39 protein-coding genes, 1 tRNA gene and 1 rRNA gene (2 of these 41 cut by a window edge) are annotated in these 44,657 nt (G+C 59.8%); 16 read left to right on the top strand and 25 right to left on the bottom strand.

Annotated elements, in window-relative coordinates:
• From QNI81_RS00730 to clpB, 5 genes are all read right to left on the bottom strand, one after another.
• Positions 1–134: ribosomal RNA gene (locus QNI81_RS00730) — 16S ribosomal RNA — on the bottom strand (it extends 1,328 nt beyond the left edge of the window).
• A 700-nt stretch (positions 135–834) separates the two neighbouring features.
• Entirely contained in the window at positions 835–1,434 is a 600-nt protein-coding gene (gene msrQ, locus QNI81_RS00725) for a protein-methionine-sulfoxide reductase heme-binding subunit MsrQ (protein ID WP_283967052.1), read from the bottom strand.
• Complete coding sequence (gene msrP / locus QNI81_RS00720; protein WP_283967051.1) at positions 1,434–2,342, bottom strand: protein-methionine-sulfoxide reductase catalytic subunit MsrP; 909 nt, start codon at positions 2,340–2,342, stop codon at positions 1,434–1,436. Before msrP ends, msrQ begins: the two co-directional genes overlap by 1 nt.
• Positions 2,343–2,413: 71 nt before the next feature.
• Positions 2,414–3,904, bottom strand: coding sequence for an FMN-binding glutamate synthase family protein (locus tag QNI81_RS00715; RefSeq protein ID WP_126136167.1), 1,491 nt, complete (start codon positions 3,902–3,904; stop codon positions 2,414–2,416).
• Between the two features lie 175 nt (positions 3,905–4,079).
• A complete protein-coding gene (gene clpB, locus QNI81_RS00710; protein WP_110365202.1) occupies positions 4,080–6,698 on the bottom strand; it encodes an ATP-dependent chaperone ClpB in 2,619 nt (872 codons plus the stop codon).
• Between the two features lie 244 nt (positions 6,699–6,942).
• Here clpB and pyrF point away from each other — a divergent pair, with 244 nt between their 5' ends.
• Positions 6,943–7,674 carry an orotidine-5'-phosphate decarboxylase gene (pyrF, locus tag QNI81_RS00705; protein WP_283967050.1) on the top strand — a complete coding sequence of 244 codons (732 nt, stop codon included), beginning with the start codon at positions 6,943–6,945 and terminating at the stop codon, positions 7,672–7,674.
• Positions 7,675–8,071: 397 nt separating this feature from the next.
• On the opposite strand, the gene QNI81_RS00700 is transcribed toward pyrF, so the two are convergent.
• Positions 8,072–8,491, bottom strand: coding sequence for an NUDIX domain-containing protein (locus tag QNI81_RS00700; protein ID WP_283967049.1), 420 nt, complete (start codon positions 8,489–8,491; stop codon positions 8,072–8,074).
• 102 nt (positions 8,492–8,593) lie between these two features.
• Here QNI81_RS00700 and QNI81_RS00695 point away from each other — a divergent pair, with 102 nt between their 5' ends.
• Entirely contained in the window at positions 8,594–9,865 is a 1,272-nt protein-coding gene (locus QNI81_RS00695; protein ID WP_283967893.1) for a DNA polymerase IV, read from the top strand.
• Between the two features lie 9 nt (positions 9,866–9,874).
• Here the strand turns inward: QNI81_RS00695 and QNI81_RS00690 are convergent, their stop codons facing one another.
• Entirely contained in the window at positions 9,875–10,735 is an 861-nt protein-coding gene (locus QNI81_RS00690) for an N-formylglutamate amidohydrolase (RefSeq protein WP_126136163.1), read from the bottom strand.
• Positions 10,736–10,892: 157 nt separating this feature from the next.
• On the opposite strand from QNI81_RS00690, the gene QNI81_RS00685 reads away from it, so the two are divergent.
• The 4 genes from QNI81_RS00685 to QNI81_RS00670 all read left to right on the top strand — a co-directional run bounded on the left by QNI81_RS00685 (position 10,893) and on the right by QNI81_RS00670 (position 13,718).
• A tRNA-Val gene (locus tag QNI81_RS00685) sits at positions 10,893–10,967 on the top strand.
• Positions 10,968–11,048: 81 nt separating this feature from the next.
• A complete protein-coding gene (gene ykgO / locus QNI81_RS00680; protein WP_005648635.1) occupies positions 11,049–11,174 on the top strand; it encodes a type B 50S ribosomal protein L36 in 126 nt (41 codons plus the stop codon).
• A 283-nt stretch (positions 11,175–11,457) separates the two neighbouring features.
• Positions 11,458–12,468, top strand: a complete 1,011-nt coding sequence (locus QNI81_RS00675) for a Fe(3+) ABC transporter substrate-binding protein (protein WP_009177819.1) — start codon at positions 11,458–11,460, stop codon at positions 12,466–12,468.
• Between the two features lie 386 nt (positions 12,469–12,854).
• Positions 12,855–13,718 (top strand): CobW family GTP-binding protein, encoded by an 864-nt coding sequence (locus QNI81_RS00670; protein WP_283967048.1) that lies wholly within the window; start codon positions 12,855–12,857, stop codon positions 13,716–13,718.
• Between the two features lie 8 nt (positions 13,719–13,726).
• Here the strand turns inward: QNI81_RS00670 and QNI81_RS00665 are convergent, their stop codons facing one another.
• The 6 genes from QNI81_RS00665 to QNI81_RS00640 all read right to left on the bottom strand — a co-directional run bounded on the left by QNI81_RS00665 (position 13,727) and on the right by QNI81_RS00640 (position 20,473).
• A complete protein-coding gene (locus tag QNI81_RS00665; RefSeq protein ID WP_110590663.1) occupies positions 13,727–15,406 on the bottom strand; it encodes an ABC transporter permease in 1,680 nt (559 codons plus the stop codon).
• Positions 15,407–15,531: 125 nt separating this feature from the next.
• On the bottom strand, positions 15,532–16,749 hold the full coding sequence (locus tag QNI81_RS00660) for a phenylacetate--CoA ligase family protein (protein ID WP_283967047.1): 1,218 nt from the start codon (positions 16,747–16,749) through the stop codon (positions 15,532–15,534).
• A gap of 16 nt (positions 16,750–16,765) precedes the next feature.
• Positions 16,766–17,602 (bottom strand): ABC transporter ATP-binding protein, encoded by an 837-nt coding sequence (locus tag QNI81_RS00655; RefSeq protein ID WP_009177989.1) that lies wholly within the window; start codon positions 17,600–17,602, stop codon positions 16,766–16,768.
• 117 nt (positions 17,603–17,719) lie between these two features.
• Entirely contained in the window at positions 17,720–19,003 is a 1,284-nt protein-coding gene (locus QNI81_RS00650) for an ABC transporter substrate-binding protein (protein WP_005625522.1), read from the bottom strand.
• 94 nt (positions 19,004–19,097) lie between these two features.
• Positions 19,098–20,174, bottom strand: a complete 1,077-nt coding sequence (locus QNI81_RS00645; protein WP_005625524.1) for a branched-chain amino acid ABC transporter permease — start codon at positions 20,172–20,174, stop codon at positions 19,098–19,100.
• A gap of 38 nt (positions 20,175–20,212) precedes the next feature.
• Positions 20,213–20,473 (bottom strand): hypothetical protein, encoded by a 261-nt coding sequence (locus QNI81_RS00640; RefSeq protein WP_005625525.1) that lies wholly within the window; start codon positions 20,471–20,473, stop codon positions 20,213–20,215.
• A gap of 102 nt (positions 20,474–20,575) precedes the next feature.
• On the opposite strand from QNI81_RS00640, the gene QNI81_RS00635 reads away from it, so the two are divergent.
• A complete protein-coding gene (locus QNI81_RS00635; RefSeq protein ID WP_283967046.1) occupies positions 20,576–20,998 on the top strand; it encodes an SHOCT domain-containing protein in 423 nt (140 codons plus the stop codon).
• Positions 20,999–21,034: 36 nt separating this feature from the next.
• Here the strand turns inward: QNI81_RS00635 and QNI81_RS00630 are convergent, their stop codons facing one another.
• The 3 genes from QNI81_RS00630 to QNI81_RS00620 form a co-directional block, all read right to left on the bottom strand.
• The gene (locus QNI81_RS00630; protein ID WP_009178274.1) at positions 21,035–22,021 is read right to left on the bottom strand and encodes a branched-chain amino acid ABC transporter permease; all 987 of its coding nucleotides are present in this window, start codon (positions 22,019–22,021) and stop codon (positions 21,035–21,037) included.
• Between the two features lie 38 nt (positions 22,022–22,059).
• On the bottom strand, positions 22,060–22,878 hold the full coding sequence (locus QNI81_RS00625; protein WP_005659446.1) for an ABC transporter ATP-binding protein: 819 nt from the start codon (positions 22,876–22,878) through the stop codon (positions 22,060–22,062).
• Positions 22,879–22,962: 84 nt separating this feature from the next.
• Positions 22,963–24,903 (bottom strand): AMP-binding protein, encoded by a 1,941-nt coding sequence (locus QNI81_RS00620; protein WP_168611553.1) that lies wholly within the window; start codon positions 24,901–24,903, stop codon positions 22,963–22,965.
• A 294-nt stretch (positions 24,904–25,197) separates the two neighbouring features.
• Here QNI81_RS00620 and QNI81_RS00615 point away from each other — a divergent pair, with 294 nt between their 5' ends.
• The 7 genes from QNI81_RS00615 to QNI81_RS00585 all read left to right on the top strand — a co-directional run bounded on the left by QNI81_RS00615 (position 25,198) and on the right by QNI81_RS00585 (position 31,942).
• A complete protein-coding gene (locus tag QNI81_RS00615; protein WP_283967045.1) occupies positions 25,198–27,102 on the top strand; it encodes a hybrid sensor histidine kinase/response regulator in 1,905 nt (634 codons plus the stop codon).
• Positions 27,095–27,814, top strand: coding sequence for a response regulator transcription factor (locus QNI81_RS00610; protein ID WP_046002200.1), 720 nt, complete (start codon positions 27,095–27,097; stop codon positions 27,812–27,814). Before QNI81_RS00615 ends, QNI81_RS00610 begins: the two co-directional genes overlap by 8 nt.
• Before the next feature lie 243 nt (positions 27,815–28,057).
• Entirely contained in the window at positions 28,058–28,285 is a 228-nt protein-coding gene (locus tag QNI81_RS00605; RefSeq protein WP_239324435.1) for a WGR domain-containing protein, read from the top strand.
• Positions 28,286–28,412: 127 nt separating this feature from the next.
• On the top strand, positions 28,413–29,069 hold the full coding sequence (locus tag QNI81_RS00600) for a histidine phosphatase family protein (protein WP_283967044.1): 657 nt from the start codon (positions 28,413–28,415) through the stop codon (positions 29,067–29,069).
• 22 nt (positions 29,070–29,091) lie between these two features.
• Positions 29,092–29,706: a glutathione S-transferase family protein gene (locus QNI81_RS00595; protein ID WP_283967043.1), complete on the top strand. Its 615-nt coding sequence runs from the start codon at positions 29,092–29,094 to the stop codon at positions 29,704–29,706.
• 11 nt (positions 29,707–29,717) lie between these two features.
• Positions 29,718–30,770 (top strand): saccharopine dehydrogenase, encoded by a 1,053-nt coding sequence (locus QNI81_RS00590; RefSeq protein WP_283967042.1) that lies wholly within the window; start codon positions 29,718–29,720, stop codon positions 30,768–30,770.
• A 29-nt stretch (positions 30,771–30,799) separates the two neighbouring features.
• A complete protein-coding gene (locus QNI81_RS00585) occupies positions 30,800–31,942 on the top strand; it encodes a saccharopine dehydrogenase family protein (protein WP_110365188.1) in 1,143 nt (380 codons plus the stop codon).
• A 58-nt stretch (positions 31,943–32,000) separates the two neighbouring features.
• On the opposite strand, the gene QNI81_RS00580 is transcribed toward QNI81_RS00585, so the two are convergent.
• From QNI81_RS00580 to QNI81_RS00545, 8 genes are all read right to left on the bottom strand, one after another.
• Positions 32,001–32,324, bottom strand: coding sequence for a DUF3775 domain-containing protein (locus QNI81_RS00580; protein ID WP_283967041.1), 324 nt, complete (start codon positions 32,322–32,324; stop codon positions 32,001–32,003).
• 80 nt (positions 32,325–32,404) lie between these two features.
• Positions 32,405–33,721 (bottom strand): adenylate/guanylate cyclase domain-containing protein, encoded by a 1,317-nt coding sequence (locus QNI81_RS00575; protein WP_283967040.1) that lies wholly within the window; start codon positions 33,719–33,721, stop codon positions 32,405–32,407.
• Positions 33,718–34,953, bottom strand: coding sequence for a DNA recombination protein RmuC (locus tag QNI81_RS00570; protein WP_283967039.1), 1,236 nt, complete (start codon positions 34,951–34,953; stop codon positions 33,718–33,720). The genes QNI81_RS00575 and QNI81_RS00570 overlap by 4 nt, the downstream gene beginning before the upstream one ends.
• Before the next feature lie 11 nt (positions 34,954–34,964).
• Positions 34,965–36,896 carry a DNA mismatch repair endonuclease MutL gene (mutL, locus tag QNI81_RS00565; RefSeq protein ID WP_283967038.1) on the bottom strand — a complete coding sequence of 644 codons (1,932 nt, stop codon included), beginning with the start codon at positions 36,894–36,896 and terminating at the stop codon, positions 34,965–34,967.
• 90 nt (positions 36,897–36,986) lie between these two features.
• A complete protein-coding gene (locus QNI81_RS00560; protein ID WP_065321527.1) occupies positions 36,987–37,913 on the bottom strand; it encodes a metal ABC transporter permease in 927 nt (308 codons plus the stop codon).
• Complete coding sequence (locus tag QNI81_RS00555; protein WP_005649054.1) at positions 37,914–39,116, bottom strand: metal ABC transporter permease; 1,203 nt, start codon at positions 39,114–39,116, stop codon at positions 37,914–37,916. It abuts the gene before it with no gap.
• 37 nt (positions 39,117–39,153) lie between these two features.
• Positions 39,154–39,957, bottom strand: a complete 804-nt coding sequence (locus tag QNI81_RS00550; RefSeq protein WP_065330098.1) for a metal ABC transporter ATP-binding protein — start codon at positions 39,955–39,957, stop codon at positions 39,154–39,156.
• Between the two features lies 1 nt (position 39,958).
• The gene (locus QNI81_RS00545) at positions 39,959–40,921 is read right to left on the bottom strand and encodes a metal ABC transporter solute-binding protein, Zn/Mn family (RefSeq protein WP_110365181.1); all 963 of its coding nucleotides are present in this window, start codon (positions 40,919–40,921) and stop codon (positions 39,959–39,961) included.
• Positions 40,922–41,133: 212 nt separating this feature from the next.
• On the opposite strand from QNI81_RS00545, the gene deoC reads away from it, so the two are divergent.
• The gene (gene deoC / locus QNI81_RS00540; RefSeq protein WP_252726411.1) at positions 41,134–42,198 is read left to right on the top strand and encodes a deoxyribose-phosphate aldolase; all 1,065 of its coding nucleotides are present in this window, start codon (positions 41,134–41,136) and stop codon (positions 42,196–42,198) included.
• A 10-nt stretch (positions 42,199–42,208) separates the two neighbouring features.
• Positions 42,209–44,551, top strand: coding sequence for an aldehyde dehydrogenase family protein (locus QNI81_RS00535; protein ID WP_283967037.1), 2,343 nt, complete (start codon positions 42,209–42,211; stop codon positions 44,549–44,551).
• An 83-nt stretch (positions 44,552–44,634) separates the two neighbouring features.
• On the opposite strand, the gene QNI81_RS00530 is transcribed toward QNI81_RS00535, so the two are convergent.
• A protein-coding gene (locus tag QNI81_RS00530; protein ID WP_283967036.1) for a M16 family metallopeptidase crosses the window boundary here: on the bottom strand, positions 44,635–44,657 show its final stretch. The gene runs 1,351 nt beyond the window's last position; 23 of the gene's 1,374 nt are visible here — the last part of the coding sequence; the start codon falls outside the window, past its right edge; the stop codon is at positions 44,635–44,637.

The raw sequence follows: 44,657 nt of genomic DNA, 5'->3' as shown, positions 1-44,657 counted from the left end.
CTATTCCCTACCTTTGGGTACGTTCCCACGCGTTACTAACCCGTCCGCCGCTAGATCCGAAGATCTCGCTCGACTTGCATGTGTTAGGCCTGCCGCCAGCGTTCGTTCTGAGCCAGGATCAAACTCTCAAGTTGAAAGCAACTTACGTTGCTATCCTTGACGTTCGAACCTCTGCACATCACTGGTTGCTTTAACAAAATCAATCAACCACGGGGGGCTGACTAACTTGCGATCTGACCCGGCTAGGAACCAGAAGTGCAACCAATTATTCTCTGTCTGTTGTGCTTGGTTTCAAAAGAAACCGAAGCCGAACAAGACAGTGAAGCTGACACTCCATCATCGAACTTGCGTCCTAAGAGCGTTGATATACAGACGTTGATCCATCGAAATGAACCAAACCGCCCACATATCTCTTCAGTTATCCAACAATGTCAAAGAGCAAACATCCAAGACCCAAAAGCAGACCGTCGCGCAAATATTGCAGCGCCACCGCCTACATCCAACCAAGAATGCCCCAGTCTCTCCTGAGCGTCTAAACCGTCTTTCCGGCCCGTCATCTCCCGTCGTTTCCGCGTCGCCGCCGCCCCGCCGGTGTCTCTCAGTAGCGCCTCAGCGCCGCCGGTGAAGGGGGTTCTAAGCATAACCTCAGATGCCCGCAACCCCTTTTTTGCAAAACTGTCATTTTTTCACCCAAAATCAACAAAACTACATGTTTTCATATACTTACTCGCGCCCCTCAGGGATGCCGACATTGAGGATTTTGCTCACTCTCCCCAAACTCGATGGTTTGCCGTGAGGTGAATCGCGAAGCGGTGCGAGGAGATTCCGCTGCGCTCAAGCCCGTCGTGGGACCGGGAGTTTCAGCCTGAGCAGCAAAAGGAGACTGATTCCACCCAAATAGAGCAGCGGTTCGATCTGAAACCCTTTCGCGAGCAACACAAAGTGCAGTGCTGCCAAGAGTGCTGCCGGGTAGGCGAGTCGGTGGAGCTTGCGCCATCGCGGCCCGAGTTTACGAATAGAGGCCGTATTTGAGGTCACCGCCAATGGGACGAGCAGCACAAAGGCGGCCATACCGACCGTGATATAGGGGCGCTTGGCGATATCAGCGAAGATCTGGCTCGGGATCTGCACATCCAGCAGCAGCCACACCAGCAGGTGACAGACAACATAGGCAAAGCACAAAAGCCCCAAGGCCCGGCGATGCAACACGAGGTTCACCCCCGAGAAGCGCCGCAATGGCGTCACCGCAAGTGAGGCCATAAAGAACTGAAGCGCCAGCTCGCCGTAGCGATGCTCCAGTGCCTTGATCGGTTCCACGCCAAGCCCGCCCGTGAGGCCCTGCCAGAACAGCCAGACCGCCGGTGCCAGCCCACATATATATATGAGCCACGACGGCACCCGGCGCAGAGCGGAATTCAGTGTCGCAAGATCCATCAGAAGTTCTTTGTCAGATCCAGACCATCATAGAGGGATGCGACCTCCTTATCGTAGCCATTGAACATCAGGGTCGGCTGACGGCGCGAGAACAGCCCGCCACCGATGCGACGTTCTGTGGCCTGGCTCCAACGCGGGTGATCCACCTCCGGGTTCACATTGCTGTAAAAGCCGTATTCGCGTGCGTTGGCCATATTCCAGCTGGTGGGCGGCTCTTGATCGGTGAGGGTGATCTTCACCACCGATTTGATCGACTTGAAGCCATATTTCCACGGCACCACCAGACGCAACGGAGCGCCGTTCTGGTTTGGCAGCGGCTTTCCGAAGATCCCCGTCGCCATCAGGGTCAGCGGATGCATCGCCTCATCCAGCCGCAGGCCCTCGCGGTAGGGCCAATCCAGAACCGGGTAGCGGGTGCCCGGCATTTCATCCGGACGCAGGAGCGTTTCAAAGGCAACGTATTTCGCGCCTTCCTGCACACCGGCCACATTCAGCAGGTCGGCCAGCTCAAACCCTTGCCATGGAATCACCATGGACCAGGCCTCAACACAGCGGAACCGGTAGATCCGTTCCTCGAGCGTCATTTCCGACAGGATCTGCTCAAACCCATAGGTGCCGGGGTTGTCGACCATACCGTCGATCTCGACCTCCCAGGGGGACGTCGTCATCTGGCCTGCATATGTGGCAGGATCGGTCTTGCCGGTGCCGAACTCATAGAAGTTGCAGTAAGACGTGACCTCTTCCCATGTGTTGGGATCAAGGCTCTCCGTCTCGGCCTGTGCAAGCCCCGCCCCAATACTGCCAAGTCCCACACCGCCAAGCCCGGCGAGGATCTTGCGCCGGTTCCAGAACAGGGGTTCGGGCGTGATGTCGCTTTGGGTCAGGTCGTTCTGCCAGCGGTGGGCCATATGTGCGCTCCTTCAAGTCGGGTTGCCCCATGAGGTAACGCCCCAAGGCCTCAGGGCAAAAACATATCCTGTCACATCTCCGCGACAGCACTGTAACTTGGCAGGATCTCATTCATCGGACGCGAGGAGCCATCCTCCTGCACGATGCGCATGTGACGGCGACGCATCTTGCGCGGCTCATCCACACCAACCGAATGGGCGATGGTCTCCACCTCGTGAATGACCTCGCGGGCATAGCGGGCGACTTTCAGGTATTTATCCTCAACCACAAGCCCCTGCTGAAAGCGCGGGTCGTGGGTGGTGATGCCGGTCGGGCAAGTGTTACGATTGCATTTAAGCGCCTGAATGCAGCCCAAAGAGAACATGAAACCCCGTGCAGAGGTCACAAAATCCGCGCCCGCCGCCAGCGCCCAGGCCACATCGCCCGGATTGACCAGCTTGCCGCTGGAGATGAGGCGGATGCGCTCCTTGAAACCATACTCGTCGCGCAGATTGCACACCATCGGCAGCGCCTCGCGCACGGACATGCCCACGAGGTCAATCAGCGGCATGGGCGCCGCCCCGGTGCCACCTTCGCCACCGTCGATGGTGATGAAATCCGGCACATCATCGGGACGTGCGGCGAAGTTCAGGAACATCTCGCGCAGGGCGACTTCGGAGCCTGCGACGGTTTTGATGCCAACGGGTTTACCTGTGATCTCACGGACCCGCGCCACCATATCCAAGAGTTCGTCATAATTTGCGATATCAAGGTGACGGTTGGGGGAAATGCTCGCTTCGCCCTCGGTGATGCCACGAATTTCGGCGATTTCGGCATTGACCTTGGCCGCTGGCAGGATGCCCCCCTTGCCGGGCTTGGCGCCCTGCGCGAGCTTCAGCTCGAACATCCTCACCTGCGGGATCTCGGAGATTTCCTTCAAGCGCGTATCGCTGAGATTGCCCGCCGCATCGCGGACCCCGTATTTAGCGGTGCCGATCTGAAAAACGATGTCGCAGCCCCCATCAAGGTGAAACGGGCTGAGGCCACCCTCGCCCGTATTGAGCCAGACACCTGCCTCACGCGCGCCACGACTGAGGGCCGTCACAGCGGGTCGTGACAAGGCCCCGTAACTCATGCCCGAGATATTGAAGAACGATGGTGCATTATAAGGGACGCGCGCAGTGGGGCCGATCAGCATCGGCTCGGTCGAGGCGGATTGATCGTCCAGCGGCGGAAAGGGCGCGTTCACAAAGATCGGCGTGCCCGGCACGGATGTGTTGCGGGTGGAGCCGAAGGCAACCGTATTTGTCACCCCGGCACAGGCGCGCGCGATCCATTCCCGCTGTGCCCGGTTGAAGGGCAGCTCCTCACGGTCCATCGCAAAGAAGTACTGACGGAAGAATTCTCCCAAAGTGCTGAACAGATGGCGAAAACGCCCAAGGACCGGATAGTTGCGCCGAATGGCATCCTGCGTCTGCGTTCGATCAGAAATGAACATCACAAGCCCGACGAGGCCAAACACGCCAATCAAGCAGATAAACACCACCGCGAGGATCGACACCGCATTCATCGCAAAACCCATCGCACTTCCTTTCCGTACTCAAATTGCGCGGCCCATTTGGACCTGGCTGCACTCAGCTATAACACGTTGATCCATGACAGGCGGATGACGTTTACCGCACCGCCGATCACGAGAACTCATATATGCAAAAAAGGGCCGCCCCGCAGGGCGACCCATGACCATTCTATAAGGGCGATCAGTGCACCACGGCATCATCCGGTCTCGGCCGGTCAGAGCTGCCGACACGATCCCCGATCACCAAACCCTCAGCGCCCGCGGAAACAGGAACGGTCTCACCATCCTTGATGTCTCCGGCCAACAAGGCCTCCGCCAGCGGGTTCTGCAAGGCACGCTGAATCACGCGCTTGAGTGGCCGCGCACCAAACACCGGGTCATAGCCCTCATCCGCGAGCCATGTTTTGGCACCGTCATCCAGCTCCAGCGTGATCTTGCGCTGCGCCAGACGTTTGGCCAAACGCCGCAACTGGATTTCGACGATGCCGTCCATGTCCTGCCGCGCGAGGCGATCAAAGATTACGGTCTCATCGAGACGGTTCAGGAACTCGGGCCGGAAATGCGCCCGCACCGCGTCCATCACGTCACGCTTGGCATCCGCCGCATCCGCACCATCCGGCAACTGGCTCAACGCCTGTGCACCGAGGTTCGACGTCAGGATAATCAGCGTCTGCTTGAAATCCACGGTCCGACCCTGACCATCCGTCAGCATCCCATCGTCAAGCACCTGCAAAAGCACGTTGAACACATCTGGATGCGCTTTTTCGACCTCGTCGAACAGCACCACCTGATAGGGCCTGCGCCGCACGGCCTCCGTCAGCACGCCGCCTTCGTCGTAGCCGACATAACCCGGAGGGGCGCCGATCAGACGCGCGACGGCGTGTTTCTCCATGAACTCCGACATATCGATGCGTACCATGGCGCTGTCATCGTCAAAAAGAAACTCAGCCACAGCCTTGGTGAGCTCGGTTTTCCCCACGCCGGTCGGCCCGAGGAACAGGAACGACCCCAGCGGACGGTTCTCATCATTGAGCCCCGCGCGCGCCCGGCGCACCGCGTTTGCCACAGCCGTCACGGCAGCATTCTGGCCGATGACGCGCTTGTGCAGACCGTCTTCCATCCGCAAGAGCTTCTCACGCTCGCCCTCCAGCATCTTGGAGGTCGGGATACCGGTCCAGCGCTCAACCACGGCTGCGATCTGTTCTGGCCGCACCGCTTCCTCGACCATCAGGCCCTGCTCTTCTTTCTGCTCCGCTTCCGAGAGCTGCTTTTCCAACCCCGGAATGACGCCATAAGAGAGCTCACCCGCCTTGGCGAGGTTGCCTTCGCGCTTGGCGATGTCCAGTTCCGCACGAGCGCGATCCAACTGCTCTTTCAGATCACGCGCCGAAGCGAGCTTGTCGCGTTCAGCCTGCCATTGCGCCGTCATCTCGCTGGAGCGCTCCTGAAGATCCGCCAGTTCCTTCTGGAGATGCTCCAGACGGTCCTTCGACGCCGCGTCATCCTCGAGCTTCAGCGCTTCTTCCTCGATCTGCATTTGCAGGATCTGACGGTCGAGCGCGTCCAGCTCTTCGGGCTTGGAGTCCACCTCCATGCGCAGACGCGAGGCTGCCTCATCCACAAGGTCGATCGCCTTGTCGGGCAGGAATCGGTCAGTGATGTAGCGGTTTGACAGCGTCGCCGCAGATACCAGCGCCGCATCCGCGATGCGTACACCGTGGTGCAGCTCGTATTTTTCCTTGATGCCACGCAGGATGGAGATCGTGTCCTCCACCGTCGGCTCGGTCACCATCACGGGCTGGAAACGGCGCGCAAGGGCTGCGTCCTTTTCCACGTACTTGCGGTATTCGTCGAGCGTAGTCGCACCGATACAGTGCAATTCTCCCCGCGCCAACGCCGGTTTGATGAGGTTTGCCGCATCCATCGCGCCATCGGATTTACCCGCGCCCACAAGCGTGTGCATCTCGTCGATGAACAGGATGATTTCACCCGCCGCATCGGTGACTTCGTTGAGAATTCCCTTGAGACGTTCCTCAAACTCGCCGCGATACTTCGCACCCGCAATGAGCGCGCCCATATCGAGCGCCAGCAGGCGTTTGTCCTTGAGGCTCTCCGGCACGTCGCCGTTTACGATGCGCAGGGCCATGCCTTCGGCAATCGCGGTTTTACCCACGCCCGGCTCACCAATCATGACGGGGTTGTTCTTGGTCCGACGCGACAGCACCTGCATGGCGCGGCGGATTTCATCGTCGCGGCCAATAATCGGGTCGATCTTGCCTTCGCGGGCGCGCTCCGTCAGGTCGAGTGTGTATTTCTTCAACGCCTCATAGGTATCTTCGGCCGTCGCCGTGTCTGCGGTACGGCCTTTACGCACATCGTTGATCGCCTCATTCAGCTTTTGCGCAGACACACCACCTGCATCCAATGCCTCTTTGGCCTTGGATTTCACCAGTGCCAGTGCTGTCAGCAGACGTTCGACCGGGATAAAACTGTCGCCCGCTTTCTCGGCGACCTTGCCAGCTTCATCCAGAACCTTGGCGGTCTGCCCATCCAGATAAATCTGGCTTGCATCACCAGAGACCTTTGGCAACTTGCCAATGGCGGTTTCCACAGCCTCGCTGACGCGCGCCATATTGCCACCTGCGTGGGTAATCAGGTTCGCCGCCATGCCCTGGTCGTCGTCCAGCAATGCCTTGAGAATATGTTCCGGCGTCAGCCGTTGGTGACCTTCGCGCAAAGCAATGGTCTGGGCAGCCTGCACAAAACCGCGCGCCCGTTCAGTGAACTTGTTCAAGTCCATCTTCTTCTCCTCTTCATAAGCGCCCCTCGCATGACCCCGCCCGCTTAGCAGCACAGGATCGGTGTGGGCCTCGGATAAAGATGTGGGCATTTGCGCCCCATCTTCAAGTCCCTCAGTACCACATCAGAAGTTGACGAACCTTGACCCTAATCAAGCCTCGCAAAAAGCCACCATGCACCCTTTTCGAGACAAGCCGGAGGCAGTAGGAAGGCGCGACCCAGCGCAGCAAACCGGAGTATCCAAAATGACCAGCCCCCTCGCCGATGACCGCCTGATCGTTGCAATGGATGTTCCAAATGCCATTGCTGGCTTAAAGCTGGCAGAGCAACTCGGCGATGCTGTCTCATTCTATAAGATCGGGTTGGGCATGCTGACCGGTGGCGGCCTCGCGCTGGCCAATGAGTTGAAACAGGAACTCGGCAAGAAGATCTTCCTCGACATGAAGCTCTTTGACATTGGTGCCACCGTGGAAAACGCTGTGCGGGGCATTGCCCAGTTCGACCTCGATTTCCTCACGGTGCATGGAGATCCTTACGTGGTCAGCGCCGCCAAAGAGGGTGCCGCGGACAAAGACCTGAAAATCCTCGCCGTGACCATCCTCACCTCGCTGGATCGCGAAGACCTTGACGGGGCGTTGATCAAATCCGGCGCGATCAAGGATCTGGTGCAGGAGCGCGCAGGCAACGCCTTGGCCGCCGGTGCGGATGGCGTGATCGCAAGCCCGCAAGAGGCGGCCTTGATCCGCGCTCTGCCCGAAGCCGAGGGCAAACTGATCGTGACACCGGGTGTGCGCCCGGTTGGGGCCGATCTGGGCGATCAAAAACGTGTCACGACACCTGCGCAAGCGCTGGCATCCGGCGTCGACCACATCGTGGTTGGCCGACCGATCTGGCAGGCCGAAGCGCCGCGCCTTGCAGCCGAAGCCATCATCAAAGAAATGAACAGCCCGCAAGCACAGACCCCAAATCAGGGCTGACGGGCGCTGTTCACCCTCAATCCGTGGGCGTGCCTAAAAAACAAGCGCAAATGAAACGCACGGGTGTGTCTCGCTCTCTAGCGTGAACCTAACGTGTTATCTTGCTGCAACCCGTAGCGATCAAAGAACAAATCGAGCCCATATGTGGCTCGATTTGAAATATTGAATGCATGCTCCGTGACATTGAAAGCACAGGGCACACCGTTAAATCCCCCCATACATGCCCTCAACCTTTGCGAAACTGGCCCAAATGGTCGATTCTGGGGTCGAGACACTCCCCTGACGTTTACCTCTTCCTGAGAAACGTCACCTTCCCCCGCCAATTGTGCGGGGGCTTTCTTTTGAAAACGCTAAATTTAGCAGCCAATCCTCTTTGAGGAAGCTGCCTTTCCTCCCATCACTCGCTGGGGCCACCACGGCAACTTTGCAGGTAATCTTGCAACCGTACCTTGAATCGCGGGATGCCCAAGGGGTGCGCCGCATACTCATCCGGGTTCATCAAATCCCAGCGCTGGCCCTCATCGCCAAAGCGGATGTCATCGACGCTGCGCGCTGAGATCTCGGCGGCAAAGAACCATGTGGCGCCATCAGGTCGTGGGTAACGGCGGCTGTAGTGAATGGCGGCTTCGGGCACGATCAGCCCCACTTCTTCGCGGGTTTCACGCAATGCACAGGCCTGTGCTGTCTCGTCGCCTTCGCGCCCGCCGCCGGGGAAATCCCAGTAGCCGGGAAAGGGGATATCCGCCTTCTGGTCCCGCAGAATCACCAACAGCCGTGGCCCGAGAAACAGCAGCAGTTTCGCTCCCTTAAAGCTCATGATACAATCCAACTCTGCGCCGATGCGTCTGTTTGCAATGCCTGCACGCTAACGGGAATGACATCGGTGCACACCCCCGTTTTTGCCTTGCCCGAGCACATCATGCCTGCCCTTTGTCGCGACTGCCTGCATTGTTTCAATCCCGGCACGCAGCCACGCGGTCCGCAACGCTGCCCATCGTGTCGCAGCCCCCGTATCAAGCAGCATGACGAACTCTTCACACTCTCTATCGCGCATATGGATTGTGATGCGTTTTATGCAAGTGTTGAAAAACGCGACAACCCTGAGTTGGCCGACAAACCAGTGATCATTGGCGGGGGCCATCGCGGCGTTGTGTCTACCGCATGCTACGTGGCGCGTATTCGTGGCGTGCGTTCGGCGATGCCGATGTTTCAGGCGCTCAAACTCTGTCCCGATGCGGTGGTGATTAAACCGCGTATGGAGGCCTATGCAGAAACCAGCCGCGCCATCCGCGCAATGATGGATGAACTCACCCCCGAGGTGGAGCCGCTCTCGCTAGATGAGGCATTTATGGATCTCTCCGGCACCGAGCGCCTGCATGGTGCCCCGCCCGCAGTGATGCTGGCACGCCTTGTGAAGCGCATGAAAGACGAGTTGGGCGTCACAGGCTCTATTGGCCTCAGCCACAACAAATTCCTCGCCAAAGTCGCGTCTGACTTAGATAAGCCGCGCGGTTTCTCAGTGATAGGTGAAGCTGAAACAGCCGAATTTCTGCATGATAAACCTGTGCGCCTGATCTGGGGCATTGGCCCTGCTGCACAGGCTTCCCTTGAAAAAGCAGGCATTCGCGCGTTCTCCGACCTCTTGCGCTGGGATCGGCGTGATTTGAACGACAGATTCGGCAGCATGGGTGACCGGCTGTGGCATTTGGCGCGCGGAGAGGACCGCCGCAAAGTGTCTGCCCGCAATCCTGTCAAATCGATCTCGAAAGAGACGACCTTCTTTTCGGACACCATGCATATTGATGTCTTGGACGGGCATCTGTGGCGATTGGCCGAACAAGTCTCAGACCGGGCCAAGGCAAAAGGCCTGGCAGGACGGGTGGTGACGCTCAAGCTGAAGCGCGCGAACCATTCGACCCTCACACGGCGGCAATCACTTCACAGCCCGACACAATTTGCCGACCAGATCTACCGCACTGCGCGGCATTTGCTGGACCAGACCGTGAGTCAGGGGCCGTTTCGTCTGCTGGGGTGTGGCATCAGTGACCTGGTCCCCGAGACCGAAGCCGATACAACAGGCGATCTGTTGGACCCCAATGCCGCCAAACGGGCCAGCGCAGAACGCGCCGCCGATGAGATTCGCAAACGCTTTGGCAAAGAGGCGATTCTGAAAGGGCGCGCCCTTCGCTAAGGCCTGAGCCTACTCGGCCGCCATCGGCTTTTGATCCTTGCGCAAACCAGATATCCGCTGCAACGCCTGCGTGAGACGCGCACGGATCGCCTCAAACTCGGCGTTAGGCGCGATATTGGCCTCATCCATATAAAGAGAGCGGTCGATCTCGACCTGAATCGCATGCTGTTGCCGAAATGGGCGACCATAGGTTTGGGTGATATAGGCCCCCGCAAAGGGGCTGTTACGCGCGACGCGAAACCCAGCCTCGGCAAACGCAGCTTCAACCTCATCGACAATTGAACCATCCGCCGCTGCGCCAAAGCGGTCTCCCAGTACAATCTCGGGTCGCTTTTCACGCAGGGGCGAACAATTTTCGATCGCCTCATGGGGCATTGAGTGACAATCGATCAAAATCGCCTCGCCAAAGCGGGTGTGGGCTGCATCCAACAACCGCTGCAAGGCGGTATGATACGGGAACCAATAGTCATCGATTCGCATACGCGCCTCCTGCATGGTGATTTTGCCGCTGTAAATCGCACGTCCGTTCGACACCACGCGAGGAATCACACCCAATCCGGAGGCCACACGGGGATTCTGTCCGCGCCTACGTGCACCTTCAATCAGGGCAGGATCGAGTTCCTCTGAAGAGCGGTTGAGGTCCACATAGGCCCGCGGCATTTTTGCTGCCAGCAATGGCATGCCCAACCGGGGCGCTGCCGCGAACAGTAGATCAACAAAGGCATCCTCACTGCTGCGCAACCGTTTTGCATCCAGAACCGACTGAGAAACAAAGGTTTTTGGGTAATTTGATCCGCTATGAGGAGACGCAATCACCACTGGTGACTGCCACCCTTGCGGCATCTCAATAGAATATGCCTGACCTGACATGCCAGCTCCGCCTTCCCGCCTGAGATTCCCAGCATAGAGTTTATATTTCTGTGGCAAAAGCTCTTGCGCCCACAATCGACTCCTTTTATAGACCCCTTCACCGACGCGAAGCGATGCGCCACTCGGCGCAGCGAAATTCGTTTTGAGTTGGTATCATGGGCGGTTAGCTCAGCGGTAGAGCACTTCGTTGACATCGAAGGGGTCACAAGTTCGATCCTTGTACCGCCCACCATGATTTCGCTGTTTTGAACTTCGGTTCAGGACGCCCCGCTAACCCAGGCGCTGGTTCGCGCCGCAGAAAAGGAGAGAGACCATGAAGGTCAAGAACTCGCTCCGCTCGCTGAAGAACCGGCACCGTGACTGCCGGGTTGTGCGTCGCAAGGGCCGCGTTTACGTCATCAACAAGACGCAGCGCAAGTTCAAAGCACGCCAAGGCTGAGCACTTAGCATCAGACGCCTCTTTGCAGGCTCCGAAAAACCGCATCTCCGGATGCGGTTTTTTGTTTTTTGGGCATAGCGCATTCAGCAGGTGCCCTGCCCCTCGAAACCGCCGATGTCATCGGCTGTGTCGGCATGTCGCGGGTGTCGAATAACTTTTCTGACAGAATTAATCGGTTACCCCTTACATTTGGTCTTCAATATAGTAATTGACTAAACAACTTGGGAATTGACCGACGAGGCATGACCCAGGGACTAGCGACATTCACGAGGATGGAAATCACATGAAAACCAAAGTCTTCACTACTGTAATCGCCGCGAGCCTTGCCACCACTGCCGTTGCTGACGGTGTGGTCAACCTATACTCGTCCCGCCACTACGACACTGATGAGCGCCTCTACTCTGATTTTGAGGAAGCCACAGGTATCACCATCAATCGCATCGAAGGCAAAGCGGATGAACTGATCGCCCGCATCCAGGCCGAAGGCGCAAACTCCCCTGCAGACGTGCTGATCACCGTCGACACCTCCCGCCTTGAGCGCGCGAAGGATGCAGGTGTTCTGCAGTCCATCGACAGCAAGGTTCTCGAAGAGCGCATCCCCGCCAACCTGCAAGACAGCGACAACCAGTGGTTTGGCTTCTCGCAGCGCGCGCGCATCGTGTTTTATGACAAAGCAGACGTGACCAACCCGCCCGCAACCTACATGGATCTGGCGAAGCCCGAATACAAAGGTATGGTCTGCCACCGTTCGTCCTCCAACGTCTATTCGCAGACGCTGCTGTCCGCGATCATTGAGAACCACGGTGAAGAAGAAGCCCGTAAATGGGCAGAAGGCATCGTCGCGAACTTTGCCCGTGACCCACAGGGCGGTGACACCGACCAGCTGCGCGGCCTGATCTCCGGCGAATGCGATGTGTCGATCGCCAACACCTACTATTTCGCCCGTGCCCTGCGCAAAGACGTCAAAGGTCTCTCCGCTGACATCGAAAAAATCGGCGTAGTCTTCCCGGCACAGGACGCGGAAGGCGCGCATATGAACCTTTCGGGCGCGGGTGTCGCAGCAAACGCCCCGAACCGTGAAAATGCAATCAAGTTCCTCGAGTATCTCGCGTCCGATCAGGCACAGCAGTACTTCTCCGGCGGCAACGATGAATTCCCAGCCGTTCCGGGCGTCAGCAAGTCTGAAAGCGTGGCAAAGCTCGGCGAGTTCAAAGCGGATGAAGTCGACTTGTCCAAGGTGGCCAAGAACGTCCCGACCGCACAGAAGATCTTTAACGAGGTTGGCTGGGAGTAATTCTCTCCGGCACTCGACCAGAGGGGGCGCAGTCTTGGCTGCGCCCTTTTTCTTTGCGCTCAATCCTATGGCAGGGGGCTAAACAGCCTTCGAATCCACCAGAGATTCGCCACGGTTTCACGGATTTTCAAAACTGGAGCCGCCAAAACATGCGCAAAACAGCATAACAAAAAATTGAACCGTCGCACAATTTTCGTGCAAAATCAGAGGCCAAGCCTCGCTTGGGTATACCTGACAGGTATCCCGCCCAAGGTTTGTCTGGACCGGTCACTTCCCACGACCTATAGAGTTGCGCCAAGCAAGACGAAGAGTTTGCAATCTCACACAATGGGGAGCTCGGCTGACATGCCGTTTGCGTTGCATTTTATGCGCGAGGGCACGGCCTGATGCGCATTCCGGTTACAATCATCAGCGGATATCTCGGCGCGGGAAAAACCACGCTGATCAACTCCCTTCTTGGCGAAGACCACGGGCTGCGCCTGTCGGTTCTGATCAACGACTTCGGCAGTATCAACATCGACGCCGCGCTGATTGCGGATGAAAGCGTCGATAGCGTCGCTCTCACCAATGGATGCGTCTGCTGTTCGCTCGGGGATGATCTCGCGGTGAGCGTCAATGACGTGCTGTCCCGCACACCGCAGCCAGATCACATCCTGATCGAGGCAAGTGGCATCGCTGAACCCGTGACCATTGCCAATGCGCTGTTGAGTGACAGTCGCCTGAGCTATGCTGGCATCGTGACGGTTGTGGACGGATCAAACTTCGCCGCACTGATGGATGACCCGCTCCTCAAGCCGCAAGTGTCGCAACAAATCCGGGCGGCTGATCTGGTCTTGATCAGCAAGCAGGATGAGGCCTCGAACGATGCTTTGGTTGCCGAACTGAGCGCGCTGGGTGCCCGCACACCAACCCGCACCGCTGACATTGAACTGTCCCGTCTGCTGTTTGACATCACCCCGCTGCCGCGCGGTAAAAGCCTCGTTTCGCATCCGGGATATGTAAGCTGGCAGCACCGCAGCACCGAAATCATCGACCGTCGCGCATTGGGCGATAAACTCGCCGAACGGCCTGAGGGGCTCTATCGGATGAAGGGGTTTGTGCTGACCTCTGGCGGTGCCTATGAGCTTCATATCGTGGGACGCCATGTCGAAGCCCGCCGCTGCGACGCCGAGGAGACGGTACTGGTTGCGCTTGGACCGGCGCAACGGGTCAGCCACGCCCAAATCGAGGCTTGGTGGGCCGGTAGCTGAGGCTCCGCTCAGCTGCGGCGCCGAACCTGACGGCAAACCAAGATCACCGGCAACAACCCAACAGCCATAATCACGAGGGACGGCACCGCAGCCCCCTCCAGCCGTTCATCCGCGGCCAGTCGATGCGCCTGCACCGCAAGGGTGTCGAAATTGAACGGGCGCATAATCAAGGTTGCTGGCAGTTCTTTCATCACATCGACAAATACAATCAACAACGCCGTCAGCAGGCTTGGTGTCAGGATCGGCAGGTGAACGCGGCGCAGCATGCCCAGCGGACTTTGCCCAAGCGAGCGCGCGGCGGCGTCCATATTGGCATGTACCGTGGCCTGCCCGCCCTCATACGCGCCAAGCGCCGCCGCCATAAACCGCACCATATATGCGACCACCAAGAGCCAGATTGACCCCGTCACCAGCAACCCGGTGCGCAGACCAAAATTAGCTTGCATCCATGCATCCAGAGCATTGTCGAATGCGGCGAAGGGCACCATCAGACCAACCGCAATCACGCCACCTGGCACGGCATAGCCAAGGCGAGAGATATTGGCCGCTGTGCTCGACACCCGCCCCGGCTGCAAACGCTGATAGAACCCAAGGCTCACAGCCGCGAGCAATGTCACAAGTGCGGCCGTGCTGGCGAGCGTCAGAGAGTTGGTGATAAACGCAATATAACGACGGCTCAGAAGGTTCTGCTCAGAGTTCAGCCCCATCAATGTGAGGCTCACCAGCGGTACAAGAAACCCAAACACAACCGGCAGTGCACAGAGGATTATCGCCCCGGTGGCCTTTGTCCCCGATAGTGTCGCAGGTGGCAGCGCAGCCTGCTGCTTGCCCGCGTGATGATAGCGCGCACGCCCCCGGCTAAGTCGCTCTGCCACCGCAAGCATCAATGCAAAACCGAGAAGGCACAGCGCCAGTTGCGCAGCCCCCGCACGATCCGCGAGGGAAAACCAGCTTGTGTAGATACCGGTGGCAAAGGTCTGCACGCCAAAATAGGCGACCGTGCCGTAATCTGCGATGGTTTCCATCACCGTGAGCAAAACGCCCGATGCCACAGCGGGCCGCGCCATCGGCAGGCTGACACGCCAAAACGCACGCCACGAACTGTCCCCCAGTGCGCGCGCTGCCAAGAACGCAGAGGAGCTTTGTTGCAGGAATGCGGCGCGCGCCAGCAAATAGACGTAAGGGTAAAGGACCAGAACCAACATCAGCGCGGCCCCGCCAAGGGATCGGATTTCCGGGAACCAATAGTCACGCGGTCCCCATCCTGTCACCTCGCGCAATGTGGTCTGCACAACGCCGGGATGATCCAACAAAAAGGTATAGCCATAGGCCAGAACATAAGCTGGAAACGCCAGCGGCAACACCAAGGCCACCTCAAAGAACCGCACCCCCGGAAAGCGGGTCATCGTCACCAACCATGCGGCCCCTACCCCAATGGAGAATGTGCCCAGCGACACCAGCAGGACCAGATAGATCGTCGTGCGCGCATATCGCGGCAGCACGGTCTGCCCGAGGTGAGTGATGGTATCCACACCACCTGTCATCGCAGCGATCGCAACGGCGGCCATTGGCAGCAAACAGGCAAGAGCGACACACCACGCCACCACCTGAAACCTGCGCGCGCCTTTGACGCGGGCAGAGGGTCTGCGACGGGTCACTGGCACTTGGGTTTGGCTTGCTTGCGTCATTCATCCTGCCTTCAAACAGAGTCGGCCCTGTTTCAAGCATTTTTGTCGGAAATTCCAGCGCGAAACCGCCGCTGCGACGGCATGTCGGCAGCGGCGGCTCCTATCGCTGTACCAGAGAAACCTTGTCAGTCGTAGCTGCGCTGGTCCTCGATCACCAAGCCATCTTTGGGCAGCGTACCCGGCGCCACAATGTCCACGCTGCCCTTGAGTTTCAGCACATCCACAACGGATCGGGCAAAGGTGATCTCATCGCCGCCATTGGCCTCGATGCGAACGGTCATTACATCCATCTCGCCACTGCGCGATGCGACCACGCGGGCTTTGACGATCTCGTCGTGTTTGTCGACCAGTGCGGCCACCTGCTCGGGGCGCACAAACATCCCCTTGATCTTGGTGGTCTGGTCCGCGCGGCCCATCCACCCCTTGATGCGCATATTGGTGCGGCCACAGGGGCTCTGACCGGGCATAACCGCGCTCATGTCGCCGGTGGCAAAACGGATCAGTGGATAGTCCCGGTTCAGCGTCGTGACCACAACTTCGCCCACCTCGCCCGGTGCAACCGGGGTGCCGGTGCCGGGGGTGACGATTTCGACGATGACCTGCTCATCGACGATCATGCCCTCCATGGCGGCGCTCTCATAGGCGATATTGCCCAGATCCGCCGTGGCATAGCATTGCAGGCAGGAAATGCCGCGATCCGCATAGTCCTGACGCAGGCTCGGGAACAATGCGCCCCCCCCAACCGCCGCCTTCTTAAAGCCCAGTTCGAGGCCCATGGCCTCCGCCTTATCCAAGATCACCTTGAGGTAATCCGGTGTGCCGGCATAGGTCGTCGCCCCAACATCGCGTGCCGCGGTAACCTGCAGTTCGGTCTGACCCGTACCCGCAGGCAGAACAGAAGCCCCCACCGTGCGGGCACCATTTTCAAAGATCATCCCAGCCGGTGTCAGGTGATAGCCAAAGCAGTTTTGCACCACATCCCCCGGCCCCACGCCAGCCGCATGCAGAAAACGCCCCATGCGCCACCAGTCATGATCCACGCCACCGGGTTCGTAAATCGGCCCCGGAGATTGGAAGATATGGGCAAAGCCATGCGCGGGTTTTACGGTAAACCCACCAAAGGGCGGCTGTGCGGCCTGCGCCGCGCTCAAATCCGCTTTCCGCAAAACGGGCAATGATGCCAGCGCCTCCACCGAGGTGATCTTTGCCGGGTCTACATCCGCGAGCAGGGCGGCAAAACCACGAGCGGATTTGGCCCGTGCGATCTGTTCCGGCAAAAGCGTCGCCAGATCTGCGGCGCGTTCTTCGGCACTGCGGGTTTCCAGTTTATCAAAAAAGGTCATCTCGTCCCTCCCCGCCTTAGCTCAACCACCTTTTGCGACGGCGATAGGAACGCACATCGCGGAAACTCTTGCGGCCTTCTTCGGACATACCAAGGTAAAATTCTTTTACATCAGGGTTTTCACGCAAATCTGCTGCAGGGCCGTCCATCACCACGCGCCCGGATTCCAGAATGTAACCATAGTGAGCATAGCGCAATGCCACGTTAGTATTCTGCTCAGCCAACAAGAAGGTCACGCCTTCGTTCTCATTGATGGATTTCACAATCTCAAAGATCTGCTCCACCAACTGTGGTGCCAGACCCATGGAGGGCTCATCCAGCAGGATCGTCTCCGGGCGGCTCATCAGGGCACGCCCCATGGCCACCATCTGCTGCTCCCCACCGGAGGTGTAACCGGCCTGACTTTTGCGACGTTCCTTCAGGCGCGGAAAGTAGGTGTAGACCATCTCAAGATCTTCTTGGATCTTGGCGTTGCTATCACCGCGTGTATAGGCACCCGTCAGGAGGTTCTCCTCGACTGTCAGATGCTCAAAGCAATGGCGACCTTCCATCACCTGAATAACGCCGGTCTTTACCAGCTCTGCGGGATCCTGCTCGTGGACATCCTTACCACGATAGCGCACGGAGCCTTTGGTCACCTCGCCGCGTTCGGAATGAAGCAGGTTGGAAATCGCCTTTAGTGTCGTGGTCTTGCCCGCCCCATTGCCACCCAGCAATGCGGTGATGCCGCCTTTGGGCACATTCAGGCTGACACCTTTCAGCACAAGGATCACGTGATTGTAGATCACCTCGATATTGTTGACCTCAAGCAGTGTTTCCGCCTGCACGTCTGTGGAGTTGGCCGCATCCAGCATCTCGACAGCTATCCTTTCGCCAGCGTCCGCTCGGGACGGATCAGATGTGGTCGGTTCCGCCACATCGGGTAAATCTCTTGATCCGCGCCGGAGCCGAAGCCCCGGCGCGAGGGGCGCTTAGTTGCAGCGCTCTTCGATGTTGTTCTCAGCCGCGTAGGATGCAGAATCCTCTGCCACCAACGTGCCGATCACCTCGCGGTCCGTCGGGTTAAAGCCCGAGATCAGAGACCACGTCTGCGTGTCGGCGTCCCACTGGGTCACACCCACCAGACCGGGGCCACCGTGGTTTTCACAGCTGACGTTGAAGGCCGGGCCAAAGTTCGCCATGCCAAGGGCGTCCATCTTCTCGGCTGTGATGGAGAGCGCTTCCATCCCGTCGCGCATCATGGACGCGTCGATCTCGGCGGTGCCGTGGATTTCCTGCGCGGTCTTGGCAGCTTCGACCGCCAGCATCGCTGCATACATACCGCGGTTATAGGCAACCTTGCCAACCTGATCGCCGGCACCTGCCGCGAGACCTTTGTCGACGACATATTTGCGCATGTCATCAAACACCGGGAAGTCATCGCCCACGTTGTGGAAGGTCACAGCCTTGTAGCCATCTGCCTTGGCCCCAGCCGGGATCACATCGTGATCCGAACCAGACCACCAGACGCCGATGAAGTTTTCCATCGGGAAGCGGATGTTGGCGGCTTCTTGAATTGCCACCTGGTTCATCACACCCCAACCCCACATCACGACGTAATCGGGGCGATCACGGCGGATCTGCAACCACTGCGATTTCTGCTCTTGGCCCGGATGGTCAACCGGCAGCAGGCTCAACTCAAAACCATGCTTTTTGCCCAGCTCCTCCAGCGTGCGGATCGGTTCCTTGCCATAAGCAGAGTTGTGATAGACCAGCGCAATTTTCTTGCCGTTGAGGTCGCCTGCGTTTTCTTCCAGCAGGTGATTGATCACACCAGACGCGCCGTCCCAATAGTTGGCCGGATAGTTGAAGACATTGGAGAACACCTTGCCGTTGGCGGCAGAGGTGCGACCGTAGCCCATGGTGTGAAGCGGGATGCCATCTGCGGTCACCTTTGGGATCAGCTGGTAGGTGATCCCGGTGGAGAGCGGTTGATAAATCAGCGCGCCTTCGCCCTTGGTGGACTCATAGCATTCCACACCTTTTTCGGTGTTGTAGCCGGTTTCACATTCGATCACGCGCGCCTTGACGCCCCCGATGCCACCGTCACGCTCATTCACAAGGGTGAAATAGTCGTTATAGCCATCAGAGAACGGAATGCCGCCCGCTGCATAGGGGCCGGTGCGGTAGCTCAGATCCGGGAAGACCAGATCGGCCATTGCGGGGCTTGCTGCAATCAGCGCACTCAGCGCCACGCTCGTCAGTTTCAGTTTCATCGGGTGTCATCCTCCCTGAATTTTTCCGATGTTTTTGTAGTTCGGGGCCGACCTCCTCTTGCCGCCCCCGGCGAATGTCTTGTCATCCTGCTCGTTAGTGCGGGAACGGCCAGAGACGCAGTTTTTCTTTGGCAACGCGCCACAGTTGCGCAAGGCCATGCGGCTCAAGGATCAGGAACGTGATGATCAGCGCGCCAACAATCACCAGCTGGAAATGTGCCACGATATCCGTGGGCCAGCCCAGCCAATCGACGCCCACGACCTTGAGGATCACCGGCAGCAGCACCAGAAATGCAGCCCCCGCAAAGGAGCCAAAGATCGATCCCAATCCGCCGATGATGACCATGAACAGCACGAGGAACGACTTGTTGATGCCAAAGGCCTCACCGACCTCGACCGCGCCGAGATAGACCGAGAAGAACAGCGCCCCGGAGATGCCGACAAAAAAGCCCGAGACCGCAAAGGCTGTCATTTTTGCCTTCAGTGGGTTCACGCCGATGATTTCAGCCGCAATGTCCATGTCGCGGATCGCCATCCACGTGCGCCCTTGGGTGCCCCGTGTCAGATTGCGAGCCATAATGGCGCAGAACGTCAGGAAAATCAGACAGAACATATAGGTCGCCCAAGCCGGTGCATTGGGGCCGGTGATGATGATGCCAAACACGTCCCGTTCCGGTGCGTTGATCTGGCCAGAGGCCGAGTAGTTGTAGAACCACGGTACCCGGTTGAAGAGCCAGACCAGAAAGAACTGAGCCGCCAAGGTTGCCACCGCAAGGTAAAATCCCTTGATGCGTAGGCTGGGCAAACCAAACAGCACGCAGACCAGCCCGGTGATTCCACCCGCCAGTAACACGTGGATGAACATGGACACCTCGGGAAAGGCCGTCATGAGCTTGTAGCAAGCGTAAGCGCCCACCGCCATGAAGCCCCCGGTGCCCAGCGAGACCTGCCCGCAGTAACCAACAAGGATGTTCAGCCCGATCGCCGCAATCGCGTAGATCAGGAAGGGCAACAAGATCGCATTGACCCAGTAGTCATTGACCAGAAACGGCACCACACCAAAGGCCACGGCCAGCACCGCATAATAGCGATAGCGGTCGAATTTGATCGGAAAGGTCTGGCTGTCCTCGACATAGGAGAGTTTGAAATCCCCGGCTTCACGGTAGAACATGGCTCAGAGGCTCCCTTCTTTGAATTTATCGTTCTGCATCAGACCTCTCCCCAGTTGGACTGTGCCTCATCCCGCTGACCGCGGGTCATGCGGTTGGAGGGTTTCGCGTAGCCTTTGCGTTCTGAGATCCGCACAAGTTTCAGATAGGCGAAGAGCCCACCAAACAGACCCAGTGCCGCCAGCAGAGTCGCGACGGTGATCTGCCCGGTGGAGTACCCCTCGCCCGTCAGCGCAAGGTAGCCAAAGGCCCAAAACCCGGACCACGCAATGACGTTCAGCACAGCGATCAGCTTGCTCATGACAGGGCCTCTCCGTTAACCATTTCGTCAGGTTTCCGCGTTTCGCCACATTTTGCCCCAATCTCACCAGCACGTTGCGCGTGGGAAAAGTGAGTGGGTGATATGACCGTAATGCTGGAGAGACTCCGGCAGCTGGATGCTGCACGGAAACGAGGTGACCTGACCGATGCGCAATATGCCGATGCCCGGTCAAAGCTTTTGTCGATGGTCGAAGATGCCGAGGTAGAACCCGCCGGACCGCATGCGCGTGGCGCTGCTGCCGCGAAAGCGGCGCGTCCAAGGCCACGCCCGGCCGCCACGTCCTCCGCGCGCCGCGCTGCACCGATGGTGGCTCCGCAGCCGGATCCTGCCGAGAGCCACGACATGTCGTTCTTCTGGGGGCTCATTCTTGTGGGGCTCTGCGCCGCAGGCTTGATGACCTTCCTCATCGGACGGCTCATCGGGGATATCACCATTGCATTGACGCTCGCGGTCACGGTCTTCGCCGCCGTGGTCATCGCCGCCTTCCAGCGGATGCAGAACTGAGTCTGCACACCGCCGGAGGGGGGGAGGATATGCGCCTCAAACCCGTTCAATGATCTTCTCGCCAAAGAGGCCCTGTGGGCGGAACACGAGGAAAATCAGCGCCAGCACATAGGCAAACCAGTTCTCGGTGGCACCGCCCACCATCGGGCCGATGAGGAACTCAAAGAGTTTCTCGCCCACACCGATGATCAGCCCGCCCACAATCGCCCCGGGGATCGAGGTGAAACCACCCAGCATCAGCACTGGCAGGGCTTTGAGCGCGATCAGCGACAGCGAGAACTGCACGCCCGATTTTGTGCCCCACATGATGCCGGCAACCAGCGCGACAAATCCCGCAACCGACCAGACCAGCACCCAGATGAAGTTCAGCGAAATCCCCACCGACAGCGCCGCCTGGTGATCATCCGCCACCGCACGCATGGCCCGGCCTTGCTTGGTGTATTGGCTGAACAACACGAGGCCCGTGACAAGAAGCGCTGCAATGACCGTCGCCACGATATCGAGATTGTCGATAAAGAAACCGTAGCCGAAGATCCCAAAGGTTGTCTCGTCAATCCAGAGGTTGATCCCTTGTGGCAGGCCCACATCAAGCGTCTTGATCTCGGACCCCCACATCAGATCCGCCACACCTTCTAGGAAATAGGCAAGCCCGATGGTGGCCATAAAGAGGATGATCGGCTCTTGCCCCACGAGGTGTTTCATCACGAGGACCTGCACCAGCCATGCCAACAGAACCATCACCGCGACCGTCATCAGGATTGCCACGAATGAGGGAACCGTCCAGCCAAAATGGGTGATATGGCCGCCAAAGACCGCGTTGATCACATGCGAAAACGGCACCTGCCCCTGCATGATCCCCACCAGCGTCATGGCCGCAAACAGCGCCATCACGCCTTGGGCGTAGTTGAAGATGCCAGAGGCCTTGTAGATCAGGACGAAGCCCAGCGCGACCAGCGCATAGAGCACCCCGGCCATCAGCCCGTTCAGCGTCACCTCCATGGCAAAGATCAGTTGATCAGGCATGGTACGCCTCCTTGTTCATTGCTGTTGCGCAGGCGAAATCAGTCATGGGACACCCCCAGATAGGCGTCGATGACGTCCTGATTGTTGCGCACCTCATCCGGTGTGCCATCGCCAATCTTCTTGCCGTAATCCATCACCACCACCCGATCAGACAGGTCCATGACCACGCCCATATCGTGCTCAATCAGGGCAATGGTGGTGCCAAACTCGTCGTTCACATCGAGAATAAAGCGGGACATGTCCTCTTTTTCCTCGACATTCATGCCAGCCATCGGCTCATCCAGCAGCAACAGCTTCGGCTCTGCCGCCAGGGCGCGGGCGAGCTCGACGCGTTTCTTCAGACCGTAGGGGAGACGCGCGACGGGCGTTTTGCGGATCGCCTGAATTTCAAGAAAATCGATGATCTTTTCCACGACTTCGCGGTTCTCGACCTCTTCTTTCTCGGCACGGCCCTTCCAGAAGGCCTGCTGGAACATGCCCGCCTTCATGTAGTTCAACCGGCCGGTCATCACGTTGTCTAGCACGCTCATACCATCAAACAGCGCGATATTCTGGAACGTGCGCGCAATCCCCTGCCGGGCTACCTCATAGGGTTTCATCGGGGGGCGTTTGGCCCCATGAAACCAGACCTCACCCTCTTGCGGCACGTAAAAACCCGAAATCACGTTCAGCATCGAGGATTTCCCAGCACCGTTTGGGCCGATAATCGCGCGGATTTCCCCTTCGCGGATGTCAAAAGAGATATCCTTGATCGCCACCACACCGCCAAAGCGCAGGGTGATGTTCTTCATCTCCATGACCACGCCGCCAATGGTGCGGCCATCCTCGGTCACATAGCTCTCAGCCGCATCAAGCATGGGCCACTCCTTTGGAATTTCGCGCCAGACGGGACGGCGGGCGGGGCGATGTGCAGCTTGCCTGCACGAGCGTCGTCAAAGCCGTCATTCCGCTGCCACCTGCTGCGCCATGGGGGATTGCACCTTCGCATCCACACAGGTCAGCGTCGCACTGATCGCGCCTTTGCGACCGTCTTCATAGGTGACCTCGGTCCGGGTCGAGATCTGCTCGGAGCCATCATAAAGCGCGGCAATAATGTCGGCGAATTTCTCCTCGACGATGCGACGGCGCACCTTGCGGGTCCGCGTCATTTCACCATCATCGGCGTCGAGTTCCTTGTGCAGCACCACAAAGCGATGCACCTGACAGCCCGACAGCATCTCATCCTGCGCCACCGAGGCATTCACCGCCTCCACATGGTTCCGGATCGTCTCCAGCACGCGCGGATGACCGGCCAGCTCCTGATAGGAGGCATAGGCGATATTGTTGCGCTCCGCCCAGTTGCCTACCGCCGTAAGATCAATGTTGATGAAGGCCACACAGCGGTCGCGGCCATTGCCAAACAGCACCGCCTCCAGAATATCCGGATAGAACTTCAGCTTGTTCTCGACGTATTTCGGCGCAAACATCGCGCCGCTGGCCATTTTGCCAACATCTTTGGCCCGGTCGATGATCCGCAGATGGCCGGAGCTTTCCTCGATAAAGCCCGCATCGCCCGTGGCGACCCATCCCTCGGCATCCTTGGTCGAGGCGGTGGATTCCGCGTTCTTGTAGTATTCGACAAAGGTACCCGGCGAGCGGTAGTGGATCTCGCCTTTGTCGTCGATCTTGATCTCCACATCCGGCGCAGGCACGCCCACGGTATCGGCGCGCACTTCGCCATCGGGCTGCACGGTAATGAACACCGTGGCCTCCGTCTGACCATAAAGCTGTTTGAGGTTGATCCCCAGCGAGCGGTAGAAATCAAAAATCTCCGGCCCGATCGCCTCCCCCGCCGTATAGCCGACACGGATACGGCCATAGCCAAGCGTGTCCTTCAACGGCCCGTAGACCAAGAGATCGCCAAGGCGATACTTCAGCCGGTCCATCATGCCGACGGGTTTGCCATCTAGGATCAGACCGCCCACTTTTTTGGCATGAGCCAGGAAGTGATGAAACATCTTCTGCTTCAGCTTGCCCGCGTCTTCCATGCGGATCATCACATTGGTGAGCTGACCCTCAAACACCCGCGGCGGCGCAAAGAAATAGGTGGGACCGATCTCGCGCAGATCGGTCATCATGGTGTCTTCGCTCTCGGGACAATTGACGCAGAACCCACACCAGTAGGACTGCCCCAGCGAAAAGATGAAATCCCCCACCCATGCCATCGGCAGGTAGGACAGGATGTCTTCTTTCTCGGTGAGCTTGTCGAACATGCTCACGTTCTTGGCGCTCTCGACAACATTGCGATTGGAGAGCACCACGCCCTTGGGCCGCCCGGTGGTGCCCGACGTATAGAGCATCACGCAGATGGAGTCATAAGTGAGCTTGGCCTTGCGCGCCGCCAGATCATCGCTGAACTCATCGCGCGCGGCACGTCCCTGTTCCTGCACGTGGCTATATTGATGCAACTGGTGATGGTCGTATTTGCGCAGGCCCTTCGGGTCCACGTAGATCATATGTTTGAGGTTGGTCAGCTGGTCCTTGACCTCGATAACCTTGTCGACCTGCTCCTGATCGCCGGCGATCACATAGGCCGCACCGCAGTGATCCAGCACATAGGCCATCTCTTCGGCGCTGGAGTCCTGATAGACAGGCACCGGCACCGCGCCAACACTTTGCGCCGCAACCATCGACCAATAGAGCGAAGGCCGGTTGCGACCGATAATGGCGATAAAATCTCCCTCAGCCACGCCGAGGTTCAACAGACCCAGTGCAAGCGCCTCGATTTCCTCGGCGGTTTGCTTCCAGGTCCAGCTTTGCCAGATGCCAAACTCCTTTTCCCGGTAGGCCGGGCGGTTGGCATGGACAGTTGCGTTTCTCTCCAGCAGAGCCGGAACAGACATAAGCTGCCCGGCGCCAGACGATGTCTGCGCAGCGGTCTGAGACACGTATTTACTCCTCCCATATCCGGTCCTCCCCGACCGGATTGATCGCTTCTTCCACAGGTGCGGCGTGCGATCCTTATGTCCGCATTAGGACTGCTCCTTTGTAACAAAGCAAGTTTTTCGCGATGATTTCTGAAACCTATCGAATTGTAACAAGGTCGCGAAAATGCGACGCTGGGGCCGAGCCGACCGGCGCAAGAAGCCACTTTGCCAATGCTGCGCAAGCTGCTAGCCCATACGTGGGGAGCTTAAATGAAACAAACCACCGCACAGCGAATGGCGATGATTGACGCCGGACTCAACCTGATTGCGCAGGCGATGTCGATCTATGACAGTGATTTGCGCCTCGCCGCCTGCAACCATCGCTTTCAGGAAATGTTCTCTCTGCCCCCCGAATTGGTCAAAGTCGGTGCCACCTTCAGGGACACCATCCGCTTCATTGCGGAGCAGGGCGATTACGGCCCTATTGATGACATTGAGTCCTTCGTGCAACTGCGTGTCGATCAGGCCCGCGCCTTCGTGCCCCATTATGTCGAACGCCAGCGCGCCAATGGGCATGTGATTTCGATCGAGGGGGCGCCCCTACCGCAGGGCGGCTGGGTCACCGTTTACACTGACATCACCCGCACCAAACGGGTCGAGGAATTGCTGCGCGCCCGGTCCGAGGAACTCTCGGATCAGGTGATGAGCTACACCGAAGAGCTTTCGGCCACCAACCGCAAGCTGGCCGCGACCATCACCACGCTGGAGGAAACCAAGCGTCAGCTCACCCAGACCGAAGCCCGCACCCGGCTGACCACCGAAATGATGCCCGCGCATATCGCCCATGTGGACCCGGAGGGATATTACACCTTCACCAACGGACGTCTGAACAAGGTGTTTCCCGGGCGCCCCTCCGATATTCTTGGTGAACATATTGCTGACGCCCTCGGGCCAGCCGCATATGGCCGCATCGCCCCGCATCTGGAGGCCGCCTATCAGGGCGAAAGCCCGGTATTTGAGTTCACAGAGGATCACGACAGCCGCCGCCTGCGGGTGGCCTTTACGCCCGACAATGAGGGCGGCGTCTTTATCCTGTCGATGGATGTGACCGAGGAAACCCAGACCCGTGTCGCACTGCAACAGGCCCGCAAACGTGAAATCGCGGCACAGATGACCAGCGGTCTGGCGCATGATTTCTCCAATCTCCTTACCATTATCCTCGGTATGCAGACCCGTCTGGCCCGTATTTCCCTGCCCGAGGGTGCAGGCGAGCTGGTTGAGGCGACGCTATCCGCTGCACGACGTGGGGGGCGTCTGCTGGACCGGATGGCGGAGATGACAAGTCATCGGGGATTGCGCCCGCAAGCCACCGATTTGCACGCGCTGCTGGAGGAGATGAAGATCCTCGCCACGCCCTCACTGCCACAGGGCATTGGCCTCAGCGTGCTGGACAATACTGGCGAAGGGCGGTTCCTTCTGGATCCGGGCCGGTTGCAGGATGCGCTTTTGAACCTGATCCTGAATGCCCGCGACGCCTGCGGCACCAGTGGACAAATCACTGTTGCCGCCCATTTGGTCGGGCAGACATGGATTGAGTTTTCCGTCAGCGACACCGGCCCGGGGTTTTCCACGCAAGCCCTTGAAAACGCGCTCAATCCATTTTTCACTACCAAGGGTCAGGAAGGCTCGGGCCTCGGGCTGTCGATGGTCTATGACATGGTGAAATCCGCCGGGGGTGACATTCGCATCAGCAACACAGTGTCTGGCGCCATGGTCACCTTGCGCCTGCCCCACCGCCCAGCGCCCATGGCTGCAGGCGGCATTGCCCTGTTGGTGGAGGACAGCGACGCGCTCCGGGCGACCTACCGGCAAGTGTTGATGGACCTTGGATATTCGGTGATTGAGGCCACCAGCGTGGACGAGGCCATAGCGCTACTGGCCGATGTGGAGGGGATCGCGCTGATCCTGTCGGACATTAAACTTGAGGGCGAGGCCACCGGTGTCGATCTCTGTGCACGGCTCGGGCCAGACGCGCCGCCGGTCGTGTTGATGACCTCCCTGCCCCACACGGACCCGCTGTACCGCGCGGCATTGGCCTCTGCGCCGCTGTTGCCCAAACCCTTTGAAAGCCCCCACCTGATGGCGCTCCTGCAACAAAAGGCCGACCATGCGTGATGCCAATCAATCCCCGCTCGTGACGATCCTCGATGATGAGCCCGAGATCCGCCAGCTGCTGACCGAGACACTGGAAGATGCGGGCTATCGCACGCAGAGCTTTTCTCGCGCGCGCGATTTCGAGGCGGCGCTCAAACGGGTGACGCCGGACGTCTGTCTGGTGGATCTGTCACTGCCCGACACCGACGGGCTGGCGCTGGTTCATCGGCTGGCGCTGGAACAGGGCGCCAGCGTCATCATCATCTCGGGCCGGGCACAGGTGCAGGATCGGGTAACAGGGCTGGAGCTGGGAGCGGATGATTACATCACCAAACCATTTGATCCCGCCGAGGTCGTCGCCCGCATCCGGGTGCGCCTGCGCGACACGCCGCGTGGTGGACAAACGCCATCCGGGGATCGCGCACAGTTCTCAGGCTGGACCGCACATTTCGACCGCTACGCGCTTGAGGATGAGAACGGGGGCGAGACCGCCTTTTCCCACGCCGAAGGCGAGGTGCTCAGGCTGTTTCTGGAAAGCCCAAAGCGACTGATCTCGCGCGCACAGATGATGGAGCGCCTGGGCGGAGGGGCAGGTGACAGTTTCGACCGCGCCATGGATGTGCGGGTCTCGCGCCTGCGCACAAAATTGCGCGAAGATCCCAAGAACCCGCGCCTCATCAAAACCATATATGGCGCAGGCTATATTTTCCTGGGCGATGTCAGCTGGAGCTGATCGTGTGTACCGGACACGGATACCCTGATCGCGACGGGGGCGCTCCCGCCCCTGCAGATGCTTTGCCTGCGGCAAAACCCCTTGGCAGCGTTGGGCCGAGCGCTTGCCCTGCCGGGCAAGCGGTCACGCCGCGCCAAAGGCGCGGCGCCGGGCCCAACGGGAGCGGAGGAGATTTCTCCTCTGGCGACGGGCGGGAGGGCCCCCGCCTCTTGCGGCGGTGATTCGGGTGGCGTAAAAAGAGCTATGGCCACCTGTCTGCTCTATCGCCACGCTGAAACCCGCCCTGCCCGGTTCTATCGGATCGAACTGGCGATGAACCTCTTTGACGAGGTCTCGCTCTTGCGGGAGTGGGGCATCAAAGGGGGCAAGGGGTGCTCAACAATCAACATCTTCGGAAATCTGCGCGAGGCCTCCGTCGCGGCAGATCGCCATCGTCACCGGATGTTGAAACGCGGCTACGACCGCGCCTGAGAGCGATAGGTCCAACTGCCTGCATCCGGCGCATCGCTCACCGCGCGCTTACACCCAATGCAGTTTGACCCTTTTAACCCGGACGCCCCTCCCCTAGTACTTCTGCAACAGGATCGAAGGGGCGCGCATGTCAGAGATAACGCTGGTCCGCCACGGCCAGGCCAATACCGGGGCACGGGACGAAGCCAGCTACGACAAGCTGAGCGCCCTTGGTCATCAGCAGGCCCAATGGCTGGGCCACTATCTGCGCAACTGCAAGGACACCTACGCCCGCATCTATTGCGGCACCCTGATCCGGCACGAAGAAACCGCCCGCGCCATGGGCTTTGATGCGGGGCAATTGATCCGCGACCCCCGCCTCAACGAGATGGAATATTTCACCCTCGCACAGAGGATGGAGGCCCAGCACGGCCTGCCGATCCCGCAAGAGCGCGAGGGATTTGTCGCCCATCTCCCACAGGTTTTTGCCGCGTGGGAGGCCGACAGGATCAGCGCCCCGCCAGAAAGCTGGCGTGATTTTGAATCCCGAACCAAAGCCGCACTTGCGGAGATCGCAGAAGGTGAAGGTCCTGCATTGGTTGTCACATCAGGCGGGCTGATCTCCATGGTGATGCGCCAGTGTCTGGGGCTCGATACGGCCGCAACCGCGCGCATGGCGCTGGCGATCATGAACACCTCGCTGCACCGCCTGCACAATATCGGCGGGACCTATGCGCCGGTCCTCTTTAATGCGGTGCCGCATCTGGAAGAGCCGGACCGGCAATACGCGCGCACCCACCTCTGAGATCCCCGCACAGGAGACAGCCATGCAACTTTACTACGCGCCCCACACCATCTCCATTGCGGTCGCCATTGCGCTCGAAGAGGCTGGCCTCGCCTATGAGGCCATCAAGATCGATTTTGCCGAAAAACAGCAAACGACCAAAGCCTATCATCAGATCAACCCGAAGGGCCGCGTGCCGGCTTTGGTGGTCGATGGCGGCATCCTCACAGAGACCGGTGCGCTGTTGGAGTATATTGCCGATCTGGCGCCTGATGCGGGGCTGCGCCCCACCGGTCCGGTCCTGACAGCCCGCATGCGCGAGGTGATGTTCTATCTTGCCTCCACCATGCATGTGAACCATGCCCACAAACTGCGCGGCGCGCGATGGGCCTCCAATCCCGCCTCGTTCAAGGACATGACCCGCAAGGTGCCCGAAACGATGGCTGCCTCCTGCGAGCACATCTGCAACCATGGCCTACGCGGCCCGTTTGTTCTGGGTGACTCGCTGAGCCTCGCCGATTGCTACCTCTACGTGATCAGCACCTGGCTGGAAGGCGACGGGGTCAAGCTTACAGGCTTTCCAAAACTCCAGGCCTTTATGGAGGCAATGGAAGCACGCGACAGTGTCAAAACTGTGCGCGCCAAAGATATGCTTTGAAGGACAAGACTATGACACATCTCTGGGTCCGGGCCGAGCAACGCCCGAACGAGGATCGCGTGGGGCTGACGCCTGCGGGGGCAAAGGCCCTGTTGGACGCAGGCATTCGCGTCACCGTCGAAGACAGCCACAGCCGCGCCCTCCCGCTGCAAGGCTACATCGACGCAGGCTGCGAGATTGCGGCAGAAAACTCCTGGCCCGATGCGCCGCGCGATGCGATCATCTTTGGCCTGAAAGAACTGCCCGAGGACGGCACCCCCCTGCCTCATCGCCACATCATGTTCGGCCATGCCTTCAAGGGCCAGCATTCCGGCAAGGAGCTTTTGCGGCGCTTCCGCGAGGGTGGCGGGACGCTGTATGATCTGGAATATCTTGTGGACGAAACCGGACGCCGGGTTGCCGCCTTTGGCTATTGGGCGGGCTATGCGGGGGCTGCCGTCACACTCAAGGCTTGGGCTGCGCAACAACGCGATGAAGTCTGTGGCCCGGTTGGTGTCTACAAAAACAAGGACGCTCTGCTCTCTGATCTGGGGGAGGAACTGGATGCATCCGGCGCTGAGCGCCCCACAGCCATTGTCATCGGAGCCTTGGGGCGCGTGGGCACTGGCGCGGCGGACCTCTGCGAGGCGATGGGCGTCACGGTCACAAAGTGGGATATGAAAGAGACCGCCAGCGGCGGGCCGTTTCCCGAGATCCTCAACCACGATCTGTTCCTGAACTGCATCTTCGCGCGCCCCGGCACACCTGTGTTTGTGCCGCAAGACGCGCTTCAGGCCGACCGCAAACTGACCGCGATTGGCGATGTGGCCTGCGATCCCGACAGCGATTACAATCCGGTTCCGGTCTACTCCCGTGCCACCACATGGGACGCGCCTGTGCTGCGTGTTGCCAACGCCCCGGTGCTGGATGTGATGGCCATCGACAACCTGCCCTCGATGCTGCCCGCCGAGAGTTCCGAGGATTATGCAGACCAACTGCTGGCCAGCCTCTTGACCCTATCCGATCTGGATGCGGGTGTCTGGGGCCGGGCCAAGGCAGTCTTTGACGAACATGTGGCGGGCTAACCAGCCTGCCCGGACGAAGGAGAACAACTATGACTATTCACTGGTGCGGCACTGGCCTCTCCGCCATTCCCGGCCTGCGTCGCCTGCTCGAAGCGGGTCACGACGTGGCCGTCTGGAACCGCACACCGGAAAAAGCCGCCGAGGCCGTTGGCGACCTCACCACCAACATCCACAAGTTTTCCATCGCGCGTCTGTCGGAACTCCTCAGCCCCGCTGACGTGGTGGTCTCGATGCTGCCCGGCGACTGGCATGTGGAACTGGCAGAGCTCGCCATCAACAATGGCGCGCATTTTGTGTCCTCCTCCTATATCTCGCCAGAGATGCGGGCGCTGGATCAGAAAGCCAAGGACGCAGGCGTCGCGCTGGTCAATGAGGTCGGGCTTGATCCGGGTATTGACCACCTGATGGCACATGCCCTGGTGGCCGAATATGCGGAATCCCCGGCCTTTGACCCCGACAATGAGATCAGCTTTCTGTCCTATTGCGGCGGCATCCCCAAAACCCCAAATCCCTTCCGCTACAAGTTCAGCTGGTCGCCTCTGGGCGTGCTCAAGGCACTGCGGTCCCCCTCGCGCTCGATCCGCGATTTTGAGGTCCTGGACGTCGCACGCCCTTGGGACGCAATCTCCACCTATGACGCGCCTCTGGCCACGCCAGAGAGCTTTGAGGTCTATCCCAACCGCGACAGCCTGCCCTTCATGGCGCAATACCATTTCGACAAGGACTGGAAGGTCAAAACCTTCGTGCGTGGCACGCTGCGTCTGGACGGCTGGACCAAGGCCTGGGCGGATGTCTTCAAAGAGGTCGAAACACTTGAAGGCCCCGAAGGCGATGCCCGGCTCAAGGAAATGTCCGACCAGTTCTGGGATGAGAACGCCTATGACGAGGGCGAGCCGGACCGCGTGGTGCTCTGCGTGGACCTCAAGGCGGAAAAAGACGGCCAGACCAAATGGCACAAGACCTATGTGATGGACGCATGGGGCGACGAGCGCGGCAGCGCCATGGCGCGTCTGGTGTCCTATCCGGTGTCCTATGCCATCGAAGCCGCGATGAACGGCAAGATCACCCCCGGCGTCAGTGCCGCACCCAGTGATCCGGCGCTTGTCGACAGCTGGATGGGTCGGATCGGCGCGCTGGCCCAGCACCTTCAGGTGGTGTCACACCGCTCCTGAAATCGGTGAGATAAGAAGAGCCCCGTCAGAGAAATCTGGCGGGGCTTTCTCTTGTTATTTACCGCCCCATGACATCCTCGGCGGCGGCGGTTACATCAACGCCCAGCGCCTCCAACCCTGCCTCAATGTCATAGGCAAGGTTCGGGGTCGCGAGGAGATAATCCTCGGTTGGCGTGGTTTTCTCGGCGCGCGCCGTGGCCACCGCCTGACCAAACTCCTCCGCCTCAAAAACACCGCGCCCCACCCAGACCAGAGCCACAAGCTCCGCCTGCTCATCCTCATTCATATCGGCAATGAAGGCGCGCAGCTCAGGTTCCGCACGCTCGATCTCACGCGCCAGCAGCGCGACCTGTTCCGCCTTGTTGCTTGCAATCTCGACCATCCTGCGCGTCCTTTCCATGAAGCTATCGGGTGCTGCAACAGTGACACCCATCGCAGGCCGTGACCTTGATCTACAGCAAATCAGGCCGCACCGGGCTCACGCATGCGCTCCTGACGTCCAAAGAGGGCAAGCGGCTGGCTGCGCCCGCGCAAGGGCGCCGGTTCCAGCGCAATCCAGTCCTCGCGCGCGGGCTCCCCTGCCGCCTCAAGAACCGCGCCCGATACGATGATCTCCATTTCACAGGTCTTGGTCATCTGCTCCAGCCGCGCCGCGATGTTCACCGTATCGCCAAGGGCGGTGTATTCCAGCCGGTCCTCATCACCGACCACGCCAGAAAACACCTCGCCCCAATGCAGCCCGATCCCCACATGCACGGCGCTACGTCCTTCTCGCTGACGCGCATCAGACCAGTCATGCATTTCATCCGAGAGACGCCGCGCGCAGTCCAGCGCGCGATGGGGCGCGCCATCTCCGTCAAACAATAACATCGCGCCGTCCCCGATGAACTTGTCCACCATACCACCGGTCTCGCGCGCCGCTTTTTGCACGCGGATACGGTACTCTGTCACAAAGCCCCCCACCTCCGCAGGATCACGACCTTCGGCCCAAGAGGTGAAGCCGCGAATGTCCACGAACATCACCCCCATGTCCTGCCGCTGCTCCTGACGCATATCGTCCAGGTTTTCACCCTGCACCCGGTTCGCCAGCCGCGCAGGCAAATAGCGCGTCAGCAGCAGGCGCTTTTCTGTCTCGATCAGCGCGCGATGCAACAGATCCCGCAGCGCCGCCGCAGCCACCACCAGAACCACGCCCGCCAGCAGAATCATGGTCAGCCGCACAATATTGGGCGGCACCGACACCAGATGCTTCAGGCGATTGGCTATCTCTGGCGACACGGTCACATCGCTGACAAAGCTCAGGTATCCCAAGCCCCCAACAATCAGGGCCACGCAATAGGCCTGCAAATATGGGTTAAACCGCAGCACCGCAAAGGCCAGCACCACCGGCACCAGCCATGTAGGTGGCAACAGGAATGTCAGCGCACCGGGCATGGAGACATTCTCCAATCCCACCCATGCATTCACCAGCATGAACAGGCAATCGAGCGTCACAACCGGCCAGACCATCCAGCGCCGAAGCCGCCCACTGCGGGCCAGCCACAGGCTGAACACCCCCAACAGAAGGTATGACACCATCGACAGGATCGCAAAGATCCACTGTTTGCGCAGAAAGTCGGCAATCTCAGCCGGGGGTTCTCCCACCGCCAGGAAGAAAACCACCATCAACCCCAGTGCCACAAAAATCCGCAGGATAGAGACGACCTTTTCCGCCCGCAGTTCCGCTTCGCGCAACAGCGCCGCATCCGGTGCCATCCGGCGACGTGTCAGCCGTATCATTCGCCCGGGCGCTCCAGCGCCACCACCTGAGCCATGCTGTCGGGGCTCAATTCCTCAAAGTCGAAATTATCAAGCCGCTGCGCCCGTCGTCCGGCCTTGTCGGCGCTGATCTTGATGTCGGCGATATCCTTCTGCGCCTGGCTGAAATGCCGGTCCAGATTGCCAACCCGGTCGCCGAGACGCTCCACATCCTTGTGCAGCAGACCCAGCTCTGTGCGGATTGCACCGGCCTGTTCGCGCATGCGCGCATCTTTCAGGATTGCACGCATGGTGTTGAGGGTCGCCATGCAGGTGGTGGGTGACACGATCCAGACCTTGAGCGAAAATCCTTCGCGCACCACGTCAGAGAAATTCGCATGTAACTCCGCATAAACAGCCTCAGAGGGCAGAAACATCAGCGCCCCGTCGGCGGTTTCCCCATCAAGGATGTATTTCTCCGAAATGTCGCGGATATGCTTGCGCAACGCCCCCTTCAGGAGCCGCGCCGCCTGCGCACGGGCCTCTTGGGTCTCGGCATTGCGCAGCGCCTCATAGGGTTCCAACGGGAACTTGCTGTCGATCACGATCGGCCCCGGCGGGTTGGGCAGGTGGATCAGGCAGTCCGCCCGCTTGCCATTCGAGAGCGTGTATTGAAACGCATAGGCGTCGCTGGGAAGCGCCTTTGACACGATGTCATTGAGCTGGATCTCTCCAAAGGCCCCACGGGTCTGCTTGTTCGACAGGATATCCTGCAAGGACAAGACATCGCCTGACAGTTTGGTGATATTGTCCTGCGCCTTGTCGATCACCGCGAGCCGTTCCTGCAACTGCGTGAGCGAGGTGGCGGTGCGCTTGGCGTTGCCGTGCAGGCTCTCGGTCATGCGCTCCTGCATCTCTGTCATGGCCCGCGCTTGCCTCATGGCGTTGTCGGCCAGCCGGTCGTTCATCCGTTGCTGTACGTCACCAAGCCGCGCTTCCATGGTTTGCAGGATCTGCAACTGCGCATTGGCTTGGGTGTCAGACACCGTCTGCAGATTGCCCCGCAGCGCCTCCTGACCGGAGGATAACTGCTGCGCCACCTGCCCCAGAGTACTCATTTGATGGGTCAACGGTTCAATCGCACGCGCCGCGCGGGCAGAATTGCGCATCGACTGGATCAGGAGCGCAAATAGCAGGACGACCCCCACTGCGGCCCCCAGCAGGATCATTCCAAGACTGTCCATATTCGCGAGGGCGGTGTCCATGCCTTCCATCCGGGGTTCCTTTAGCTGCGACCAAACAGGCGTTCGATGTCAGCGAGTTTGAGTTCAACATAGGTGGGGCGGCCATGGTTGCATTGGCCGGAATGCGGCGTCGCCTCCATCTCGCGCAGAAGCGCGTTCATCTCCTCGCCGCGCATCCGCCGCCCGGAGCGGATCGAGCCGTGACAAGCCACACGCGACAGGATCGCCTCCAGCCGCGCCTGTACCAGCTGGCTCTCGCCCTGATCGGCCAATTCATCCAGAATGTCGCGGATCATCGCCTCGGCATTGACCTCGCCCAGAATTGCCGGGGTTTCGCGTACGGCTACGGCGCTGCCGCCAAAGGCTTCGATCCCGAGACCGAATTTCGCCAGATCATCGGCCACGTCCAGCAGGCGCGCGCAATCGCCATCCGAGAGTTCGACAATCTCGGGGATCAAAAGGCCTTGGGTCGCAACGCCATTTTCAGCCATCTGATGTTTGAGTTTTTCATAGACCAGCCGTTCGTGCGCGGCGTGTTGATCGACGATCACCATACCGTCACGGGTCTGGGCAATGATGTAATTCTCATGCACCTGCCCGCGCGCCGCGCCCAAAGGCAGATCCTCTACCGGGTGCGCTTCTGGCTCTACTGCAGCGTCTTCGACCAGACGGCCACTGTAGGCGCCGGACATCTCGGCAAAGCCGGCAGGTTCAGCCGATGGCGGCGCAGGATAGGACGGTGCGGGCGGCTGACCGGGGGCTTGCGCCGCGTAAGAACTGTTGCGTGCGCCCAGGGACGGCCGATCCATCTGATAGACCCTCGGCGCCCCCGTCGCGGTGGGGTGCTCGGGCCGCATCGCGCCCAAGGTCGCCCCTGCCACAGTGCTGGAGGCACGGTGGCCAGCGTCCGCCAGCGCATGGCGCAACGCCGAGACAATCAGCCCGCGCGCCAGTCCCGGATCGCGAAACCGCACCTCGGATTTCGCCGGGTGGACGTTCACATCCACCAGCGTCGGATCGCAATCGATGAACAGGGCTGCCGCCGGATGGCGATCGCGGCTGAGGAAATCCATATAGGCCGCCCGCAGCGCACCTGTGAGCATCTTGTCCTTCACCGGCCGCGTGTTCACGAACAGGAACTGCGTCACCGCAGCCCCGCGCGAATAGGTCGGCAGGGCGGCATAGCCATAAAGGCGGATGCCCTCGCGCGTCGCGTCGATCTTCAGCGCGTTCTCCGCAAATTCGCGACCAATCACATGCGCTAGCCGCCCGTGCAGCGCATCAAAGAGATCCCCGCTCATGGGGTCGGCGCGAAACGTCACACGTCCCTCACCACCGCCAGAGACATCGCGCAGGGTAAAGCCCACGGCTGGCTCCGCCATCGCAAGTCGCTTCACCGTGTCGGAAATCGCCTGTGTTTCAGCTCGGTCGGTGCGCATGAATTTCAGCCGTGCAGGCGTCGCAAAGAAAAGATCGCGCAGTTCCACAATTGTGCCCTGCCGCAGCGCTGCCGGTTTGACCGGCTCCAGATGCCCACCCGCGACGCGGATCTGAGCCGCATCGTGCCCTTCGGCCCGGCTGGTGATGGTGAGCCGCCCGACCGCACCCAAACTGGGCAGGGCCTCGCCGCGAAATCCAAAGGTGTGGATGTTCAGAAGATCCGAGCCGTCGATTTTCGAGGTCGCATGGCGTGACAGCGCCAGCGGCAGGTCCTCGGGCGTCATGCCACAGCCGTTATCAATCACCCGGATCAGGGTCTTCCCGCCATCGGCGATCTCTACCGTGATGCGGGTCGCCCCGGCGTCGATGGCGTTCTCCACCAATTCCTTGACGGCAGAGGCCGGGCGCTCAACCACCTCACCCGCTGCAATGCGGTTGATGGCGCTGTCATCAAGCTGGCGAATGACAGGCCGATGAGCCTCGGTCGCCTGTTGCACTGGGTTTTCGCTGATTTGGGGGTCGAGTGTAGCCATGACCCAAGATTTAGCATGAGGGTGCACGATTCTGCCACCCGGAATACGTGCTCCGAACAGTGCCTACAACGTGCCTCAGATGTTCGGCAACTACACGCCGGACGGTGCTCCGGCACGGGCGCGACAGGGGCCAACCAAGGCCGTAATTGCAAGGATCAGACCAGATACGGTTGCGATCATACCCGCAGCACTCACCGCATCGCCCATGCCGATCCAGATCGGTCCATACCCTGCACACACATAGCCGATGATCGCCGACAGAGTGGCAAAGACGACGCTCCACGCGATCTGCACCTCCAGCCGATTGGTCATCATTCGCGCCGCTGCGGGTGGGCAGATGAACATGGCGATCACGATGATCGACCCCACCGCATCAAAGGCCGCCACCGCCGCAATCGCAGCTGTGATGACCAGCGCCAGACCCAACAGGTCCGTTCGCATCCCCATCGTGCGGGCGAAGCCTTCGTCAAAGGTTGAAATCTTCAAAGGTCGCCAGAACAGCGCGATAAAGCCAGCAACCACCACCAGCGTCGCTGCCATGCGAGGCAGTTCCACCGGCAGATAGGCCAGCGCCTCGGGGTCCAGAAGCGACCCCCAGCCCGTGCCATCAAGCCAGATCAGGCTCTCCAGATTGCCGTAAAGCGCATGTTCCACATCCAGATGTACCGAGGAAGTATCGCTCTGTTCCAAGAGCAAAACACCCGCCGCAAAGAGTGTGGTGAAGACAACACCCATCGCCGCTCCGGGCTCGATGCGGCCCAAACGGCGGATACCTTCGATCATCACAACCGCGACCACCGCTGCGCCTGCCGCACCCAGCATCATCGGCCAGGTGGAAATCGCGCCAGTCAAAAGGAACGCCACGACGATGCCCGGCAAAGCCACATGGCTGATCGCGTCGCCAATCAGCGCCTGTTTACGCAAGAGCAAAAAGTTCCCCGGCAGTGCGCAAGCCACCGCCGCAAAGATCCCGATCAATAGCGGCGTAAGAGAGAGGGTGACAAATTCGCTGCCCATCTAACAGGCCTCCTTTGGCGTGCTGATCTTACGGTCAATCTCGGCGATCTGATCTGGCGTCAGGACGGTTTCAATCTCGCGGAGACCATCATAGAGCGCGGCTGCTGCCTCTTGCGCCTGATCGCGGCGCAGAATGTCCCAGCGATGTTCATCGCGAAGCGCCTTGGCCGCTCGCGCACGGCCTGCCTTTGTGGCCACACCATCTGCCCGCACCAACCCGCGCTTACTCAGCAGCCGCAGCGTGAGGGGTTCATAGATCGTCTGATCTTGTGCAAGTGCCAGAAGACCCTGACGAATATGCACCCGGCGTTGGAATTTTTGATGCCGGAGGACCGCAGCCAACACACCTCGGTTCGGCGCGACCAACAATGACAGAGCAAAAAGCGCAAAACTCATCAATACAATGATCGGCCCTGTCGGCAGGTTCGGGGCAGACGCCGAGATTGCCGCCCCCAGATAGGCGGCCACCGCCCCCAGAACACCGGCAAGAATCACCACCTGATCGGCGCGCTCCGTCCAGAAACGGGCGGTGACTGGCGGGATAATCAGCAGCGCCACGATGAGGATCAGCCCCACCACCTTGAGGCCCACCACGGTCACAGCCATCACCAGACCCATCATCAGCATGTCGACCTTGTCGACCGGCAGACCGCGCGCGGCGGCATATTCGGGATCAAAAGCCACCATCGTCATGGGGCGTCGCGTCAGCAGGATCAGAAACAGCACCGCCGCACCGCCTGCCGCAATCACCAGTGCATCTGAATAGAGCATGCCTGCGGTGGAGCCCAACAAGAACCCCTCAAGCCCGGCCTGGCGTCCGACCCCCAGCGTTTGAATGACCGTCAGCAACACCACGCCAAAACCGAAGAACACAGAGAGCACCGCGCCAATCGCGGCATCTTCTGCCAGCCGCGTGTTGCGTGTCAGCCAGTTCATGCACCAAAGCCCGATGCCAGCCGACACCGCAGAACCGATAAGCAACCCTGCAAGATTGCGGCCATCCCCACCCAGCGCCACGAGGACCAGGAACGCAACGCAGACGCCGGGCAGGGTGGCATGGCTCACGGCATCCGATACCAGCGCGCGCTTGCGCAGGAACAGGAAGGTGCCCGTGATCCCCGAAGCTGCGCCCAACAGCGCCGCTCCGATCGCCACCAATGTGGCGTTATACCCTAATTGCAGGAACAGTGCGTCGATCAGCATGCTCCGCCTTTCTCTTTCTGGATTGGCATTTCACCACTCACGCTGGCCGCGCGATCTGTTCGATCTGCGCCGTTGCCAGCCGGCCACCATAGGCTGCTTGCAAACTCTCCGGCGTAAAGGCTTCCGCCACAGCGCCCTCGGCAACTTTGCGGGTATTGATCAGGAAGACATTGTCGAAATAATCCTGCACCGTCGCCAAGTCGTGATGCACCACAACAACCGTTTTGCCTTCAGCCCTCAGAGCCTTGAGCACGCCAATAATGGCCTTTTCCGTTGCCGCATCCACGCCTGCAAACGGTTCATCCAGCAAGTAGAGATCCGCCCCCTGCGCCAGTGCGCGCGCTAGAAACACCCGCTGTTGCTGACCGCCAGAAAGCTGACCAATCTGTCGCTCGGCAAACTCGCTCATACCGACACGTTCCAAACAGTCTCGCGCGATCTTGTGATGGGTGCCGCGAATGCGCCCCAACAGCCCTAACTCGCGGTATAGCCCCATCATCACCACGTCGATCACCCGCGTCGGGAAGTCCCAATCGACCGAGGCGCGTTGCGGCACATAGGCGATGCGCGCGCGCTGATGATCCAGCGGACGACCAAACACCTGCACCCGGCCCGACACCGGCGACACAATGCCCAGCGCCGCTTTCAGGAGTGTGGATTTGCCGGCACCGTTTGGCCCGATGATTGCAGTCATCTGCCCCGGCACCACGGTCATATCAACGGAAAAGACCGCCGGTTTTTCGCCGTAGCTGACGGTAAGACCGCGGATCGCGAGCGGGCTTTGGTCCAGCCCTTCCTCTCGCGCGGTCTGACCGTTCTGACTGGCAAGTGAAAGTTGCATGTTAGTGACCTGCCCCGAGTTTGCCGTCCATACCGCCGGTGGGCACATCCGCACCCAGCGCACCGGCAATGGTGGTAAAGTTGTGATCGAGCATACCGACATAGGTGGCCTCATAGGTCCCATCCTGACCCATAGCGTCCGAAAACAGCTCGCCGCCGATCACGACGTCATGCCCTTTGGCCGCCGCCCCTTCGATCAATGCGCGCATGGAGCGATCCGCGACTGAGGTCTCGACAAACACGGCCTTAATTTGGCGCTCTACCAATACATCGACCAACGCGCCAATCCGGTTCAAACCGGCCTCAGACTGCGTCGAGATGCCCTGAATGCCCAACACCTCAAATCCGTAGTCGCGGCCAAAATAGCCAAAGGCATCATGCGCGGTGACCAACACACGGTTGCTGTCTGGCACCCCGGCCACAACTTTGCGACCGTAGTCGGACAGGCGATCCAATTCCCCCAGATGCCGCTCCAAATTGGCTGCAAACAGATCCGCAGATCCCGGGCGTGCCTCGGTGAGGGCGCGTGCCACTTCGCGTACCACATGTTTCCACAGCTCCGGGCTCATCCAGACGTGCGGGTCGTATTTATCGGCGTAATCATCATGGCCACGCAGCAGGTCCTTTGGCATTGCCTCGGCCACTGCCACGACCTCGCGTTTACGTGCGAGCGAGTGGAAGAAATCCTCCATCTGCGCCTCAAGGTACAAACCGTGCCACAACACCAGATCTGCACGGGTCATCGCAGCAATATCACTGCGGGTCTGGCGATAGGCGTGCGGATCAACGCCCGCTCCCATCAAGGCGGTCACCTCGACCTCCGCAGCACCGATTTGACGGGCTGCATCGGCAATCATCCCGGTGGTCGCCACCACCGTCAGTGGTCCGTCAGAGGCTGCAACAGGTGTCGCAGCAAGGGCCACCATGGCCCCCATACCCAGAAGAGTGTGACGTCGGTTCAGCATAAAGGTGCTCCCTGCCCGCAAGATTCTCGTTTCGCTTACCCGCAATATGAGAACGATTCTCAACTTCGTCAATGAAAATGAGAATTATTCTCACAATATCTTTGATTTTTGTCCTCTTGGTAAAAAATGGAACGGGAAAACCTTTGGGAAACCTTGCATCAAAGCGGGGTGGCATGCGATTTTGGGTGTGAAACGTTCGAGGACTCCCACAAATGGACAGCCAAACCGCAGAAGACGGCACGCAGCCGCCGAACACCTCCGCTGCCAACCCGACCAGCAAGGCCACACCGCCTGCCGCGCAATCTGCCGCCCCTCAGGGTGCGACCCACAGCGATCTGCCCCGCAACCCCGGCATCGCGCTCGATCTGGATTGGGCTCTGGGCCTTGAGGCAAATACCTCCGCAATCGAGCGCCGCTGTGCCAGCCTGCCCGGTCGTCGCTCGGTCAAGAAGGACTATCAGGCCGCGTGGCTGCTAAAGGCGATCAGCCTGATCGACCTCACGACGCTTTCCGGCGACGACACCGAGGCCCGCGTCCGCCGCCTCTGCGCCAAGGCGCGCCAACCCGTGCGCGCAGATATCCTGTCAGCACTGGGGATGGACAGCCTCACCACGGGTGCGGTCTGCGTCTACCACGACATGATCCCCGCTGCCGTGCGGGCGCTTCATGGCACCCAGATCCCTGTTGCAGCCGTCTCTACCGGGTTTCCGGCAGGTCTTTCGCCCTTCCACCTGCGAGTCGAAGAAATCCGCGAGAGCGTCCGGGCTGGTGCCAAGGAGATCGACATCGTGATTTCTCGCCGCCACGTTCTTTCGGGCAACTGGCAGGCACTCTATGATGAGATGAAAGCCTTCCGCGAGGCGTGTGGGGACGCGCATGTAAAGGCCATCCTCGCCACCGGAGAACTTGGCACCCTGCGCAATGTCGCGCGAGCCTCAATGATCTGCATGATGGCGGGCGCAGATTTCATCAAAACCTCTACCGGCAAGGAAGGTGTGAATGCCACCCTGCCGGTCTCTCTGGTGATGATCCGTGCCATTCGCGACTACTATGAACGCACTGGTTTCCATGTCGGCTACAAGCCCGCAGGCGGCATCTCCAAGGCCAAGGATGCCCTGGTCTACCTCAGCCTGATGAAAGAGGAACTGGGCAACCGCTGGCTGCAACCGGACCTCTTCCGCTTTGGCGCATCCAGCCTGCTTGGCGATATCGAACGTCAGCTCGAACACCATGTGACCGGCGCTTACTCCGCTGGCTACCGCCACCCGATGGCGTGAGGACCAATAGATGACAATCAAAGAGATTTTTGACACCATGGACTATGGCCCCGCCCCCGAAAGCGCCGCAGAGGCCCTCGCTTGGCTGGTCGATCAGGGAAGCCAGTTCGGTCACTTTATCAATGGTAGCTTCACCGCTCCGGGCCAAACCTTCGAGAGCAAGAACCCCGCAACCGGCGAGGTGCTGGCAGAGCTGACGCAAGCGACACAAAAAGACGTAGACGCCGCCGTCAAAGCTGCCCGCGCCGCGCAAGGTGCTTGGGCCGCGATGGGTGGCTCTGGCCGTGCGACATATCTCTATGCCATTGCGCGTCTTCTGCAAAAGCACAGCCGCCTCTTTGCGGTGCTCGAAACACTCGACAACGGCAAGCCAATCCGCGAGAGCCGCGACATCGATATTCCGCTGGTGCAACGTCATTTCTACCATCACGCAGGCCACGCGCAGCTGATGGATGAGGAAATGTCGGGTCGGGAGGCGCTTGGCGTCTGCGGTCAGATCATCCCGTGGAACTTCCCGCTCCTGATGCTGGCATGGAAAGTCGCGCCCGCGCTGGCGATGGGCAACACCGTGGTCCTGAAACCGGCTGAATATACGTCGCTCACCGCGCTGCTGTTTGCCGACATCTGCCGTCAGGCGGGCTTGCCCAAGGGCGTTGTGAACATCATTACCGGCGATGGTGCCGTGGGCGAGATGATCGTCAATGCGGACGTGGACAAAATCGCCTTTACCGGATCGACTTCTGTGGGGCGCAAGATCCGCGAAGCGACTGCAGGCACCGGCAAGGCGTTGACTCTGGAGCTGGGCGGCAAGAGCCCCTACATCGTTTTTGACGACGCCGATCTGGACAGCGCCATTGAGGGGCTGGTGGATGCGATCTGGTTCAATCAAGGTCAGGTCTGCTGCGCCGGGTCGCGCCTTTTGGTGCAGGAAGGTGTCGCAGAACGCTTCCACCAGAAACTGCGCGCGCGGATGAAAACCCTGCGTCTGGGTGATCCGCTCGACAAATGCATCGATGTGGGTGCAGTGGTGGATCCGGTTCAACATGCGGAAATCACCCGCATGGTCGCATCCGCGAAAAACTGCACTGTGCATCAAACCGCAGTTAATATGCCTGCCAAGGGCTGCTTCTTCCCGCCCACCCTTATTGAGGGCCTCTCACCCGCTGATCCGTTGATGCAGGAAGAGATCTTTGGCCCGGTGCTGGTCTCTACCACCTTCCGCACCCCTGCTGAGGCTGTCGAACTGGCGAACAACACCCGCTACGGGTTGGCCGCGACACTCTGGACCGAGAACGTGAACCTCGCCCTCGATATCGCACCTAAACTGGTTGCGGGCGTGGTCTGGGTCAATGGCACCAATATGTTCGACGCCGCCGCCCCCTTTGGCGGCGTACGCGAAAGCGGCTTTGGCCGCGAAGGTGGCGTCGAAGGCCTGATGGCCTACACCAAACCCACAGGCGCGTTGGACACGCTGAACCCTGTTGTGGCCTTTGAAGGCGACGACAAAGGTGCGGCACCCGCGGGCATCGACCGCACCGCCAAGATGTTCACCGGTGGCAAACAAACCCGCCCCGACAGCGGCTATTCCAAATCCGTCTACGGCCCCAAAGGCGACCTGCTGGGCCACGTCGGCGCTGGCAGCCGCAAGGACGTCCGTAACGCGGTTGAGGCCGCAAACGCCGCCAAAGGCTGGGCCAAGACCACCGGGCACTTGCGGGCGCAGATCCTCTATTATCTGGCCGAAAACCTCGCAGCTCGTGCGGGTGAATTCGCCGCCCGCATTGATGCGATGACAGGCAAAGGCGACGGCACAGTGGAGGTCGAAGCCTCGCTGCAACGGCTGTTTTCTGCTGCTGCATGGGCCGATAAATACGACGGGCTGGCGCATGGCGTGCCGATCCGGGGCGTCGCGCTTGGCATGAAAGAACCGGTTGGCACCATTGGTGTTCTCTGCGCCGATGAAGCCCCGCTTCTGGGTCTGATTTCGGCGATGGCCCCTGCAATTGCGATGGGCAACCGTGTGGTGCTGGCGGCGTCTCAGGCCTTCCCGTTGGCGGCCACCGACCTCTATCAGGTGCTTGAGACGTCAGATGTCCCTGCGGGTGTGGTGAACATCCTCACCGGCGCGCACAAGGACCTTGGCGACACTATGGCCAAACATCTCGATATCGGCGCGGTCTGGAGCTTCTCTTCCACCGATCTGTCGAAGATGATCGAGGCCGAATCTGCTGGAAATCTCAAGCGTACATGGGTCAACAATGGCCGCGCCTTTGACTGGTCGCGCGACCAATCCAAACGCTTCTTGCAGGCCGCGACCGAAGTGAAAACCGTGTGGATTCCCTACGGCGAGTAACACCTCGACCCCAACACAAAAAAAACGGCGCGGCTCCTATTTGGGACCGCGCCGTTTTTGTTTCAGGGATGTTTGCCCAGTGCCTAGTTCGTGGACTTCAGCCCTT

The organism is Tritonibacter sp. AK171 (genome assembly GCF_030127025.1).
Lineage (GTDB): Bacteria > Pseudomonadota > Alphaproteobacteria > Rhodobacterales > Rhodobacteraceae > Epibacterium > Epibacterium mobile.
The sequence above is the reverse complement of the archived record's forward strand: the minus strand, read 5'-3'. Positions and strand labels throughout refer to the sequence as shown.

Bases quoted from the DNA above. Each gene is read 5' to 3' on its own strand.
- QNI81_RS00560 (WP_065321527.1), bottom strand. From the start codon at position 37,913: ATGGGCAGCGAATTTGTCACCCTCTCTCTTACGCCGCTATTGATCGGG.
- deoC (WP_252726411.1), top strand. From the start codon at position 41,134: ATGGACAGCCAAACCGCAGAAGACGGCACGCAGCCGCCGAACACCTCC.
- QNI81_RS00715 (WP_126136167.1), bottom strand. From the start codon at position 3,904: ATGGGTTTTGCGATGAATGCGGTGTCGATCCTCGCGGTGGTGTTTATC.
- QNI81_RS00665 (WP_110590663.1), bottom strand. From the start codon at position 15,406: ATGACGCAAGCAAGCCAAACCCAAGTGCCAGTGACCCGTCGCAGACCC.
- QNI81_RS00545 (WP_110365181.1), bottom strand. From the start codon at position 40,921: ATGCTGAACCGACGTCACACTCTTCTGGGTATGGGGGCCATGGTGGCC.
- QNI81_RS00645 (WP_005625524.1), bottom strand. From the start codon at position 20,174: ATGTTCTACCGTGAAGCCGGGGATTTCAAACTCTCCTATGTCGAGGAC.
- QNI81_RS00620 (WP_168611553.1), bottom strand. From the start codon at position 24,903: ATGTCTGTTCCGGCTCTGCTGGAGAGAAACGCAACTGTCCATGCCAAC.
- QNI81_RS00550 (WP_065330098.1), bottom strand. From the start codon at position 39,957: ATGCAACTTTCACTTGCCAGTCAGAACGGTCAGACCGCGCGAGAGGAA.
- QNI81_RS00595 (WP_283967043.1), top strand. From the start codon at position 29,092: ATGCAACTTTACTACGCGCCCCACACCATCTCCATTGCGGTCGCCATT.
- QNI81_RS00570 (WP_283967039.1), bottom strand. From the start codon at position 34,953: ATGGAAGGCATGGACACCGCCCTCGCGAATATGGACAGTCTTGGAATG.
- QNI81_RS00555 (WP_005649054.1), bottom strand. From the start codon at position 39,116: ATGCTGATCGACGCACTGTTCCTGCAATTAGGGTATAACGCCACATTG.
- QNI81_RS00655 (WP_009177989.1), bottom strand. From the start codon at position 17,602: ATGCTGGATGCGGCCAACTCCACAGACGTGCAGGCGGAAACACTGCTT.
- QNI81_RS00625 (WP_005659446.1), bottom strand. From the start codon at position 22,878: ATGCTTGATGCGGCTGAGAGCTATGTGACCGAGGATGGCCGCACCATT.
- clpB (WP_110365202.1), bottom strand. From the start codon at position 6,698: ATGGACTTGAACAAGTTCACTGAACGGGCGCGCGGTTTTGTGCAGGCT.
- msrP (WP_283967051.1), bottom strand. From the start codon at position 2,342: ATGGCCCACCGCTGGCAGAACGACCTGACCCAAAGCGACATCACGCCC.
- QNI81_RS00695 (WP_283967893.1), top strand. From the start codon at position 8,594: ATGCCTGCCCTTTGTCGCGACTGCCTGCATTGTTTCAATCCCGGCACG.
- pyrF (WP_283967050.1), top strand. From the start codon at position 6,943: ATGACCAGCCCCCTCGCCGATGACCGCCTGATCGTTGCAATGGATGTT.
- QNI81_RS00670 (WP_283967048.1), top strand. From the start codon at position 12,855: ATGCGCATTCCGGTTACAATCATCAGCGGATATCTCGGCGCGGGAAAA.
- QNI81_RS00690 (WP_126136163.1), bottom strand. From the start codon at position 10,735: ATGTCAGGTCAGGCATATTCTATTGAGATGCCGCAAGGGTGGCAGTCA.
- ykgO (WP_005648635.1), top strand. From the start codon at position 11,049: ATGAAGGTCAAGAACTCGCTCCGCTCGCTGAAGAACCGGCACCGTGAC.
- QNI81_RS00635 (WP_283967046.1), top strand. From the start codon at position 20,576: ATGACCGTAATGCTGGAGAGACTCCGGCAGCTGGATGCTGCACGGAAA.
- QNI81_RS00535 (WP_283967037.1), top strand. From the start codon at position 42,209: ATGACAATCAAAGAGATTTTTGACACCATGGACTATGGCCCCGCCCCC.
- QNI81_RS00615 (WP_283967045.1), top strand. From the start codon at position 25,198: ATGAAACAAACCACCGCACAGCGAATGGCGATGATTGACGCCGGACTC.
- QNI81_RS00675 (WP_009177819.1), top strand. From the start codon at position 11,458: ATGAAAACCAAAGTCTTCACTACTGTAATCGCCGCGAGCCTTGCCACC.
- QNI81_RS00650 (WP_005625522.1), bottom strand. From the start codon at position 19,003: ATGAAACTGAAACTGACGAGCGTGGCGCTGAGTGCGCTGATTGCAGCA.
- QNI81_RS00590 (WP_283967042.1), top strand. From the start codon at position 29,718: ATGACACATCTCTGGGTCCGGGCCGAGCAACGCCCGAACGAGGATCGC.
- QNI81_RS00580 (WP_283967041.1), bottom strand. From the start codon at position 32,324: ATGGTCGAGATTGCAAGCAACAAGGCGGAACAGGTCGCGCTGCTGGCG.
- mutL (WP_283967038.1), bottom strand. From the start codon at position 36,896: ATGGCTACACTCGACCCCCAAATCAGCGAAAACCCAGTGCAACAGGCG.
- QNI81_RS00575 (WP_283967040.1), bottom strand. From the start codon at position 33,721: ATGATACGGCTGACACGTCGCCGGATGGCACCGGATGCGGCGCTGTTG.
- QNI81_RS00700 (WP_283967049.1), bottom strand. From the start codon at position 8,491: ATGAGCTTTAAGGGAGCGAAACTGCTGCTGTTTCTCGGGCCACGGCTG.
- msrQ (WP_283967052.1), bottom strand. From the start codon at position 1,434: ATGGATCTTGCGACACTGAATTCCGCTCTGCGCCGGGTGCCGTCGTGG.
- QNI81_RS00610 (WP_046002200.1), top strand. From the start codon at position 27,095: ATGCGTGATGCCAATCAATCCCCGCTCGTGACGATCCTCGATGATGAG.
- QNI81_RS00660 (WP_283967047.1), bottom strand. From the start codon at position 16,749: ATGACCTTTTTTGATAAACTGGAAACCCGCAGTGCCGAAGAACGCGCC.
- QNI81_RS00600 (WP_283967044.1), top strand. From the start codon at position 28,413: ATGTCAGAGATAACGCTGGTCCGCCACGGCCAGGCCAATACCGGGGCA.
- QNI81_RS00640 (WP_005625525.1), bottom strand. From the start codon at position 20,473: ATGAGCAAGCTGATCGCTGTGCTGAACGTCATTGCGTGGTCCGGGTTT.
- QNI81_RS00605 (WP_239324435.1), top strand. From the start codon at position 28,058: ATGGCCACCTGTCTGCTCTATCGCCACGCTGAAACCCGCCCTGCCCGG.
- QNI81_RS00585 (WP_110365188.1), top strand. From the start codon at position 30,800: ATGACTATTCACTGGTGCGGCACTGGCCTCTCCGCCATTCCCGGCCTG.
- QNI81_RS00630 (WP_009178274.1), bottom strand. From the start codon at position 22,021: ATGCCTGATCAACTGATCTTTGCCATGGAGGTGACGCTGAACGGGCTG.